We start from the raw sequence: 57336 nt of genomic DNA on the forward strand, positions 1-57336 counted from the left end.
GCGCCAGGTGCAGTTCTCCGAAGATGCAGGCCCGATGGCGCATCCGGTGCGCCCTGACTCCTTCGTCGAGATCAATAACTTCTACACTGTCACGATCTACGAAAAAGGCGCCGAAGTCGTACGCATGTATTACACGCTGTTGGGTCATGAAGGCTTCCGCAAGGGCATGGACCTGTATTTTGAGCGCCATGATGGACAGGCGGTGGAGTGCGACGATTTCCGCGCAGCGATGGCGGATTCCAGCGGTCGCAACCTGAAGCAGTTCGAACGCTGGTACAGCCAGGCCGGTACGCCGCGCGTCAAGGTGGAAACCAGCTACGACAAGGCCAGCAAGACTTACGAAATGACCTTGAGCCAATCTTGCCCATCCACGCCAGGCCAGGGCAGGAAACTGCCTTTCCACATTCCGGTGGCAGTCGGCCTGCTGAATGCCAACGGCAAGGATATTGCGCTGAATCTGGAAGGCCAGGCAGCTCCGTCCAAAGCCACTACGCTGGTGCTGGAACTGACAGCAGCGAAGCAGACTTTCCGCTTTACCGGCATCGCCAAAAAACCGGTGCCGTCGATACTGCGTAATTTCTCTGCGCCTGTTGTTCTGGAATACGATTACACGGACGAAGAACTGGGCCACCTGCTGGCCAACGACAGCGATCCTTTCAACCGCTGGGAAGCTGGCCAGCGTTTGGCAATGCGCCGCCTGGTCAAGCTGACCAAGGCCGTGTTGCAGGGCGAAGTGCTGGAACTGGACAGCATGTTCATCGAAGCGTTGCGCGCGACGCTGAACGATCGCACGCTGGATCCTTCTTTCCGCGAACTGGTGCTGACGCTGCCGTCCGAGGCGATGATCGCCGAAGAATTCAAGGAAGTAAATCCGCAAGCGATCCACCAGGCGCGCCGTTTCGTGCGCAGCAGCCTGACGCAGCATCTGCGCGCCGATTTGCTGACTGCCTATGAAGAAAACCTGACACCGGGCAAATACAGCCCGGACGCGGTATCGGCTGCCAAGCGCGGCTTGAAGAACCTGGCCCTGTCGTATCTGCTGGAATGGCCGGACGAAGCGACATTTGTACTGGCAAAGACGCAATTTGACGAAGCGCAAAACATGACAGACCGCCTGGCGGCATTGGTGGCGCTGACCAATTTCTCAGGCTCCGCGAAAAACGCCAAAGTGTCGGCGCAGGCATTGCAGAAGTTCTATCGGGATTTCAAGAACGAAGCATTGGTCATCGACAAATGGTTCATGCTGCAAGGTACTGCCAGTACGACCGACGCGGCCAAAGTGCGCGAACTGATGAAGCATCCAGCGTTCACGCTGAGCAACCCGAACCGTGCGCGCAGCCTGACTTTCAGCTTCTGCAACGCCAATCCTTCGCGCTTCCATGCAGCTGACGGTAGCGGCTACGCACTGTGGGCGGACCTGGTGATCGCGCTGAACAAGACCAACCCGCAGGTTGCTGCCCGCCTGGCGCGCAGCCTGGACCGCTGGCGTAAATACCCCAAGGCGCTGCAAGCGCAGATGAAGGCCGCATTGCAACGCGTGGCCGATACCAGCAAATTGTCCAAGGACGTGCTGGAAGTGGTCACAAAAGCGCTGGCTTCCTGATCCGTCCGGATCACTAAAGTCAACAAGGTCGACAAGATCAATAGGAGCAACATGAAACGTGTAAGCCTGACGCAGTACCTGGTCGAAGAACAGCGCCTGAACAACTCGATACCGGCCGAACTGCGGTTGCTGATCGAAGTGGTTGCGCGCGCCTGTAAAACCATCAGCCATGCCGTCGGCAAGGGCGCGCTGGGCGAAGTGCTGGGCACCGCCGGCAGCGAGAACGTACAGGGTGAAGTGCAGAAAAAGCTGGATATCCTGTCCAATGAAATCCTGCTGGAAGCCAATGAATGGGGCGGCCACCTGGCAGCGATGGCATCGGAAGAAATGGAGTCCATCCATCCTATTCCCCATCGTTATCCCAAGGGCGAGTACATGCTGCTGTTCGATCCGCTGGATGGCTCCAGCAATATCGACGTGAATGTATCCATCGGCACCATCTTCTCGGTATTGAAGGCGCCGGACGGCATGTCCGACCCGACCGAAAAGGATTTCATGCAAGCCGGCAGCAAGCAGGTTGCCGCAGGTTATGCGGTATATGGCCCGCAAACTGTGCTGGTGCTGACGACCGGCAATGGCGTCAATTGCTTTACACTGGACCGCGAAATGGGTTCTTGGGTGCTCACCCAGCGCAATATGCAGATCCCGGCCGACACCAAGGAGTTCGCGATCAATTCGTCGAACGCCCGCCACTGGCATCCGCCGGTGACACGCTACGTGAACGAGATGCTGGCCGGCAGCACTGGGCCGCGTGGCAAGGACTTCAATATGCGCTGGATTGCTTCCATGGTGGCGGACGTGCACCGCATCCTGAACCGCGGCGGCATCTTCATGTATCCGGCCGACGCGCGCGATCCGGACAAGCCGGGCAAGCTGCGCCTGATGTACGAAGCCAACCCTATGGCGATGATCGTGGAACAGGCTGGCGGCGCCGCGACGGATGGCAAGCAGCGCATGCTGGATATCCAGCCTGAGAAGCTGCATCAGCGTGTACCGGTATTCCTCGGTTCAAAAAATGAAGTGGAACTGGTGACTCGCTATCATCAGGAGTAAATGTCCGAGGTACTGAATTGAGGATAAAAAAAGCGCCTGTTTGAATCAGGCGCTTTTCTATTGTAGATATCAAAACTGCTGCCTCCCATACCGGTATATTGGCATGTCAGAATTTATGGGTAATACCAAGGCCGAATCCTGAAGGGTCCTGTCCTGCGGCGAGCCCCGGCACTGGATTGCCAGACAGGTTGTATACAGCGTATTTATCGTTGTTGATCCTGGTGTAGGCGGCCCATAGCTCCGTCCTTTTGGACAGGTTATACCCGTAGCCCACAGCATACTGGCGGGCGCCGGATTCTCCGCCGGGTTTGCCGGTGCCGCCTACGCCCGCTGCGGCATTGCCACTGGCGTTCATGGCTCTCACATAGGATGCGCGGAAGATATGGACGCCGATTTCGTGGGTTGCCGCCAGCTGCCACGCGTCGCGGCCAAGATGAGTGGTAGCAGTAGGTTCGTAGCGCAATTTTTCCCACGCAAAGCGCAGGCGGGTATTGCCGATATTGTAGGCTGCACCCAGTTTATGGCCGGCATCTCGCGTATTCGCCGCAAAATATTCGGTGTGCTGTTCATAGCCGTAGGCGAGGTAAAGTGAACCTTGTTCATAGGTCAGCAGTGCTGATACCAGTCCCGGATTAGTGGCGGCGGTTTTTTCTTCCCTGGCGCTGGTCGCGATCCTCGCATTCCAGCCGTTCCAGGCTGGGGAGAAATACTGCAGCAGATTCTTCTGGCGCCGGTCAAATGAAGCCGGTGCGACGCCATTGCCGGCGGTCGAAAATCCGTTTCCGAGGATGGAGTTGGACGCAAAAATCCCGGCAGTAAACGGATCGATCGCATATACCGAGACGAAACGGTAAGGGGATTCCCAAATGCCTCCCAGAATTTGCCCATATCTGCCACGCAGCCCCACGCCGGTATTGCGGGTGAATTCGCCGCCGGTGCCGGTATCGACAAACACGTTCGACTCCAGCTGGAAAAAAGCCTCCATGCCATCGCCAAGATCTTCCTTGCCACGGAAGCCCAGCACCGACAGGTTGTTGGAAACCCTTCCGATATGTCCTGAGCTTCCACTAACGCTCTCGGCATCGACTTTCAAAAATCCGTAGATGCCGATATTGCTGTCCACAGTGTCGACCGCGGCATGCGCGAGGGGCGGCGCTACTATTGCCAATAAGAAAAATGCGCTTGCAATGCTTCGTGGCGGGGCGTTGCAGATGACTAATGTTTGCACTTCACGTTTCCTTGATTGTTAGGATTATTGTGTACAAATATTAGTTCTTTTGATCTTATATGTATACTTATAAATAAATTAGAATTTATATAAATTACCAATAAATTTCTTATTGATAGTTGAAAAAGGAATTTAGATATAAAAATTTGGCATGTCTGGGAATGAATTATTCATTTTCACTTATTTCAGCAGCGATGCATACTCAAATCCAACAAGCAGGGAATGGAGTAGGGCGCGCGAGATTGCCGTAGGTGTTTTCATAGTAAAAACATGGCGCCCAAAGACATTTTTTTATAGCTGGATTCCATTCAGAACTGCGATTACAAGGATGAGGAATATGAAGTTGAACAGGGAACACAGCATCGCACTGGATGCGGAAGACCAACTGGCAGCGTACCGTGGCAAATTTGCCTTGCCCGAACAGGAAATTTATCTTGATGGAAATTCTTTGGGCGCCATGCCTGCCCATCTGCCCGCGCGCATGCAGCAAGCCGTGGCCAGCGAATGGGGCAATGGACTGATCCGTTCGTGGAACGATGCCGGCTGGATTGATCTGCCGCAGCGCGTGGCCGCAAAAATAGCACGCCTGATAGGCGCCGAGGGCGATGAAGTCATGGTCGGCGATTCGACCTCCGTCAATCTGTTCAAGGCGCTGGCCGCTGCACTGCGCCTGAACCCAGGCCGTAAAGTCATCCTGACTGAACGCGGGAACTTCCCCACCGACCTATATATAGCGCAAGGTATTGCCGGCTTGTTCGACGCCGAAATCCGTTATGTTGATTCCGACGAGGCATCGGTGCTGGCTGCATTGGACGAAGACGTTTCCGTATTGATGCTGACGCATGTGAACTACCGCAGCGGCCGCATCTACGACATGCAGAAAATCACGGCCATGGCGCACGCCGCCGGCGCACTGTGCATCTGGGATCTTGCGCATAGCGCCGGAGCCGTGCATGTGGAATTGAATGCGGCGAAGGCCGACATGGCCGTGGGTTGCGGCTACAAATATCTGAACGGCGGTCCTGGCGCACCGGCATTCGTCTTCGTCGCCTCCAGGCATCTGGACGATGTACGCCAGCCGCTGTCCGGCTGGCACGGACATGCGCAGCCCTTCGAGTTCCTGCAGGAATACCAGCCTGCCGCCGGCATTAATCGCATGCAATGCGGCACGCCGCCGCTGCTGTCGATGATTGCACTGGATGCTGCGCTGGAAGTGTTCGAAGGGTTGGATATGCAGCAGTTGCGCGCAAAAAGCAGGGCGCTGGGCGACTTGTTCATCCGGCTGGTGGATGAAAAGCTGGCGGGCTACGATTTCGGCATCGCGTCTCCGCGCGACAGTGCCTTGCGAGGCAGCCAGGTGGCACTGACGCACGCGCAGGGCTATGCGATAGTGCAGGCCCTCATCGCGCGCGGCATCACGGGCGATTTCCGCATGCCGGACATCCTGCGTTTTGGATTCGCCCCGCTATATGTCCGTTTTGTCGATGTGTATGACACGGTGGAAGCCATTGCGGAAATCATGGAAAAGGATGAATGGAATCAGGAGAAGTTTCTCACTAAAAAAGCGGTGACCTAAACTCAGGCATGGACCAGGCGCTGTCGTCAGCAGCGCCAGTGCAATGAATGAGAAGCCTGGCGAACTGTTTGCCCGCCTAAGAAAGACGCAGCCAGAGCTGCGCGGAAACGGCGGTGCGAACAAGTTCCAACAATGAAATTGATGTGTATTAAAGAAATCAATAAACGGGAAGAGCAAGATTAACCAGGAATCTTTAATGGAGGAGGCAAAATGAAGTTCAAGGAGATAGTTGCATCGGCATTGCTGGCTGCAGGGGCCGGCATATCGGCGAACGCACTGGCAGAAGATGGGGTAAAGATATCAGGATTCATCGATTTGAATCTTGAGCGGCTTTCAACTCCGCAAAGCAGCACCAGCCGCATTTCCAGCGGTGGTTTGAATGCGTCGCGTCTGGAGTTCAGCGGCAGTGAAGATCTGGGGGACGGCAACCAGGCATTCTTCGTGCATCAAATGCAGTTCCAGGCAGATACCGGCGTCGGGCCGACGCCGCGCGAAACCTATGTCGGGCTGAAAGGGGCATGGGGCGCGTTGTCGCTGGGTCGCCAGAATACGCCTTCCTATTGGATTGCTGCGTATGCGGATCCAAGTTGGTCGGCCGATTACAGCCTGGTCAGCAATATGCAGTTTTTCTACGCTCCTTACCGGGAAAATAATTCCATCTTGTACCAGACCCCGGTCATTGGCGGCTTCAAAGGCCGCTTCATGGCAACCGCAGGCCAGGAAGATACGACAAAAAATGGCCGTGTCGTCAGCACCGGTGTGGAATATCGCAACGCCGGCTTATATGTCGGCCTGGTCAGCGACCAGAAATATATCAAGAATATTTATTCGTCCAATATAGAATCGTCGCGCGATAATTATCTGTCCTTGACATACCGTTTTGCCAGCGTTGAGCCTACCTTCATCTACCACACCTACAACGGATACTATGCCTATCCTCCGTACGTGGGATTTCAGACCAAGGGCTGGGATGTGCAAGTGGGGGCGCGCTGGAATATCGACGCCATTAATAATGCCTACATCAGCTATGTCCATAAAAAAGACGCCTACAATGTGAAGCTGAGCGACGCCGACGGCTTGCTGATCGGCTACGGCTACCGGTTGTCAAAGCGGACCAACCTTTATGCCAACTACGGTCGCATCAATATCAAGAATGCGACGGCGGTAGCTTACCCGCTGACGTTTAACAGCAGCGGTGCGGCGCCCGACAAAGGCGTGCAGCTGGGGATACGTCACGCCTTCTGATTTTCTGACAGGGTCGCGTGGAAATGCATGAGCATCCACGCATGTGCATAGACTGACACTGCTGCGTGCAGCAACGCAGCAGATTTTCAGATGAAAGAAAAAGCAATGAAAAACAAAATCCTTATTAATACGATGCTTACGCTGTGCGTCGGCCTGAGCGGCGCGGCCTTTGCCCAGCAGCCGCGCAGCGGCGCCAACCTGAATGCACCGGATGCACCACAGGCGATCGACAGCAAAAGCCATGTATTGTTGCCGGGAGAACCAGCCTATCCCGCGCCAGGCAGTTATGGCTACGACAAGGCTACCGGTAAATTCAAGAGTCCGGACATGACCCCGGACGCCTACGGCGCCCATCCGGTAGAAGGCAGCCTGCCTTACCTGGATCAGAACCAATACCTGAAAAACGTCAAGGTCGAAAATTTCACGCCATCCGTTGCCGGCGCGGGCCACAGCTGGCAGGCGTCGTTCGATTTCAACGGGCGCCGCTATCTGTACGATTATGAAACCTGGATGTATAACCTGTTCGATATCACCGATCCGCATGACATCAAGGTGGTACAGCAAAAAACCTTCAACACCCGCGCAGGCGAGCATCAGTTCGGCCCGTTCAATGTCAAGTTCAATAAAAAGCTGAACAAGATGATTGCGGTGCAATGTTATGAGATCACCCGTTACGGCCTGCTGTCGAACAAGTATACCAAACCGGACGAAGTGAAGAATGTGCGTGAACGCAAGATGCTGCGTGGTTTCCGCATGTTTGAAGTCACTAGCCCGATGTGGACCGACTGGAAGCTCTTGTCGGAAACGTCGCTTGATCCTTACCATTCCGCCAAGGACCAGCCCCAAGAGGGTTCGGGTTGCCAGGACGTGCCCGTGTATAACGGTGACCAGTACCTGTTCGTTGCCGGTGCGCCCGACAACAGTTTTGCCAACCAGGAATACAAGACTTACCTGTACACCGGCGGTCAGATGGCGTTTGACGTATCCGATCCTTCCAACCCCAAACGCCTGTCGATGTGGTGGGCGCCCGGTTCGCGTTTAGGTGAAGAAGAGGAATACAAGAAGAATCCGCGTGCCGGCAACAAGACATCGTGGATGGGTTCGCGCATGCCTTTGTTCATACCAAAAACGGTGGAGCAGGGCGGCAAATACGGTTATGCGGCAATGGGCGGTTTTGGTTTCTACGTGATCGACATTTCCGACCCCAAGAACCTGAGAGCCGTGTCGCATATCGACATGCCCGTCAGCGTCACCGGTACTGAAGGCGATAATATCGACGTGTCAAAAATCGATGCTACCGGCATGGTCTACTACAGCGGCTATCCGATGAGCGAAGACTGCTACGAGCCGCTGAAGGCGATCTATTCAATCGACGTGCGCGATCCGTTGCATCCGAAAATTGTCAACACGCTGCCTACGCCGACACCACCGAAGGAAGCGCCGTTCACCGATTTTTGCCAGCGTCGCGGCAGCTTCGGACCGAAACGCAGCGGCTATGCACAAATCCAGCCGGGTACGCCGAGCCCGCGCTATATGCCTTATTCCTACTACAACGCCGGCATGCAGATGTTCGATGTCAAGGATCCACTGAATCCGACCATTGCAGCCTACTTCGTGCCGAAAATGATCGATGCGAATCGCAAGACGACAGATGGCCAGACATTGTCGATCCGTGCGCTGCCTAATCCTGTGCACAGCATCTTCGTTGAGTGGGACCGCAATCTGATCTGGGTGTTCTCCAACCACGGTATCTACACGCTGTCCACGCCACTGCTGGGTGAAGCGGTGTTCGGGATGCCGCAGGCGAAGAAGTAAAAATAGAGGCAAATAGAAGCAATAGAAAATAATAGAACTGTGTTGTGCGGAGGCCCGGGCGCCGCGCAACACAGTTTTTTATTTTGAGCGAATTGCAAAGCCTGTTCCGTTACAAGGGACAAATAAAAAGTAGGCAGGCTTTGCAATACGTTTAATCATTACACCAGGAGTAAAGCCATGAAAGCGCTATTTATCGCCACCGTACTGATGGCGGCCTCCATGCCCGCCCTAGCTGCCTCCAGCAGTGAACAGACCTGCCGGGCCTGCCACGCCATGGAGACCAAGCTGGTCGGGCCGCCATTCAAGGAAATTGCCGCCTTCTACAAGAATGACAGCAATGCGCTCGCCCACCTGAAGAAAAGCATGCTGGAAGGGAGCTCAGGCCGCTGGGGCAGCGTATCCATGCCGCCGAATACCGGGCTCACCGAGGCAGAGGCAGAACAGTTTTCGCACTGGATCATGAGCCTGAGCAACGGCACTGCAAACGGAGCTGCTGCAGCGCAGGAAAGCAAGAGGTAGCCGCGATGCTGTCATATCAGCCGCGACGAAATTGGATGGCCAATACCTTGAACTGATGCAACCGGAAGGTATGGTGCAGGGGAAAATCAAACGGTTAAAAGAGAAAGGGTGGACCGCCAGCGGTACCACCCTTTCTCTTTCCTTTCTCCGCTCCCGTTCCGAAGAGAGCGGCCTTGCGCAATCAGCGCCTGCGGTACCACACGAAATACACGATACTCAGCACCAGCACGAAAGGCAGGCCGCTGAGCAGTGTCATCTGGAACTCCCTGGTATAGGCTGTAGTGATCATGATGGCCAGCATCAGCCCTGCGCCGAGCAAGGTCAGCCAAGGAAAGCCCCACATGCGGAAAGCCAGCGGCCTGTTACCCTGGGCCGTCCAGCTGCGGCGGAAAAAATAATGGGTAATGAAGATCATCATCCAGGTGAACATCGCGCCGAACATGGAGACTGCCATCATCAAGGTAAATGATTCCTTGGGATACAGGATGCTGAGGGCGGCAGCGACGGCAATGCCTGCGCAGGACAGAACCAGCGCACCGACCGGTACGCCACGCCTGCTCAGGCGACCAAAGCGGGGTGCTGCGTAACCTGCGCGCGACAGGCTGAACATCATCCGTGTGGTGATATACAACTGGCTGTTCATCGCCGACAGCGCCGCCACCAGGATCACGAAATTGATTACTCCCGCAGCGCCTGGAATATCCAGCGCTTCCATGACCTTGACGAAAGGGCTCTTGTCGCTGCCCGCCGCGGTCCAGGGGACAATGGCCAGCATCAGCGCCAGCGTCAGCAGGTAGAAGATAACCAGGCGCAGCATGGCAGCGCGGAATGCGCTGGTAATCGCCTGTTCGGGATTTTTCGCCTCTCCCGCTGCGACGGCAATCATCTCTATGCTCAGGTAGCTGAAAATGGAAACGATGACGGCGATCCACATGCCTTTTCCGCCGTTAGGGAAAAACCCTCCGTGGATCAGATAGTTCTTGAAGCCGATAGGGCCATCTGCCGGTGCCGCATATACCATGTAGGCGCCCAGCAGGATAAAACCCACGATGGCGATAATCTTGATGGTCGAGAACCAGTATTCCACCAGGCCGAAGATGTTCACGCTCAGTGCATTGACCAGTATCAGGCAGCCGGCAAACAGCACGATCCATAGCCAGGCCGGAGATCCGGGAAACCAGTATTGCATGTAGAGGGCCACAGCCGTGACCTCGGTGCCGATCGCCAGCACGATGGATGCCCAGTAGGCGTAGCGCACCATGAAGCCGGCCCAGGGGTTCACGTAGTATTCGGCATAGGCGCCGAAAGAGCCGGAGGTCGGGTGCGCTACCGTCATTTCGGCCAGGCAGCCCATCAGCAGCAATGCGATCAGCGCACCTATGGCGTAGCTGATCAGTACGCTAGGGCCGGCGAAGCTGATGGCGAAACCGCTGCCCAGGAAAAGCCCGGTGCCGATGGCGCCGCCGATGGCGATCATCGACATCTGCCGGCTGCTGAGCGAGCGGTGCAGTCCTTGCTCGCGCGCGACAATGTCGTCGAATTGCCTGGTATGGATAGTCATGTCATCTCCTGAAATTTTGTTTGAGTATTGATTTACACGTGTAGAAGCGACGGAGCGATGCATTGCATCGCTCCGCTAGGTATTTCTATTATTTCTATTGCGGGTGTGGCTGGATTAGAGCTGGAAGAACGCGTGTGCGTTGCCGCCCAGCAGACGCTGGCGGCGGGCATCCGGGAAGCCGGAAGAACGTATCAGGTCGCCGACCTTCTGCTCGCCCAGTGGATAGGGATAGTCCGATCCCAGCATCACGCGCTCCTCACCCATGACATCCACCAGTAAAGATAGCGCACGCCGGTCGAACACTGCCGAATCCACGGAAAACCGGTTCACATACGAAGACGGCGGATGAGGGCAGTTTTCGCGGACGATGTCGCGTTCGCGCCACGCGTTGTCTACCCGGCCCAGCAGGAAAGCGAAGCTGCCGCCACCGTGCGCAAAGCAAATTTTCAGCGATGCGGGCAGGCGTTCAAACGCGCCTGACATGATCAGCGACAGTATGCCGAGCTGGGTTTCCGCGGGCATGGCAACCAGCCATGGCAGCATCCATTTTTTCATCCGGTTGTCGCCGCCCATCATGTCCCAGGGGTGGACCAGGATGGGGATATCTTCATTGGCGCAGTGCGTCAGGAAGATCAGCAGGCTTTCGTCATCCAGGTCGCGGTCGCCGAGATGATTGCCGATCTGCACACCCACGTGCCCTATGGCCTTGGCGCGGCTGGCTTCGCGGCAGGCTGCGTCGATATCCTGCAGCGGCACTTGGGCCAGTGCCTTGAGGCGGCGGTTGTTGTGCGAACAAAGTTCAACGGCATAGTCGTTCATGCGCTGCGCCCAGGGCAGGGCTTGCTCAATCGCATAGCGGTAGCCGAACATGACCGGCGTGGCGCACATCAGCTGGATATCCACACCCGACCTATCCATCTCTTCTATACGGCGCGCAGAATCCCAGAGTGCGGAATACACCGGGCGGAAGGGTTTGTCGCCGGTCATGATCATGCCGTGTTCATTGTCCTGTATCTGTAGCCAGGGTGCGGCGCTGGCGTCCAGCGCTGCGGCTTCCTGTTGCGTGATAGGCGGGAAAAAATGGGAGTGGATATCGACGACGGGTGTAGATGTTTGGCTCACTATGAATTTTCCTTGTTGTTGAGCTCGGCTGTTGCAGCAGCATGCGCGTGCCTGCCGGGGTGGACGGTCTTGCATTGGGGACAGACCCGCAGTTCCGGATGGCCGTAGAAGCGCTCGAACAGCGGTGGCAGATCGCGCACGATGCTTTTCAACTGGATATCCACGCGATGCACGAGATGGTTGCAGTTAAGGCAGTACCATTCAAACCCGTCCATGGTTCCCGCGGGACGCTGGCGCTCGATCACCAGGCAGCGGCTGTCCGGTTCCGGCCGCTGTGGCGAATGGCGCACGTGCGGCGGCAGCAAAAAAATATCGCCTTCCTTCAGTTCCAAGCGTTCAACCTTGCCCTGGTCCATGATGTTCAGATAGGCGTTACCTTGGAACTGATAGAAAAATTCTTCAAACGGATCGTCGTGGTAGTCGGTGCGCAGATTGGGACCGCCGACGACCGTGACGATAAAATCCGCATCCTGCCAGATCTGCTGGTTGCCAACGGGTGGCTGAAGCAGATGAGAATGTTCATCCAGCCAGCGCTGGAAATTGAAAGGCATGCCAAATTTAAACATGGTGTCTACCTCATTTTGTGAGCGGTTTATAGGCAATCGCCTTGATCTCTATCAGCAGGTGCGGATGCGGTAACTGGTGCACTGCCACCGTAGTCCGGGTGGGGCCGTCGTAGCCGAAATATTCGCCGTACACTTCGTTATAGCCGCCGAAATCATTCATGTTAACTAGAAAACTGCTGATTTCCACAATGTCCTGCAAATCAGCGTCTGCGCTGCGCAGGATATCGCCCATATTATCGATCACTGCCCGGGTTTGCTCCCGTATGTCCAGGCTGGTGGTGCCCATTGCATCAACTTCGACGCCGGCCAGGCTATTGTCGGGGCGGCGCGAGCTGGTACCGGACACAAACAGGAAATCGCCGGCGCGCTTAAGATGCGGAAACTTGCCGCGCGGCCGGGCCTTGCCTTCCACCAGATGGGCCTGAGTGCCCGTTGCGGCATTCGGCCTGTTGTCTGTGCTCATGCTTGCGCTCCTGTCGCGAATTCCACCCGGCCCAGCCCGCCGATCTCGGTGCTGACATGGATGCCGGGCAACAATGCCTCGGCCGCCGTCGCGGCTCCCGCCATGATCAGTGAGCCGGCCGGTATCACCATGCCTGCGCGGTGAGCCAGATGTGCAGCCTGCACCACGCTGCGCAGGGGATTGCCCAGGATGGCACCTGTGCTTCCCATCAGCACAGGCCGTCCGTTGAAACGCACGACAACCCCGCGGTTGGCCAGGTCGCTGATCCGGCTACTGAACATCCCGACGACGACGCCGGCGGAAGAGCAATTGTCGGCAACCACGTCTTCCAGCGTAAACTTGAAGTTGCGATAACGCGAATCGATAATTTCCATCGCAGGCGCAACTCCGTCAACGAAGGCGGCTGCCTCCAGCAGGTTTAACGGCCCATTGATGTCGCGGCTGGTCAGGAAGCAGACCTCAGGCTCTACCCTTGGATGAATGAAATCGCCGAGGCTGATTTCAGCGCCTTCTTCATACAGCATCGCATCCGTCAGCAGGCCCCAGATCAGGTTGTCCACGCCCATCTGTACCATCTTGGCCCTGCTGGTAAAGCCCAGTTTCAGGCCAACGGCTTTTTCGCCGCGCGCGTGGCGCAGCGCGATCGATGCGTGCTGAATATCGTAGGCTTGCTGCAGCCTGAACCCATGTTGCGGGCTCAGGGGATCTATTTCGCGGTGGCTGGATGCCGCTTCATCCAGCGTGCGGGCCAAAACAGCAATGTCCAGCGCCGTGAGGTTTTCTACCGATTGCACCGAGCTCATGCTGCCTCCTGTGGTGTCAATGCCTTTTGCTTGATCAGGTCCAGGGCCACGTCGACGATCATATCTTCCTGTCCGCCCACCATGCGCCTGCGTCCGAGTTCCACCAGGATGTCGACCGCGGCGATGTTATATCTTGCTGCCGCGGCTTCCGCATGCCGCAGGAAGCTGGAATATACGCCGGCATAGCCCAAGGCCAGTGTTTCTCTATCTACCCGCACTGGTCTATCCTGCAATGGCCGCACCAGGTCGTCGGCGGCGTTCATCAGCGTGAACAGGTCGGTACCATGCTTCCAGCCCATCCGGTCTACCGCGGCGATAAACACTTCCAGCGGTGCGTTACCCGCGCCTGCGCCCATGCCCGCCAGCGACGCATCGATACGGTCACAGCCGTTTTCCAATGCCACGATGGAATTGGCGACTCCCAGCGACAAATTGTGATGCGCATGCATGCCGGTCTGGGTTTCCGGTTTCAGTACATCCTTGAATGCCTGGAAGCGTTGTTGCACATCGCTCATCGACAGGGCGCCGCCGGAATCCACCACGTACACGCATTCGGCGCCGTAAGTTTCCATCAGCTTGGCCTGCTGCGCCAGGTGCTGCGGACTGGTCATGTGCGACATCATCAGGAAGCCGACGGTATCCATGCCCAGCTTGCGCGCATGTTCTATATGCTGGCGCGAGATATCGGCTTCGGTGCAGTGGGTGGCGATGCGTACGGTGCGCGCACCGGCTCCGTAGGCTGCATCAAGGTCATGTACCGTGCCTATGCCCGGCAGCAGCAGCGTTGCAATGCGCGCATGCTGCAGCACCTCGGCGACGGCTTCTATCCATTCCAGGTCGGTAAACGCGCCAAAGCCGTAGTTGAAGCTGGAGCCGCGCAGGCCGTCGCCGTGGGCGACTTCGATGCTGTCCACCTTTGCCGCATCCAGCGCCCTGGCAATGGCCACTACCTGCTCCAGCGAATACTGGTGGCGGATCGCATGCATGCCGTCACGCAACGTGACGTCGGAGATGTAGATTTTTTTGTCTTTGCTGACATTCCTACTTGTCATTTCGGTTCCTTTATACGGCCAGTTTGTTACTGGCAATCCGTTCAGCCGCGGCGAGAGCGGCAGACGTCATGATGTCCAGATTGCCTGCATACGAAGGCAGGTAATGCGCGGCGCCTTCCACCTCCAGGAATACCGAGACCTTCAGGCCGGAGATTTTTCCCAGTCCCGGGATGTTGATAGGCCTGTCAGCAGGTATGCGGTCGAACTGCACGTCCTGTTTCAGCCGGTAGCCGGGCACATAGGCGCTGACTCGGCTGACCATGTCCAGTACTGATGCGCGCACGTCCTCTTCATTGGCAGACCCATCCGCCAGACAAAATACGGTGTCGCGCATCATCAGCGGCGGCTCTGCCGGATTCAGAACGATGATGGCCTTGCCTTGTGAAGCACCGCCGACGCTGACGATGGCCTGCGACGTCGTTTCGGTAAATTCATCGATATTGGCCCGGGTGCCGGGACCGGCCGACTTGCTGGCGATGGAGGCAACGATTTCTGCGTAATGCACGGTGGCTACCTGCGATACGGCGCGCACGATGGGGATGGTCGCCTGGCCGCCGCAGGTGACCATATTGATGTTCTGGCTGGACAGGTGCTGTTCCAGGTTCACTACGGGGATGACATAGGGGCCGATTGCGGCAGGGGTCAGATCCACGACCTGGATGCCGTGCTGTTGCAGCACGCGGTTGTGTTCCGCGTGCGCGCCGGCTGAGGTGGCATCGAAGACCAGTTTAATGTCGCTGAAATTGGGCAGCGCCGTCAACCCCTGTATGCCTTCGTGCGTGATGGCGACGCCCAGTCTGGCGGCACGTGCCAGGCCGTCCGATTGCGCGTCTATACCGACCATGGCCGCCATCTTCAGATACTTCGCATTGCGCATGATCTTGATCATCAGGTCTGTGCCGATATTGCCCGAACCGATGATCGCCACCGGCCATTGCCTGCCTGCGCCCGTGTGCTGCTGGTCCTTGTGATTCATTGAAACTCCAGAAAATTGAATAGGTGTTCACTGCAGCGTCACCATTGCGGTAGCGCGGATCAGCCCGCTGCAAATGCCGCGCGCACGCTGCCCAGGCCTTCGATGCTGGCTTCGAATACGTCGCCAGCGACTGCCACCACCATAGGGCCGAGTGCACCGGTCATGACAACGTCTCCCGGTTGCAGCGGGCTGCCGACCTGCGCCATCATGTCTGCCAGCCAGACGGCGGCGGCGAGCGGATTGCCCAGGCAGGCTGCACCCGCGCCGACCGATACCTGGTCGCCGCGCCGCTCCATCAGCATGCCGCAGCCTATGATGTCGAAAGCATCCAGCTTGACGGGGCGTGAACCGAGCACATACAAACCGCTGGAGGCGTTGTCGGCAATGGTGTCTGCCAGGCGTATGTCCCAGTTGGCGATGCGGCTGCCGACGATTTCTATTGCTGGCAATGCATAAGCGGTGGCATTGATGATGTCGGCAATGGTATGTTTGCCGTGTGTCAGCGGCTTGTCGATGATCAACGCGATCTCGGCTTCCACCTTGGCTTGCATTACCCGGCCGCGTCCGACCTCTTCGCCGTCTGCAATGCACATGTCGGCAAACAGCATGCCGAAATCGGGCTGGTCCACACCGAGCTGTTTTTGCACAGCCTTGGAGGTCAGCCCTATCTTGCGGCCCACGAGGCGTCGGCCCTGGGCAAGCCAGCGGTCGGTGTTGATTTTTTGAACGGCGTAGGCGGCAGCTACGTGGTCGGCACCTCCGCCTATCAGTTCGCGCACCGGCGTGCAGGCTTGTGCATTCTGATGGGCGTTCCACAGCAGGTCTGCTGCTTGTTGAAGGTGATTGCTCATGGTGTCCTTATATAATTGAAGCTTCGGATTTGACGAAGGAAAATTCGATTTCCACACACGCTCCCAAGGGCAGGGCGCTGACGCCCACAGACGTACGGGCCGGCGGCACCCGGTCGGCGGTGAATACCGCTTCCCAGGCGGAGTTGATATCGACAAAGGCGTCCATGCGGGTGGTGTAGATGCGTGCAATCAGCAAGTCGTCCAGCCCCAGTCCGTAGTCGGGCAGGGCGCGCTGCAGATTGGACAGGATGCACGCGGTCTCGGCTGCAGGGCCTCCGGCGACCAGCGTGCCGCTGGCCGGATCCAGTGCGACCATACCGGATACTTGGTAACTGGAGCCGATTTTCACGCACGGACTGTAGCGAAACTTGGGGGCAGGAATATTGCCCGATTGCAGGGTGATGCGCATGGTCGTGGCCTATAGCTTGATGCAGATGTTGGCGATATCGGAATAGAAGTCCAGCGAGTAGCGGCCGCCTTCGCGCCCTAGTCCGGACAGTTTGACGCCGCCGAAGGGGGTACGCAGGTCGCGCAGGTACCAGGTATTGACCCAGACCAGGCCGACATGGATCTGGCGCGATACCCTGTGAGCGCGGGACAGGTTGGTGGTCCACAATGCGCAGGCCAGGCCGTACTTGCTGGCGTTGACGCGCTGGATAATTTCTTCCTCCGTATCGAATGGTGCGATATGGCATACAGGGCCGAAAATTTCTTCGCTTGTGCAACGCGCCTCGTCTGAAAGACCAGTCCATACGGTGGGCTGGACATAGGCACCCTGGTCGCGAGCGTCGCCGAAATACGGCACGCCGCCCCCAGTGATGAGGTTGGCGCCTTCTTCCAATGCCAGGCGGTAGTAGGACAGCACTTTATCGCGATGTCCGTGCGAAATCAGCGGTCCCATGTCGACGCCGTCCGTATGAGGGAAGCCGATTTTCAGCGCCTCAGTTTTTTGGCGGATGGCAGTGACGAATCTGTCGAATAGCGAGCTATGTACGAATACGCGTTCCGAACACAGGCAGACCTGGCCCGAATTGGTAAAGGAGGAGCGCATCACGCCGGCGACTGCAGCATCGAAATCGGCATCTTCGAAGACCACGGCTGCGTTTTTGCCGCCCAGCTCAAACGACACTTCCTTGACGCCGTCGGCGACGGCTTTCATGATGGTGCTGCCGGTACGGGATTCGCCGGTAAAGGTCAGTGCATCGATACCTGGGTGGCGGGTCAGGAATTCGCCGGCCGAGTTGGCACCCAGTCCGTGGATCAAGTTGAATACGCCAGGCGGTATTCCTGCATCGCGCATCACCTCGGCCAGCAGCGTGGCGGAAGAAGGGGACTCTTCAGATGGCTTGGCGACGACGGTATTGCCGCAGGCCAGTGCCGGAGCAACCTTCCATGTGAAGAGTAATAGCGGCAGGTTCCACGGTGAAATGATGCCCACAACACCCACCGGCTTGCGCACGGTATAGTTCAGCGCCCCCAATCCGTCGGCAGTCGGCATTTCATAGGCATCGGTGTTGGCGGTAGAGGCCAGGTCGGCAAAGGTGCGGAAGTTGGCGATGCCGCGGGCGATATCCAGGCTGCGTGCCTGGTGCACTGGCCGGCCGGTATCGGCCACTTCGGCAGCGACAAATTCCTCGAACCTTGCCTGTATGCCGTCTGCTACCTTGTGCAATAGCTGCGAACGCTGCTGCACGCTCATGCCGGCCCAGGGACCTTTGAGCGCTTCGCGGGCGGCCGCTACAGCAATGTCGACCGTTTGCCGGTCGGCTTCACAGACAGTGGAAATCAGGCTGCCGTCGACGGGGCAGATATTGTCGAATTCTGCGGGGCTGGTGACGAACTCGCCATTGATGAAATGGCGCAGCAATACGGGGGTATCGGATTTCAAAACAGGTCTCCTGGTATCTTGCTTTGCTATTGCGGCGAATAGCTTTTAAGCGAGTATAGGAAAGACTTGAAATAAAATATAATGAAAAACGAGGTCTTGGGTATTCTAATTATTTATATCAGACCAGCGATGCCGGCTAAGTGGCCTGGACTATCAGAATCACAGTTCCGCGGCGGCGAGCTTCAGGCATTGGATGAAATGCAGGGCCGCCGGCGTTGTTGCTTTTTCCGCGCGCACCGAATAGCCGATCTTGCCGAACTGGCCGATATCACCTAGTTCCAGGATGGACAGCAGCTTCATCTGCGCGAAATGCTGGGCTACCGCGCGCGGCATCAGCGTGATCGCCTGCATGGATTGCATCAGCCCGATGTTGGTGAGCAAGGACAGGGATTCGACGACGTTGGACGGCATGCTCAGGCCGGCATCCAGGAACAGTTTTTCGGCGGTGAGCCTGGCGGGAGATTCGGTGACAGGAAGCAGCCATGGCCAGTCCAGCAGATCGCGTAGCGGGATTTTTTTCTTCAGCGTCAGCGGATGTTCATTCCAGACGGCGGCGCACAGCGCTTCTTCATACAGCACAGTGTGTTCAAAGCTGAACATGCGCGCCAGCGGCAGGTCTGCCTCCGGCAGTCGGCCCACCACCAGGTCCAGTTCGCCGGTTGCCAGTGCCGGAAACAATCTGTCGGTCGGCCCCTCTCGCACGGTGACGAGCACGCCTGGCCGGTCCTGCTTGAGTTTGGCGATGGCAATCGGCAGCAGGCGTGCTGAAGCGGAAATCAGCGTGCCGATAATCACGTGGCCGGATTCCCCGGTGCGGAAGGAATTCAGTTCGTCAGTCAGATGGCGCAATTCGGCGATGACGGATTTGACATGGCCGCCCAGCAAGGTGCCGTAGAAGGTAGGGACGACGCCACGGTTGGTGCGTTCAAATAATTCCACGCCCAGGTCGGTTTCCAGTTCCTGTATGGCTTTCGTCACGGCGGGCTGTGTCAGGTTCAGTTCCTTGGCCGCGCGCGCGATGGAACTGGACGCCAGCACCCGGTCGAAGATCAGCAGCGGCTTAAGCTTAAGCCGGCGCAGCATGACGTCAACCAGGGGGATATTGCTGCGCGGTGTGTCCAAATGCTGCTCCTGTGTAATTGGCTTGCAGTGGCTTGCTGTGGCTTGTTGAGAGCTGGCGCGGAGTGTCAGCCAGCCGTTTCAGCCTGGCGATCCTTGATCACTTCCAGCACATGGATGCTGAGGCGTGTCGCATGGTTGCGCATGGCGATATAGGACTTCTCCGCATCGGAAGCCAGTATGGCCGCCATGATTGCGTCATGTTCGTCGTGCGACATCACCAGCCGCCGCTCTACGCCGGCCTGTGCGGCGCGGAACTGCGTCAGGCGCTTGCGAAGGTTGTCCATGGTGTCGGTCAGGCATTTGTTGTGCGCGCCGACGCTGATCAGGTGATGGAATTTCTTGTTGAGTTCCAGGTAGCCTTCTTCATCGCCTTTTTCTATGCGCTCCTGGCTTTGCACGTGGATCAGTTCCAGCTGTTTCTTCTGTACCGCGCTCATGCGCTCGGCGCAGATACGGCAGCACAGCGCTTCAAGTTCGCACATCGCTTCCAGCATGTCGGCCAGTTCATCCAGGCTGATACTGATAACGATGCCACCCTTGCGCGGCCGCAGTTCGATCAGCCCGCGGGCGGCGAGCTCGCGCAGCGCCTGGCGGATAGGGGTACGCGATACCTGAAAACGTTCAGACAATGCGATCTCTTCCAGGCTCTGGCCCGGAGCGAGCGTGCCGCTGATGATTTCATCCGCCAGCACGCGGTAAATTTTCATCGAGATGGTTTCCATCGATTCACTCTTTTCTTTTTTGTCGGCTTCGTTTTGTTTGCTTTGTTATGACGAGATTGCAGCGGGGATCCCGGCCCCTCAGCAAGTGTTGCATTTTACCTGCAGAGTTTGCGCATATAAAGTGTGGCAACAATATTATGACTATATATAAATACCAATTTTTATTTAAAAATTTAAATAAAATTAAATGTATACATATAATTAGGGCTTCAGTAAAATGTTTTTTGATAAAAACGAATTGATCAATCAACGGGAGCGCATAGCATGAGTAAAGACACCAGTAGCAAGTCCGGCAATAAATTGCGTCATATCGCGATATCGGTACCTGATCCCTGGAAGACGGCAGAGTTTTATCAAAAAGCCTTCGGTTTTAAAAAGGTCGGTGAAACGGATTCCTCACTGGCCCGTGGTGTTTACCTGAGTGATGGGGTCATGTCCATCGCCTTGCTGAACTATAAAAGCGACCAGGCTGCCGGTGAGGAAAGAGGCAAGGACTTTGTCGGCCTGCACCATATCGGCGTCTGGGTGGACGATATCGTCGCGGCCAGGGCAGAGGCCGAGGCGGCCGGCGGCACCTATTACATGGGCGAGGTTCCGGTAAAGGGCAATATTTTCTACGAAGTCAAATATCGCGATCCGGATGGCATCATCATTGACCTGACCGATCATGGCTGGGGCGGCGCAGCCAAGGATGTCGTATCTGCGGCGGAAGGTCCTGCTTTCAGGAACCCGGATCTGAAAGCGGATCGTAGCGGCATCAAATAAACAAAATAAAAGCGAAGCCCGCCAGAAAAACTTTTGGCTGCCGGGGGGATACCGGCAGCTGCGCTATTTTCAGGATGTGCCGTTTTCAGGCAGGCTGTTTTTCAAAGGCGTACCGGCAAGGCAGGCTGCGATATTTTCCATCAGTGCCTGGTGCTGAGCCAGTTGCGCTTCTGGCGAACGTCCGGAAATATGCGGCGTCAGGATCAGGTTGTCCATATTGAGGGCTTGCGGCGGAATCTCGGGTTCGTTTTCGATTACGTCCAGCGCCGCGCCGGCGATCAGTCCTTCCTCCAGCGCCTCTATGAGTGCGGCTGTATCCACCACGCTACCGCGCGCGATATTCACGAGGAAGCCCTGCGGCCCCAATTGCTGCAACACATCACGGTTGACCAGGTGCCGGGTTGCCGCTCCGCCGGGGCAGGCCAGCACCAGGTAGTCGCTGGCGGCTGCAAGCGCAACGACGCTATCCACATGCCGGTACGGCAGGCTCGGTCTGGGCCGTCGCGTGTGGTAACTGATCTGCATGTCGAAGGCCGCTGCGCGCCTGGCGATCAGTTCGCCTATATTTCCCATCCCCAGCAGTCCAAGCCGCTTGCCGTTGACGGCGGGCCGCTGTCCACGGCTTTGCAGCCAGGCTCCGGCCTTGACGGCGCGGTCCAGTTCCGGCACGCCGCGCGCGATGGCCAGCATCAGCGCCAGCGCATGGTCAGCAACAGTGGCGTTATTGACGCCCGGGGCATGGGTAACGGCAATGCCGCGCCGTGCCGCTGCCGTCAGGTCAATATTTTCGTAGCCTGCGCCATAGCTGCTGACCAGCCGTATTTGTGGCAGCAAATCCATCTGTGCAGCCGACAGACCGGTGCTCCCATTTGTAACAACCATACCTATCTGTTGTCGCTGGGCCGCCGCCAATTGACTCAGCTGCTCGATATTTGGCAAGTTGACCAGGCCGTAGTGCTGTTGCAAATCCGCGATAAACGGCGCTTGCATAGGGATCAGTGTAAGGACCCAGGGCGCGCCGGTTTCCTTGGCATGGCTGAGGGGAGAGATGTTTGTCATGAGTGTGCTTCCTTAGAATAAGTGAAGAAAATTTTTACACAATTAGCTTGCAATGTATACATATAAGATTTATTGTATTCATTAATGAGTTAAATGTATGTCGGATTACCAAGAGGAGACAGTTTTAATGTGGCACGCAATAGCGACTTACGAAGATAGACAGGGAACCGCAGGCGAAAAAACGGGTTTGGTAGTGGGCGATGCAATGTATGATCTGCACGCTTTATTACAGGCTAACCCACATCTGGCGGCAGGGCTGGGTGCCGACGCAAAGCTTGCCAATGCGGTCCAGGACTGGGAAAAGCACGCGGCAGGTTTCAGGCAACTGGCGACGGCAGTACCGGCCTTGCTGGTCAAAGGGCTTATTCATCCGCTGGACCCTGCGTCCTATCGTCTGTGCGTGCCCTATGTGCCAGGCAGGATTTTCGGGGCGGCGTCGAATTATTATGAGCATGCGCGCGAGATGGGCACCGAACTGGCGCCGCGTGAAGAAAGCGCGCCTTATTGCTTCATGAAAGCCGAAACCAGCGTTACCGCGACCGATACCAAGGTGGTGATGCCGCGCGACACCGAGAAGCTGGACTGGGAAGTGGAGCTGGGCGTGGTCATCGGCAAAAGTTGCCGCAACGTCAGCGTGGAAGATGCATACGATTATGTCGCAGGCTATACGGTGTTCAATGACATCAGCGCAAGGGACCTGAACCGCCGCAGCGATTATCCCTTCAAGCACGATTGGTTCCGCGGTAAGAGCCACGATACTTTCGGTCCCATGGGGCCGTGGCTGGTGCCGCGCGACTGCATCGCACATCCGCAGCAATTACGCATGCAACTGGAAGTGAACGGCGAAATGATGCAGGATGATACGGCCGAAGGCATGATTTTCAATATCGCCGAGCAGATTGCCTACTTGTCCGGCATCCTGACCTTGCGTCCCGGCGACCTGATTGCAACCGGCACGCCGACCGGCGTGGGGATGGGGCGCGGCGTCTACCTGAAACACGGCGACCAGATGACGGCAACGATAGAAAAGATAGGCAGTATCAGGAACTGGGTAGTGGCTGCCTGAGCAAGAAATGCATTGAAAGGGAAAAAGCCTGTTGCGGATAAAAAAGACCAAGTCCGGCAATACCGCGATACGGTACCCCTGAATAAGTTGCGTAGCAAATTGTTTAGCGTTTTGGAGACAGACAAATTGAAGAGTATGCATATCGATAGAGGCGTGGGTTTACGCCTGGATAAAAAGCTGGCGACGGGCCTGTTAGCCTTGGCCCTGTTGGCGGTCTGCGTGTCCGCCCTGGCGGCGGACAAGGTACGTTTCAACCTCGCATGGCTGCCGCAAGGCAGCACCAGCGGCGTGCTGGTGGCCATTGCAAAGGGCTACTACAGCGAAGCCGGGCTCGATGTCAGCACCACCCGCGGTTATGGCGGGCAGCGTACCGTCAATGAAATTGACCAGGGCCTGTTTGAGTTCGGTTATGGCGACCCGATCAGCATCATGCTGAATCGCGCCCAAGGCGGCAAGACTGTCATGGTGGGTGCGATCAATACCCGCTGGCCCGCTGCGCTGTGCTACCTGGAAAAACCGAACCGCAAAATCAAGTCCATTGCCGATCTTAAGGGAATGTCGATAGGCGGCGGCGCAGCATCGCCATTGCAGAACCTGGTGCCTGCGTGGCTGCAGGTGAACAAACTGCCGGCTGACTATGTCAAGCTGCTGCGGCTGGATCCGGCAGTCATCAATACGACGTTTCTTGACGGCAGCATAGACCTCGCAGAATGCTGGGAAGGCGCCAACAAGCCTGTGCTGGAGCAATTGGCTGAGAAAAACGGCATGAAGCTCGGCGCGTTGCGCTACCGTGATTACAACCTGAATTTATACGGTAACGGCATCGTTACCACAGAGAAGCTGATTGCCGCCAATCCTGACCTCGTCAAGCGCTTCGTACAGGCGACCTACCGCGGATACGAATTCCAGAGCAAGAATCCACAGGAAGCGGTGGAGCTGGTCGCCAGGCAGCAAAAACTCATCGATAAAAAGGTATTGCGCCAGCAGATAGAAGAAACCAGCCAGTTGATGGTAGATCCCGAAGCGACCGGCAAGAAAACTGGCTGGATGCGCGTGGACCGCATGCAATACACGGTGGGTTTCGTCAAGAAAGCTTTCAATGTGACCGATAGCGTCAAGACTTCGGACATATATACCAACCGTTTTGTTGAATAGATCAGGCAGGAGACAGGTATGGAAAAATTAAGACCCAAAAAACTGGGGCATCTGGTACTCGTCGTGAGGGATATCCAGAAATCCGTCAAGTTCTATACGGAGGTAATGGGGCTCCAGGTGTCGGACTGGATAGATGATCAGATGGTGTTCCTGCGTTCAGGCGCCGATCATCATGATCTGGCGCTGTCGCAAATTCCCAAGGATTCACCCGACATCAATGACCTGCCGCGCTACAGCCGCCCGGGTGTCGAGCATTTCTCCTATCTGGTGGAAGACAGGGCGGAAATCGAGCGCACGGTGGAAGTGCTGAAAGCCCATGGCGTGGAAATCGTGCGTGGCATAGGCAAGCACGGGCCGGGAGAAAACCTGTTCCTCGTATTCAAGGACCCTGACGGCAATAATGTCGAAGTGTATTGCGAAATGACGCAGATACCCGCAGGAATTCCGCATGAAGCGAAAGTATGGGAAAGGAATATCGATTCTTTCGACCAGTACCGTTTCAAGCACTTTGTCGTGCCGCCGCCGCAAGCGGTGATCGATGCAAAAACCAAGAAAAGCTAAAAGCTGCCGGAGCGAGACAAATGAGACGCTGGATAGAAGCAATTGTATTTTGGGGACTGTTCGCCCTGATATGGGAATATGGGGTTGCGCTGTTTGGTGTGCGCAGCTATCTGATGCCGCCATTGAGTAAGGTCATCAGTGCCGGTTGGGAACAACGCGAGCTGATCGTCAGCGAAAGCTGGGTGACGCTGGTGGAGGTGCTGGTGGGGTTTACCGCTGCCGTGTTTGGCGGTGTGCTGCTGGGGGTAGCCATCCACTTCAGCGATTTTGCCAAGCGCACGCTGTATCCGTTCATCACTGCCCTGCAAAGCATGCCGAAGATTGCGCTGGCGCCGTTGATGATAGTGTGGTTCGGCTATGGCTTTGCATCCAAGATCGCTTCCACTTTTCTGTTTGCCTTTTTCCCGCTGGTGATTGCATCGCTGGGTGGCTTGTCCGGTATCTCGGCCAACCTGGACGAACACTTCCGCGCCCTCGGCGCATCGCGCTGGGACACCTTCATCCGCCTGCAACTGCCTTCGGCACTGCCAAGCTTTGTGGACGGCATCAAGATCGCGATGCCGCTGGCGGTGATAGGCGCCATCGTTGGCGAGTTTATCGGTTCGGAAAACGGGCTTGGCCACCTGATGACACTGGCTACCGCCAATGCCCAAACCGATCTGATGTTTGCCGCAATCCTGGTGATCACCTTCCTTGCCAGTATCCTGTACTGGATCGTCGAAGTCATGTCGCGCGCCGTGTGGTGGCGCGGCAAGTCCGTGTGAAGACGGAGAGGACCAAGTGGAACCTACTATGAACTTGAAAATGATGGTCAGCCAGCCGGTGGCCGCAGCGCCGGCTGCAGGGCCGAAAGAATCCCTTGCGAAAGAAGTGATAAGGGTTGCCGATGTGGTCAAGCGCTTTCCAGGCAAGCATGCCGTGAACGCGCTGGAAGATGTGTCACTGTCCATTCGTGAACGGGAATTTGTTTCCATCCTAGGACCGAGCGGCTGCGGCAAGAGCACTTTGTTGCGCATCGTAGCTGGCCTGGTGCCGCATAGCGAGGGCGTGGTGCAGGTGAATAACCGGGCGATTACCAAGCCCATCCCGGAAATCGGCGTGGTATTCCAGACCAGCAATATGCTGCCCTGGCTGACCGTGGAACAGAACATGATGCTGGGCGCGCAATTGCGCAAAATTCCCAAAGAAAGCATCGCCCCGAAGGTGAGGGAGTTGATACGCATGCTGGGCTTGTCCGGTTTTGAAAACAACCATCCGCACCAGTTGTCCGGCGGTATGCGGCAACGTGCTTCGATAGGGCAGATACTGGCGCTGGATCCGAGCATCCTGCTGATGGACGAACCCTTCGGCGCGCTGGATGCCTTGACGCGGGACTTGCTGAATGTGGAATTGCTGCGCATCTGGCAGGAACGCATGCAGACCGTATTGCTGGTGACGCACAGCATTCAGGAAGCAGTATTCCTGTCCGACCGTGTGCTGGTGATGTCAGCCCGTCCCGGCAGGATCATTCATGATATTGCGATAGATTTGCCACGTCCGCGCCGCCCTGAAAGCATCAAGGGGAATCCGCGTTATGGCGAATACATTGCGCAGATCAGCCAGATCATGGGGGTGTATTAATGTCTGCCGTCAACACCGGAAACTCAGGACAGAAACAGGCTTTTGCCGGACTGCCGGTAAAAGATCAGGCGATCCTGACCGAAATGGGGCCGCACTGGAGCCAGGACATTGCCGGCAACCGCCAGAAAGTGCTGGATATCTATACCCCTGTACTCGCAGCGACGGATCGGACAGGTTTGCGCGTGACCGCAGACGTCAGCTACGGCGCGCATGCGCGCCACCGGCTGGACATTTATCAGCCCGCAGCAGCCATCGATCCGCGTGCCAGCAGGCTCGCGCAATTGCCGGTTATCGTATTCGTGCATGGCGGTGCATTTTTGCGCGGCGACATGAACAGCAATGCAGAAATCTATGGCAATGTGCCGCGGTATTTTGCCCGGCACGGGTTTGTTGCCGTCAACCTGGAATACCGGCTGGCTCCCGAGGCCGCCTATCCCGGAGGCGCCGAAGATGTGGCTGCGGCCGTTGAGTGGATACGTCGGCATATCGCCGCATACGGTGGCAATCCGCAGCATATCGTATTGCTTGGGCATTCCGCTGGCGGAGCGCATGCGGCTGCTTATGCGCTTGATCCAAAAATGGTTGACGCCCGCGGCCAAGCAAGGATTTCCGGCCTGATTCTGGTCAGCGCCAGGCTCCGTGCCGACGTGCTACCGGACAATCCGAATGCCGGAGGTGTACGCGCCTACTGGGGGGACGACACTGCACGCTATGAGCAGCGGTCTCCGGTTACCCATGCGCAGAGAATAGATACACCCACGATGGTGGTGATTGCAGAATTTGAAAATCCCTATCTCGATGCCTATGGCGCGGAATTTTTTCACAAGATAACGGAAGCCTCGAATGCGCCCGGCGCCAGAAAATTCAGCCACCGTTTCCTGCAGGTCCTGAAACACAACCATACGTCCATCGTCGCGCACCTGGATACCGAAGATCACACCCTGGGACCGGCACTGATCGACTTTATAGCCAGTACCAGGCCGCTCACCCCGGGCTAAACCTCACACTTCAACGTTTCCTAGCGGAGGAAAATTATGTCAAATAAATTGACAGGCGTCTTTGCGCCCGTAGTAACCCCATTCAAGCCGGATCTCAGCCCCGATTTCGAGCTTTACCTTGCCCATTGCCGCTGGCTGCTGCAACAGGGCGCGGGTTTGGCAATGTTCGGCACCAACAGCGAAGCCAATTCATTGACGACGGCAGAACGCATGGTCTTGCTGGACAAGCTGGTGCAGCATGGCATTGACGCGCGGCGCGCCCTGCCAGGAACCGGCTGCTGCACGATACAGGACACTGTGGAGCTGAGCCGCCACGCAACGGTACACGGCTGTGCAGGCGTACTGATGCTGCCGCCTTTCTTCTACAAGAACCTCAGCGACGACGGCCTGTTTGCGTATTACTCCGAGGTGATAGAGCGGGTAGGCCTGCCGGACCTGCGAGTCTACCTATATCACATCCCCGCGTTCTCCGGTGTGCCCATCAGCCTCGGCCTGATAGAGCGGCTGATCAAGCGTTATCCGCAGCAGGTTGCAGGTATCAAGGATAGCTCGGGCGACTGGGGCAACCTGGAGGCGATGCTGAATCATTTTCCCGATTTTTCGATTTTCCCGGCATCGGAAAGTTTTCTCAGTCGCGCAATGCCGCTGGGTGCTTCAGGCTGCATATCGGCCACCATCAACGTGAATCCGGCCGCTATCGGCCGCTTGTGCTCTGGATGGAATACGGAAGCTGCGGTGCAGTGGCAGCATCAGGCGGACGTCATCAGGAAAATTTTCCAGGGTTACCCGATGATCGCGGCATTGAAGTTTGCGATCAGCCATTACAGCGGCATCCCTTCATGGCAGATCCAGCGGCCGCCGCTCAGCAGCCTCGCAGCGGATAAAAAGGCAGAGCTGCTGGCTGCGCTCGACGCCGCCAGTTTCAGCATGCCCGGCTTGCCGGCAGGAGGGAAGTCATGATGCCGCAGATCCGCCCGCTGGGGAAATATCCCAGTTTTTGCCGTGCCGGAGATTTCATTTTTGTTTCCGGCATGAGCGCGCGCCAGGCGGATGGAAGCATTGGCGGCACTACTTGCCTGGAAGACGGCAGTATCGTCCGCGATATAGACATTCAGACTCGCATCGTCATCCGAAAAATCCAGTCCGCGCTACAGGAAGCAGGAGCCGGCCTGGAGGATTGCGTCGCCATCACCAGCTATCTCGCTGACATGCGCCAGTTCGACGGATATAACGCGGTATATGCCGAATTTTTTGACGGCCGCGCCACGCGCACCACCGTCGCAGTGCAGCAATTACCGCATGCGCACATGGCGGTGGAGTTAACCGCGACCGCTTACAAACCGCTTTAATTCTTTGCCTTGATTTGTCTATGCTGAAAATACTGAATGACGACGCGCTGGACCTGCTGTTCCGCCGTGCGCGCTCTCATAACGGCTGGCTCAACCAGCCCGTGCCTGACGAGTTGCTGGAGGATGTGTATGAACTGATGAAGATGGGACCGACCAGCGTCAATTCCTCGCCGGTACGCCTGCTGTTACTGCGCAGTGAGGCAGCCAAGGAGCGCTTGCGGCCTGCGCTGAACAAGGGGAATACCGACAAGGTAATGTCGGCCCCGGTCGTTGCGGTCATCGCGCATGACTTGTATTTCCATGAAAAATTGCCGCAGCTGTTCCCGCACAATCCGGGTGCCGGCTCGCTGTTCGCCGCCAATGCAGAACTGGCGGAGACAACGGCGTTTCGCAACGGTAGCCTGCAGGGCGCCTATTTCATGCTGGCGGCGCGCTCTCTGGGACTGGATTGCGGGCCGGTTTCCGGTTTTGACGCAGCCGCGGTCAACCGGGAATTTTTGCCGACGGCAGGCTGAAGGTAAATTTTTTGTGCAATGTCGGTTTTGGCGACTACAGCAAGATATTCCCGCGCAGTCCGCGCCTCAGTTTCGACCAGGCCTGCAGCCTGTTATAAGCAGCACCTACACGGATTATTCATGGACATCATTTCTTATATCGCCCTGGGCGCCTTTGCCGGTATTCTGGCCGGCTTGCTGGGGGTAGGGGGCGGCACCATCATTGTGCCTGTGCTTACTTTTGTCTTTGCCGCCCAGCATTTTCCTCCGGAGTATGTATTGCATTTTGCTCTGGGCACATCGATGGCATCCATCTTGTTTACCTCGCTGGCCAGCCTGCGCTCCCATCACCGGCGCGGTGCGGTAAACTGGGCGGTGGTCAGGCAGATTACACCCGGTATCGTTGCCGGCACCTTGCTTGGGGTATGGCTGACGTCGATGATGTCGACCCGGCTGCTGAAAATGATTTTCATCGCATTCGCCTATTTTGTCGCAGTGCAGATGCTGATGAACATCAAGCCCAGGCCCAGCCGCCAGCTGCCTGCCGGGCCTGGCATGCTGGCTTCCGGTGGTGCGATCGGCATCTTTTCCAGCTTTGTCGGGATAGGCGGAGGCACATTGTCCGTGCCTTTCATGACATGGTGTAATGTGCCGCTGCATACCGTAATCGGCACATCGGCGGCGCTGGGGTTTCCGATTGCGGTTACCGGCGCGGCAGGTTTCATTGCCAGCGGTCTGCATGTACAGGGCTTGCCGCCGCTTAGCCTCGGCTTTGTTTATTTACCCGCTCTGGCCGGCATTGCCTTTGCCAGCGTGCTGACGGCGCCATTGGGTGCGAGCATGGCGCATGCGCTGCCGGTAGCCGCACTAAAAAAATTATTTGCATTGATGCTGATTGTAGTTGGCAGCAAAATGCTAACCTCCCTTTTTTAGGAATCATTGCGAAGGATGGACATGCAAGCGCTATACCCCTTTCACCTGGCTTTTTTTGTGCGCGACCTGGATGAGGCACGCGCGTTTTATGGCGGCGTCCTCAAGTTTAGCGAAGGCCGCAGTACGGACCACTGGGTGGATTTCGATTGCCACGGCCACCAGTTGTCCTTGCACCTGAAGGCTGGCCTGCAAGTGGCCGCCCAAGGAGGGATGGTAGATGGAGACAGCGTGCCGATTCCGCATTTCGGCGTGATCCTGGATATGCCGGCTTGGCAGGCGCTGGCGGATAGCGTCAGCGCTGCCGACATTCCATTCATCGTCGAGCCGCATATACGCTTTCAAGGCGAGCCTGGCGAGCAGGCAACAATGTTTTTTTGTGACCCGTCCGGCAACGCGCTGGAATTCAAGGGATTTGCCGAAATGAACAAGGTATTTGCCAAATAAAGCCGAAGTGGCCGATTGCTCTCCTGGAAGTGATGCCTGTGCATTCAGAATAAAGCATCTAAAACATCGATTTCAAATGAAAAAACCGCAAAATTGGCTGAATTTTGCGGTTTTTCTGCTTTCTGCTTGTTTTTTTAGCGGCAGACCCCAGATTCATGACTCAGGCTCTTCCTGCCCGACAGGTAGGAAAGCTGGCTCTCGTTTATACTCTCCGCTATAACATGAGCGTGCATGCACTAGAAGCATGTAACAAAACAAAAAAACAAATAAGCCGCACCGCATTTGCCCAGATAAGAATCCGTGAGAATCACCATGTCAAGCACCGAAACGCTCAGCACAGATACCGCCCCGTTACTGGAATATGTCGAATCCTGTAAATTGCCGACTACCTGGGCGACGTTCCAGCTGCACGGCTTTGTCGAGCCTGCAACCGGCAAGGAGCATGTCGCGCTGACCCTGGGCGACGTTGCCAACGGCGAGCCGGTGCTGGCCCGTATCCATTCTGAATGCCTGACCGGCGATGCGCTGTTCAGCCAGCGTTGCGACTGTGGTCCGCAGCTGGAACTGGCGCTGCAAAAGATTGCGAAGGAAGGCCGCGGCCTGCTGATGTACCTGCGCCAGGAAGGGCGGGGCATAGGCCTGTTGAACAAGATCCGCGCTTACCATCTGCAGGATGGCGGCGCCGATACGGTAGAGGCCAATCAGCGGCTGGGATTTGCGGCGGATTTGCGCAATTACAGCTTGTGCGAACCTATGCTGAAGCACCTCGGCATCAGTTCGCTGAAGCTGATGACTAACAACCCGCGCAAGATCGATGCGATGGGCAAGATCAATGTGACGATCACCGAGCATGTGCCGCTGATCATCAAGCGCAACCAGTATAACGAACGTTATCTGAGCACCAAGGCGACCAAGCTCGGCCACCTGATCCAGCCTGAACTATAAGATAACAAGGAAATTTACTACTGAACGCCGTGCGAATGCACGGCGCTTTTGCGTCAGCTGCCGTGTCCGGCAGCCGGAGTGAGCTCTGCGTTGCTGACCTGTATCACACCCATGATGTCGGTTGCATGGCCGGCTTCTATCCACGCATCAATGCCGCCCTGCAGGGGGCGCGCCCTATGGTATCCCTTGTCCACCAGCCTTTTTGCCAGCACTGCTGCCGACGCTTCGTTGGGGCAGGAGCAATACACGACGATTTCGCGGTCTACATGCAGGTGCGGGATCAGTTCCTGCCATTCTTCCAGGCCGATGGCGAGCGCACCGGGGATGGTTTCTACCGCAATTGATCGTACGCTGGGGCCGCGCACATCCACGATGACGGGTGGCTGGCCATCCTTGATCAGGGTTTGCAGTTCGCTGACATCAATCCGCGCCATGCGCATTGCACTATTGAAGCGGCGCCGTTTCATCCATTTGAGCAGCAGGTAAGCCACCAGCAGCGTTGCCGCCACGATCACTGCCGTATTACCCATTTCCATTAGTTGGGCGCTGACCAGTTCAATATTGGGATGGAACAGTACGCCGGCGCCGATGGCTGCCGAGGCCCATAGCGCGATGCCGATGGAATCAAACATGATGAATGACGCCAGACGGAGACGCAGTGCGCCCGACATGGGGGCGATGACCAGCGACAGGCCGGGCACAAACTTGGCAATCACCAGCGTGGCCAGACCCCAGCGCTCCACCCGTAGTTCCGTCTGCCGCACACAGGAATCCGGCGACAGCGACAATCGGCACAGCAGGCGCATCACGCGCAGGCCGTAGTGGCGGCCTATGCCGTACCACACCACGTCACCGATCAGGCTGGCCAGTATTGTCACGAACAGCAAGGCGAAAATGGAAAAATGGCCGTCGGCGGCCAGCGTGCCGGACACGATCAATGTCGGCACAGTGGGCAGGGGGAGTCCAAGCTGCATCAGCAGTACATTGAGGAACACGATCAGCAGACCGTATTCGATTGCCCAATGAATCAGCGTGTGCATCATGGATAAATTTCCTGGTTATATGGGGAAAGAAGCCTGTGGAAACCATCGCGTGTCCCGTCGGGCTCTTCCCAAAGTTATGCTGCAGTCAGGACGCCATTCTGGTAATCGTGGATCGCCTGTTCTATTTCTTCCCGTGTATTCATCACGAACGGGCCGTACTGTACCACGGGCTCGCGCAACGGCCGCCCAGCCAGCACCAGGAAGCGGGCTTCGCCATCGTCCGCCGTGACGGTGATGCGTTCGCCTTCCGACAATATTCCCGCCTGATGCGTTTTCAGGTGGCGCGGCGCATCCTCGCTGCCTATCTTGAGTTTACCCTCATAAGGATACACAAAAGCGTGATAGTCGCGCTGGACTATATGCGAAAAAACTGTTCCCGCAGGCAAAATAACGTCCAGGTATAGCGGATCCGTTGTCAAACCCTGCATCGCGCCGCCCAAAGACAGTTCGTCCATCTTCAACTGGCCGGCAATGACTTTGACGCGGCCCCCGCCTGGCAGTTCCGCCACAGGAATTTCGGCAGCAGGGATATCGCGGTAGCCGGCGGCTTTCATTTTTTCCGCTGCCGGCAGGTTGATCCACAGCTGGAAGCCGCGCATGCGGCCTTCCAGTTGCTGTGGCATTTCCGAATGGATGATGCCGCGGCCCGCCGTCATCCATTGCACGCCGCCGCTGCGCAGGTCGCCCTGGTTGCCCAGGTGGTCTTCATGGCGCATGTGGCCGTCCAAAATATAGGTGACGGTTTCAAATCCGCGGTGCGGGTGGTTGGGGAATCCGGCATTGTAGTCGTCCGGGTTGTCGGACGAGAACTCATCCAGCATCAGGAAAGGATCCAGCCGCGCACCTTGCATGCTGCCAATGCTGCGTTGCAGTTTGACGCCGGCGCCATCCGAGGTGCCGACTGCGGGGATAATTCTTTGCAAGCTGCGGGTAGCAACTGCTGCCCCGTTTGAATTGTTGCTGGTGTCCATCAGAATTCCTTTCAGTTGAGCTTTTGATCTGGCGATTTTGCAACTCCATTAAATCATTTACATGATCGATAAAAAAGATCAATATTAAGATCATATTTATCTAATTATTAGATGTGAATGTACATGGAACACAAAATCGCTACAACCGAAGAAGTCCTTTCTCATCCGCATATCACGCTGGAGCAATGGCGCGCGCTGATCTCCGTGGTGGACACCGGGGGCTATGCGCAGGCTGCCGAGCAGCTGCATAAAAGCCAGTCCTCAGTAAGCTATGCGGTACAAAAGCTGGAATCCCTGCTGAATGTGCAGGCCTTTGAAATTCAAGGCCGCAAGGCGATACTGACCGGCACTGGCCAGTTGCTGTACCGGCGAGCCAAAAAACTGCTGGATGACGCCGGCGCGCTGGAAAGAGCGGCGCGCCGCCTGTCGGCGGGGTGGGAGGCGGAAATTCGCATTGCAGTGGAAATGATCTTCCCGACCTGGCTGCTGCTGGATTGTCTGCAGCAGTTCGGTCTGGAGAGTCCGCATACGCGGATAGAACTGATTGAATCGGTGCTGGCGGGCACCAGCGACGCACTGCTGCAAGGCCAGGCCGACCTGGCGATTTCGGCGCAGATACCGCCAGGCTTCCTGGGTACGCCGCTGATGCAGTTCAGGTCGCTGCCTGTCGCCAACCCGAGGCATCCGCTGCATGCATTGGGGCGCGAACTGACGCTGCAGGATGTGCGCGAGCACCGGCAACTGGTGATACGGGAAACAGACAGCAAGCGCGCCAGCAGCATACTGAGCGTGGATGCAACGCAACGCTGGACTGTCAGCCATAGTGCTACGGCGATAGAGGCAATCTGCAAAGGCTACGGGTTTGCCTGGTTCCCGGAAGATAAAATCCGTAGCGAGCTGGCAGACGGACGCCTGAAGGTCTTGCCGATGCAGGGCGGGGGAGAGCGCTTCGGCAGCCTCTACCTGGTGCTGGCCGATCCCGACTATGCCGGCCCTGCTGCACTGAGGCTGGCAGACATCATCAGGGAAACCGCCGCCAGCGAATGCCTGAAGCAGCCCTAGGTAGAGCTTTCCCGCCGCTGCTGGAGTAGGATAAGGGGGGCGTAGTTCAAGCTTCATATTCATCGGGGAGGAAGTCGCATGGCCGCCGGAACGCACAACACTAGCCCCGCAGTTCGCAAACGTGCCAAATCCAGTGCAAGCGCTGCAGAAAAATCTGTTGCAGTGTCCACGGCACAAGCCAAGCCCTTGGCCGGAACAGGTTTGCCCGGCCAGGTGGTGCTGGTGCTGCAGGGCGGCGGCGCGCTGGGCGCCTACCAGGTGGGCGTATACGAGGCGCTGCACGAGGCCGGCATAGAGCCGGACTGGGTAATAGGCACATCCATCGGTGCCATCAACGGCGCCATCGTCGCCGGCAATCCACCGGCCAAGCGCCTCGAGCGCCTGATGGAATTCTGGGATATTACGCAGCACCATAGCCGCCACCTTCCTGCCGGCAGCAATGCTGTCATCAATATGCTGACGATGGCGCACGGCATTCCGGGCTTCTTCGTTCCCAATCTTGCGTCATGGCTGGGCCTGAACGCCAATGCCGGTATAGAACAAGCTTCTTATTACCAGACGGCGCCGCTGAAGAAAACCTTGGAATCGCTGGTCGATTTTGAATACCTGAACCGGCGCGGTACAAGGCTGACGGTGGGTGCGGTCAACGCCCGCACTGGAGAGATGCGCTATTTCGATAGCCGCGATGAAACGGTAGCGGTTGAGCACGTGATGGCGTCGGGTGCGTTGCCGCCCGCCTTCCCGGCGGTGCGCATAGACGGCGAGCCCTACTGGGATGGTGGCCTGTATTCGAATACGCCGATTGAAGCGGTGCTGGATGACAAACCGCGCCGCGATGGCGTAATTTTCTCCGTACAGGTGTGGAATCCGCTGGGGCCGGAATCGGCCAATATGACGCAGGTGATGGGCAAACTGAAAGATATCCAGTATGCCAGCCGCTCCAGCCACATAGAACGCCAGCGCCAGATCCACAGGTTGCGGCATGTGATCCGCGAGCTGGCGCTGAAGCTGCCTCCGGAATTAAGGGACGATCCTGAATGCAAGGAGCTGGCCGCCTGGGGCTGCGGCACGACCATGCACATCATCAAACTCAATGCACCGGTGCTAGCCGGCGAGGATTATACGAAAGATATCGATTTCACTGCCAGGGGCATACGCGCGCGCTGGCAGGCCGGCCTCGACGAAACGCGGCGCGTGATCGCCGGCAGGCCGTGGACTGCCGACGTGGATCCGATTGAAGGCGTCATGATCCATGAAACCAGGGATGCCTGAGCGCCAGAACAGCGAAGTGCTGTGCGATAAACCCGGATCTTTCTTCCCTGCTACAAAATACAGGCGGCCTTGCGCTTGAAATAGCGGCATGCAGCAGCATGTAGAGCCTGTATGTAGAAACAAGGCATGTGCCTGGCTTCGCATATTTCCGGCAGGGTGAGCAAATTGCATCGCCTGCCATGTTGATTGATATTGCGATAATGCCAGGATCCTATGCCTTCAGTCTCCCGACTTCTTATTTTATTCGCCATTATCGCGGCGGCTCATGCCTTTCTCGGCTTCAGCCTGTTTTCCGCGCTGGGCCTGGAAGGATTGGGGCTGGCTGCGGCGTGGCTTGCTTTGTTGGCGTCCACGCTGATGTTGCCCATGGGGCTGCTGGCGCCAATGATGAAGAATAAAAATCTTTCCGACAAGCTGGCCTGGGCTGGCCTGATTGTCATGGGCCTGTTTTCCTCGCTGTTTGTACTGACCTTGCTGCGCGACCTGCTATTGTTGCCGTTGTCGTTTGCCGTACCGGCGCAATACTACTCGCAGTTGAATGAGCGATCGGCGCTGGTCGTGCTGGCCGGCGCCGTGTTGTTTACTGTCTTGGGCTGGTTCAATGCGCGCCGTCGCGCCGCAGTGGTGGATGTTACCGTGCCTATTACGGATTTGCCGGCTGAACTGGTCGGTTTTACGATTGCACAGATCAGCGACATCCATGTCGGCGCGACCATCAAACGCCGCTACCTGTCGGCGATCGTGGACAAGGTCAACAGCCTGAATGCCGACATGGTGGCAGTCACTGGCGACCTGGTGGACGGACGCGTGCCGGAATTGAAGGCCCATACCTCACCTTTAAAGCGGCTGCATTCCCGCCACGGCACCTATTTTGTGACCGGCAACCATGAATACTATTCAGGCGTCTTGCCGTGGATAGATGAATTGCGCAAGCTGGGATTGACCGTGTTGCTGAATGAGCATGTGACCTTGCAGCACGAAGGCCGTACTATTGTGGTGGCAGGCGTCACTGATTATAACGCCGGGCATTTTTATGCCGACCATGCCAGCGATCCTGCCGGCGCCTTGCGCGGCGCGCCGCAGGATGCATCCGTCAAGCTGCTGCTGGCGCATCAGCCGCGCAGTTCGTTCAAGGCAGCGGATGAGGATTATGACTTGCAGTTGTCCGGCCATACGCACGGCGGACAATTCTTTCCGTGGAATTTCTTCGTGCGCTTCCAGCAACCTTTTACTGCCGGCCTGCACAAGATCAAGAATCTGTGGGTGTATACCAGCCGCGGTACCGGCTACTGGGGGCCGCCGAAACGGCTGGGCGCACCGTCCGAAATCACCCGCATACGCCTGTCGCGTGCTTGAGTAGGTGAGATGGACGCTACAGACGAGACTGGCGTTTATTCGGACTTGCTGTCCAGGCGTTTTTCGCTGATGCTGGCCTTGGCTCTTTCCAGCATGTCGATTGCCGCCGGGCCGCGCATCAGCGTCACTGCCACCGCCAGCGCGTCGATGTAAGTCAGGTGCGCCAGGCGCGAGGTCATTGGCGTATAGATGTCCGGGTCTTCTTCCACGTCCACGCTGATATGCACGTCGGCCAGTTCGGCCAGCGGGCCGCCGCTGGCGCATAGCACCAGCACTTTTGCTCCCGCGTTCTTGGCCAGTTGCACGCTGCGTATCATGTCGCGCGTGCGACCGGTGCGTGAGAAGGCCACCACGACACAGTCGCTGTTCAGCAGCGTTGCCGATTGCGCCTGCAAGTGGGCATCGCAAAAAACGGTAGTGGGAATGCCGAAACGAAAAAATTTCAACTGCGCATCTATCGCCAGCGCGCCGGAATATCCCAGGCCGTAGCACTCTATGCGGCGCGCGCGCGACAGCAGGCTGACCGCAGCTTCAAAGGTGGCGGTGTTGGCAGTATTGCGCGCCTCCATCAGTGTCGCAATCGTGCGGTCGAATACCTTGGGAAGAACGTCGCGCACCTGGTCCGCCTGGTTAACGTCCAGGTGCAGGTAAGGGATGCCGGTTGCCAGGCTTTTTGCAAAGGCCAGCTTGAAACTCTTGAAGCCTTCAAAGCCCATGGACTGGGAAAAGCGCGCCACCGTGGGTTCGCTGACGTCGCAAGCCTGCGCCAGTACGCGTATCGACATTTCCAGGCTGTCATGCGGTTTCTGCAGCAGGAATTCGGCTACTTGCCGTTCGGCGCGGCTCAGTGCTGTGCTGGCAGTGCGTATACGCGCCAGCAAGCCTTTTTCCGGCGGAACCGCCTTGGATAAGGGGGCAGCAGATAAAGGGGGCATGGGCGCTTCCTGACTTTTATGGCGCATCATGGGCTCCAGAATACATCCACGGCGCAAGTTGCTTCGCGCAGCAGCGTGCTGACCGGCAGGTTGTTGCTATCGGCGCTGTCGAGTACCTGGCGCTTGTCGCGGCCGGTAATCACCAGCCAGATGCGTTCTGCATTCAGCAGTCGCGACAGCGACAGCGAAATACGCTCTTGTCCGGATTGCGGATTGGTCGCAGCCACACACAGGCTGGCGGGGTTGTTGACGAGCAAATGCGGCGCTCCGGGAAACAGCGACGCTACATGGCCGTCAGCGCCCATGCCCAGCAGCACGGCGTCGAAGGCGGCGGGTAATTGCTGCGCGAGCCGGTTGCTGACCGAAGGAACGGCGTCAGCAGGCGTGGTGTCCGGCGTTTTGAGCGACACCAGTTGCCAGTGCTGCACATCGTGATTGGATGTTTCCAGGCATTGCCGGAACAGGCCTTCATTGCTCTGCGGATCGGCATCGCTGACCCAGCGCTCATCGGTGGCGACCAGTTTTATCTTTTCCGCCGGTGTGGGCGACGCTGCCAGTAAGGCGTCGAGCTGGCGGTAGATTGGCGCCGGCGTGGTGCCGCCGGCCAGTGCAAAACTGCTGCCCGGCTTTTCTTTGATGATGTCCAGCCACTGCGCGGACAGCGCATCGCTCAGTGATGCGAAATCCGTAAATTCATGTATGCGCACCATGGCTCAACCCTCCACGAATTCTTCGCCCCAGCTGGAGCCGCTCTGGGCCAGCAGGTAGCTGGCCGCTGCCGGGCCCCAGCTGCCGGCGATATAAGATTTCAAGCCTTCCGTGTCGGATTGCCATGCGCTCATGACCGGATCGATCCAGTCCCAGGCGGCGCCCAGCTCATCGTCGCGCACGAACAGCGTCAGGTCGCCGTGCATCGCATCCAGCAGCAGGCGCTCATAACTTTCCACGCGGCGTGAGTTGGAGGCTTCGGCAAAATCGAGGTTCAATGCCACGTCGGACAGACGTATGCCTTCGCCCGGCTCTTTGGCCTTCAGGAACAGTTCCACGCTTTCTTCCGGCTGCAGTGAAATCACCAGGCGGTTGGAGCGCAGGTTGCGCTGCGAGGCGCCGAAAATGGAGTAGGGGATAGGCTTGAAGTTGATGGTGATTTCTGCGCTGCGGGTCGCCATGCGTTTGCCGGTACGCAGGAAAAAAGGCACGCCGGCCCAGCGCCAGTTGTCGATTTCAGCACGGATTGCGACAAAGGTCTCGGTACGCGATGCAGGCGGCACGCCGGGTTCCGCCTGATAGGAGATTACGGGTTTGCCGTCTACCGCGCCGGCACGATACTGGCCGCGCACGGTTTTTTTGCTGACTTCTTCCGGAGTAAATTTATGCAGCGCGCGCAAGACCTTGACCTTTTCGTCGCGGATGGAGTCGGCGCCGGCATTCACCGGAGGTTCCATCGCAACGATGGACAGCAGTTGCAGCAGATGGTTTTGCACCATGTCGCGCAGCGCGCCGGTATGGTCGTAAAAATCGCCGCGCGATTCCACGCCCACCTGTTCCGAAATCGAAATCTGCACATCCTGTATCCACTTGCGGTTCCACAGCGGTTCCAGGAAGGAGTTTGCAAAGCGCAGCGCCAGCAGGTTCTGCACCATTTCCTTACCGAGGTAATGGTCAATACGATAGATCTGGCTTTCTTTCAGATATTTGCGCAGCGCTACGTTGATGTCGCGCGCCGACTGCGCATCACGCCCCAGCGGTTTTTCCACCACTACCCGCGCATTGCCGCTGACCAGGTCTTGCACTGATAGCCGCTGTACGATAGGTTCAAACAGGTCGGGACCGGTGGCCAGGTAGAACAGCGTGGCATTGGCCTCCGACGTATGCACTTTCTGTTTCAGGCTTTCAAAGTCCGCGGCTTCGCGTGCATCTATCTTGGCGTAATGTGTCAGCGCAAGAAAATCCCTCAATTGTTCCGGCGTATTGCCGCAGTCGCTGGCGCAATAGTTTTCTATGCTGGTGGACACGCGCTGGCGAAAGTCTTCGTCTGCCAGCGCCTCGCGTGCGGCGCCGATGAACATGAAGTTCTTGTCCAGCCGGCCATTGACGAATGCGCTGAACAGCGCCGGAATGATCTTGCGCTTGGCGAGATCGCCAGTGCCGCCGAACAATACAAAAGTGGTCATGCTGACTCCGAATGTGATTAGCCCTATTATGGATGCAACGCTTAAGGACAGGCTTGGTTGGTCGAGAAAATGCCGTATTGTGATTATGCCATATTATCGTCAGAAATGTAGTTTCATTACGATATTTTAAGTTTATTTATGTCAATATTGGTCATAATTAACGATAAATGAAAGTTTGTTACAGAATTTCTGAATTTGTGCTATCTTTCTGTCATCTGAACTGGTGAGGTGTCCGGGTGCTTCCGCGCCGGAGACTTCCGTCGTATGAAAGCGAACCCATGAGCACAGTTGAACAAGCTACGCAGAATTCCCTTAATCCCGTTATAGACCGCGTCACCAGGCGTATCGCCGAGCGCAGCAAGACGCTGCGCGATGAATATCTGGCCCGGCTGGAGCAGATGCGCAGCCGCGGTCCGCGGCGCGGCAACTTGTCCTGCGCCAATCAGGCGCATGCCCATGCGGCGGCGCAGCCTGGCACCAAAATCTGGCTGAATGAAGCCAAGCGGCCCAACATCGGCATCGTCACCTCCTACAACGATATGCTGTCGGCCCACCAGCCATACGAAAGTTATCCTGAGCAAATCAGGCAGACTGCGATGCGCTTGGGCGCCACTGCGCAGGTTGCCGGCGGGGTGCCCGCAATGTGTGATGGCGTTACGCAGGGTCGTCCCGGCATGGAGCTGTCTCTGTTTTCGCGCGACGTGATTGCGCAGGCGACCGCGGTTGCGCTGTCGCACGACAGTTTTGATGCGGCCTTATGTCTGGGTATCTGCGACAAGATCGTGCCCGGCCTGCTGATAGGTGCGCTGGCATTCGGCCATCTGCCGACCATCTTCGTGCCGGCCGGCCCCATGGGTTCGGGTTTGTCCAATAAGGAAAAAGCGGCGGTGCGTGAGCGTTATGCCCAAGGCAAGGCGACTAAAGAAGAGTTGCTGGCCGCGGAAAATGCGGCATACCATAGTGCCGGCACCTGCACTTTCTACGGTACTGCCAACAGCAACCAGATGCTGCTGGAAGCAATGGGCCTGCATCTTCCCGGTGCTGCTTTCGTCCATCCGGACGATCCTCTGCGTGCTGTGCTGACGGATGCAACAGTGGAGCGCGTGCTGCAATTGACCGAGCAGGGCGGTAACTACACGCCTATCGGCCACGTAGTCAACGAAAAAACCATCGTCAATGCCGTCATCGCCTTGTTGGCAACAGGCGGCTCTACTAATCATACGATCCACTGGATATCGGTCGCGCGCGCCGCCGGCATACTGATCGACTGGCAGGATTTCGATGAACTGTCCTCCGTCATTCCTTTACTGACCAGGGTTTATCCAAACGGCACCGCCGACGTCAATGCGTTTGAAGATGCAGGCGGCCCGGTCTTTGTGATACGCGAATTGTTGTCGGCGGGTCTGATGCATGCCGATGTCAAGACAGTGTACGGTTCTGAGGGCCTGCAATCGCATGTTACCCGGCCTGTACTGACAGAAGATCGCAAGGTGAAATGGCAGGCCTTGCCCGATGTTTCGACCAACCGCGACGTTGTGCGCAACGTGACCGAGCCGTTTGCGCCGACCGGCGGTCTGCGCCTGCTGGATGGCAACATCGGGCGGGCCATTGTCAAGGCATCCGCCGTGCCGGAAGACGCATGGATCATCCGTGCCCCGGCCAAGGTATTCGATTCGCAGGATGCATTGGTGGGTGCTTACAAAGCCGGCCAGTTGAACATGGATTTTGTCGCGGTTGTGATCTTCCAGGGGCCGCAAGCTAACGGCATGCCGGAACTGCACCATTTCACGCCGGTGCTGGGCAGCCTGATGTCGGCCGGCTACAAGGTTGCGCTGGTAACGGACGGCCGCATGTCCGGCGCTTCGGGCAAGGTGCCGGCGGCACTGCACGTCAGCCCGGAAGCCGCACAGGGCGGCCATATCGCCAAGGTGCAGGATGGCGATATCGTGGAACTGAATGTGCATACCGGAGAATTGCGCGCGCTGGTGTCGGAAGAGGAGTGGGCGGCCCGGCCGCTGCGCCGTGTCAGTGCCGATTCCAGCCACGGCTACGGCCGCGACCTGTTCGTTGCGCAGCGCCGTGTGGTGACGACGCCCGAGCAGGGCGCCTCCACGCTGTTTATCGATTAAGAGATTTTATCTTTCAGTACAGATCACCAGAATTTTTTCGCAAGCCCTAGAACAAACCGAGACCGATATGAGCGCAATCAAACTGAGCAAGCAAGAAATCATCAGGCAACTGGAACACCTTCGCGTGCTGCCCATCCTCGTGACCAACGATGTGGAACAGGCGATACGCTGTGTGAAAACACTGGCGGAGAATGGCCTGCCGGCAGTGGAAATCACACTGCGCACGCCGGATGCGTTGACGGTGTTGCGCGAAGTGGTCAGGGCCTGCCCGGAAGTGACGGTTGGCGCAGGCACGATATTGACGCCGGCACAGCTGGATGCCGTGCAGGAAGCCGGCGCCACCTTCGGCATCAGCCCCGGCATCACACCGGTGCTGGCGCGCGCGGCTGCCGCATCCAGCCTGCCTTATTTCCCCGGCGTAGGCGGCGCCAGCGACCTGATGCTGGCGCTGGAAAACGATTTCAACGTCGTCAAGCTGTTCCCGTCCGATCTTCTGGGTGCGACCAAGATGGCCAAGGCGCTGGGTGGCCCTTTCCCGGATGTGCGTTTCTGCCTGACCGGCGGCGTGACCGTGGAAGCGACTCCACAATTGCTGCAACAAAAAAATATCCTGTGCGTAGGCGGTTCATGGATGTGCCCGGCCTCGCTGATCGAAGCCAATGACTGGGCCACCATCGGCAAACTGGCGGCGCAAGCTGCAGCAGCGGCAAAATAAACTCCACCGGCGATTTGAGACCATGGCTAATTCTGTTTCACACAGCCCTTTGTGGGGACTGCTGCAGCAACGCGCAACCAATACCCCTAGCCTGAAGGATCTGTTCCGCGCGGATCCGCAGCGCTTCATGCATTTCTCCGCATCTGCCTGCGGCATCCTGCTGGATTATTCCAAGCAGAGGATAGATACCACCGCCAAGCTGAACCTGCTGGCGCTGGCGCGCCAGCAGCAGGTGGAAGCCCGCCGCGACGCGATGCTGGCCGGCGAGGCGATCAACCATACCGAAAATCGCGCGGTGTTGCATACAGTGCTGCGCTTGCCGAAGGGTGAATCCTTCAGCCTGAAAGGCGAAAATATCGCCGCCAGCGTACACCAGGTGCTGGCGCAGATGCGCAGTTTCAGCGACGCGGTGCGTGAAGGGCGCTGGCTGGGATATTCCGGCAAGGCTATCCGCACCATCGTCAATATCGGCATCGGCGGCTCCGACCTTGGCCCGCAGATGGCCTGCATTGCATTGGCGCCATGGTCGCATAAAAACCTGTCGCTGCATTTTGTGTCGAATGTGGACGGTCGCCATGTTGCCGACGCGCTCAAGAACGCCGATCCGGAAACTACGCTGTTCGTCGTCGCGTCCAAGACTTTTTCGACGATGGAAACGCTGACCAATGCCAGGACTGCGCGCGAGTGGATGCTGGCGCACGGCTGCCCGGAAGACGGCATACGCCAGCATTTCGTCGCCCTGAGTACCAATGTGGATGCAGCAAAGGAGTTCGGTATTGCACCGGAAAACGTCTTCCCATTCTGGAGCTGGGCAGGCGGCCGTTATTCGATGTGGAGCGCCATCGGCCTGTCGATTGCGCTGTACATCGGCGCCGACAAATTTGAAGAGATGCTGGCCGGTGCGCATGAAATGGACCTGCATTTCGCGCAGGCGCCGATGGAGCAGAACCTGCCCATGCTGATGGCGCTGATCGGAGTGTGGAATATCAATTTCCTGGGCCTGCAGGCTTTATCGATTGCTCCCTACCATCAGCGCATGACGCGCTTGCCTGCCTATTTGCAGCAGTTGGAGATGGAGAGCAATGGCAAATCCGTCACACGCGAAGGGCAGCGGGTTGACTACGCCACGTCTCCTGTGCTGTTCGGCGAGGCCGGCACCAATGGTCAGCACGCTTACTTTCAGTTGCTGCACCAGGGCGCTACCATCATCCCTACCGATTTCATCGTTGTGGCCGAAGATGATTCCGGCCTGCCCGGGCATAACCAGGCCTTGCTGGCGAACTGCTTTGCGCAATCCAAGGCGATGGCGCTGGGCAAGGATATCCAGCAGGTCAGGGCAGAGCTCGGCGATGTGTCGGAAAAGCTGCTGCCGCATCGCGTGTTCGAAGGCAACCGTCCAAGCTCGACTTTGCTGCTGGATGCGCTGACGCCGAAGTCTCTGGGCGCGCTGATTGCACTGTATGAGCATAAAGTGTTTGTACAATCGGTGATCTGGGATATCAACGCGTTCGACCAGTGGGGCGTGGAACTCGGCAAGTCGCTGGCCCAGCAATTGATCAGCCTGGATCCGGCAGCGGTCAAGGAAGAATACGATAGCTCTACACGCGGCCTGTTGCAGGCGCTCCGACGAAAAATTCCGGCTGCAGGCAAGAACTAATTTCCGCGGCGAAATTTTTTTGTGACACGTCAGCGACGTTAATGACCTTTATACGCTGACAGGCATTTACTCCATTGCAAAACAATGCGAAAGTATGCCGCACTGCAGTACCGGGGCGCCTGCCTCTGCGCAAACTTCCTTACGAGGGAAGAGTCCGCTGTCCCGCTGCCCCGTTGCACGATGAGTATTCTTCCCCATTTGATTCAATTAACCTGAATTTAACCTAAATAAGCCACAGCATGAATGCCGAGTCCAAGCAAAACGCAGCGTTGCCCGAAGATGACAAAGACCAGTCGCTGAAAGAAGATATCCGCCGGCTGGGCCGCATCCTTGGCGATACCGTCCGCAACCAGCACGGCGACCAGGTTTTTGAGCTGATAGAGCATATCCGCCAGAGTTCCATCCGCTTCCAGCGCGATGCCGACTTTGCCGCGCGCGAAGAACTGGAAACGACACTGGACAATTTGAGCAACGACCAGACCACGCAGGTCATACGCGCGTTCAGCTATTTTTCACACCTGGTCAACCTGGCAGAAGACCAGCACCATGTCCGCCGCTCGCGCGCCCACCTGATCGCCGGTTCCGCGCCCAAGCGCGGCAGCCTCGCGCATACCATTGATGCGCTCTATAGCAACGGCAACGACACCGGCAAATTGCTGGAATTTTTCAAGACTGCCCAGGTTACCCCGGTGCTGACAGCGCACCCTACCGAAGTCCAGCGCAAGAGCATCCTGAATTGCCAGATGGTGATCACCCGCCTGCTGGACGAGCGCGACCGCATGCAGCTGACGCCTGAAGAGTCGGCCGCTAACGAAGAGGCGCTAAACCGTGCGGTGCTGACCTTGTGGCAGACGCGTATGCTGCGCACGTCCAAGCTGTCGGTGCTGGATGAAGTGGAAAACGGCCTGAGTTTTTACGATTACACTTTCCTGCGCGAGTTGCCGCACCTGTACGCAGGTCTGGAAGACCTGTTGTGCAGCAAGGACGGCGAATTGAAGCAGCTGGAGCTGCCGAGCTTCATGAAAATGGGCAGCTGGATAGGTGGCGACCGCGACGGCAATCCTTTCGTCACTGCCGACGTGCTGGAAAAGACGCTGGCGATGCAGTCCAGCCGCGCGCTGAATTTTTACCTGACAGAGCTGCATACGCTGGGTTCGCAGTTGTCCGTCGCAAACCTGCTGGTGGGCGCGTCCGGGGATTTGCTGGCGCTGGCGCAGCGCTCTCCGGACCATTCGCCGCACCGTTCCGATGAGCCTTACCGTTTGGCAATCAGCGGCATGTACGCGCGGCTGGCCGCGACCTACAGGAAATTGCTGAATGCCGAGCCTGCGATCCATGCGGCCGGCGAAGCGGTGGCTTATGACAATGCCGAAGAGCTGATCGCCGACCTGGATGTCGTGCACCAGTCCCTGCTGGATCATGGCTCGGCGGCGTTGACGCGCGGGCGCTTGCGGCACCTGCGCCGCGCCGTGCGCGTATTCGGTTTTTACCTTGCCCCGCTGGACTTGCGCCAGAATTCGGACGTGCATGAGAGAGTGGTTGCAGAGCTGCTGGAAGCGGCCAAGCCCGGCACTGATTACCTTGGGCAGGATGAAGAGGGCCGCATCAGGCTGTTGCTGGCGGAAATATCATCGGCCCGTCCGCTGGCTTCGCCCTACATCGACTACTCGGAAGATACCCAATCCGAACTGGCAATCTACCGCGGCGCCCGCACTGCGCAGCTGCGCTATGGCAAGGGCGCCGTGCCCAACTGCATCATCTCCAAAACAGACGGCGTGTCAGACATGCTGGAACTGGCCTTGCTGCTGAAAGAGGCGGGCTTGCTGCATCCGCTGGAGGGCAGGCTGGATGTCAATATCATCCCGCTGTTTGAAACGATAGGCGATCTGCAGAACAGCGCGCCGGTCATGGACCGGTTGCTGGGTCTGCCGGAATATGCGGATCTGCTGCAAAGCCGCAGCAATGCGCAGGAAGTGATGCTGGGTTATTCCGACAGCAACAAGGACGGCGGTTTCCTGACCTCCGGCTGGGAACTGTACAAGGCAGAGCTGGAGCTTGTGAAGATATTTGCCAAGCGCCAGGTACGCCTGCGGCTGTTCCATGGCCGCGGCGGTTCTGTGGGACGCGGCGGCGGCCCCAGCTACCAGGCTATCCTGGCGCAGCCGGCCGGCGCGGTGCAAGGACAGATACGCCTGACCGAACAGGGCGAGGTCATCACCGCCAAATACGGCAACCCGGAAGTCGGGCGCCGCAACCTGGAAGTGCTGGCGGCCGCGACGCTCGAGGCCAGCCTGCTGTCCGGCGCCGAACCGGTGCCGCCGGAAGAGTTTCTGACAGCGATGGGGGAGTTATCCGATAACGCCTTCCAGGCTTATCGCAACATGGTCTATGAGACCGAAGGTTTTGAACAATATTTCTGGGAATCGACAGTGATCTCGGAAATTGCCGGCCTGAATATCGGCAGCCGCCCCGCATCGCGCAAGAAGTCAACGGCAATTGAAGATTTGCGCGCCATTCCCTGGGTCTTCAGCTGGTCGCAATGCCGGCTGATGCTGCCGGGCTGGTTCGGCTTCGGCTCCGCGGTGCAAGCCTACCTGAAGGCGCATCCGGAAAACGGATTGGCTACCTTGCAGGCAATGTTCAGGGACTGGTCCTTCTTTGCTACCATCCTGTCGAATATGGAAATGGTGTTGGCCAAGAGCGATATCGGCATTGCCAGCCGCTATGCGCAACTGGTCAAGGACGAGGCTTTGCGCAACCGTATCTTCCCGCGTCTGCAGGCCGAACATGAAGCGACCATCGACGTGCTCAAATCCATCTCCGGGCAAGATGAACTCTTGTCTGCCAACCCACTGTTGAAACGCTCGATCAGCAATCGCTTCCCTTACCTGTCGCCGTTGAACCATGTGCAGGTCGAATTGCTGGAACGCTACCGTAACGGCGACCCGGATGAGCGCGTGCGCCGCGGCATCCATTTGTCCATCAATGGCATTGCCGCGGGATTGCGCAATAGCGGATAGCCATCCCGGGCCGGGAAGTCTGGCCCGCTGCATGCTCGCTGGCAATTTTTTTGCGTGGGCACGGTAGAATGCGGTTTTACAGTCTAGTAAAGAACAAGCAATGAGTGTTCACATTCTGGGTGTGGTCGGCTGGTCCGGGAGCGGCAAGACGACGATGCTGGAAATCCTGCTGCCGCAGCTGTCTGCGCTCGGCAAGGCGGTCAATGTCGTCAAGCATAGCCATCATGACATCAGCCTGGAGCCGGACCGCAAGGATAGCGCGCGGCTGCGCAATGCCGGTGCGGCGGAAGTGCTGCTGGCGTCTCCATACAGGTATGCGGTAATGCATGAGTTGCGCAACCAGCCTGAACCCTCTCTGATGGATCTGCTCCGCCGGCTCACTCCAGCCGACCTTGTGCTGGTGGAGGGCTATAAATGGGAAGCCATTGCCAAGCTGGAAATACATAGGCAGGCGCTGGGCAAACCCCCGCTTTATCCGGACGATACCCTCATACTCGCCGTCGCCGCCGATAGTCCTGCGCCGGAAAACCTCCGTGAGGGATTGGCCTGGCTGGATCTGAACCGGCCGGCAATGGTGATGGACTGGCTGCTTGCATCTCTTGCGGCAAATATTTTCTCCAACGGCTAAAGTCGGCTGTATTTCTGCCGTTATTGATCATATAGAGATACGGAGAATTGTATGGACGTTACCGGAATTGCCAGCTTGGCAACCACTATGGCGGATGTAGGTACCAGCCAGGCGGTAGGCATTGCTGTGCTCAAGAAAGCGCTGGACGCTACCAGCGAAAGCGCAATGGCGCTGATCGAAGCCATTCCCGACAGCCCTACCGTATCCAATCTGCCTTCCCACCTCGGCCGTAATATTAATACGACCGCCTGATGCCGCTGTCGGCGCCTTAATTCTTGCGCCGCGGCAGACACATCTTTCCTTCATCGCAGTTTCCCCATAGCCTTATACCTTTTTGCAACGGTTACAATTTAACTGTTGTCAAACTACGGCGCCCGCTTCAAAAAAACATTCATTCATGTGATACTGCGTGGCAATGTTATAAATATATCCAATAACTAATATATCCAATAACAATAACGCGCGCCGCAGGGATTTCTGCCCGGTAACGCGATATGCCGTTCACTGTTACTTATCTGTTAATATTTTCTCGTGTAGAAGGATAGACCGGGGTTGCCCGTGCCTGCAGCGATGCGGCACTAAACGCATGAAGTGGGATGGGACAGAATTTGAGCGCCAGAGAGATTGAATTAAGCCAGATGACGGTAGACCAGCGTCTTGCCGCATTGGACATCAATGATATCGACATCACGCTGCTCAGGCTGGTCCACCAAAAACTGGTCTCCAATCCGCAAGCCAGTTTCAATATTGCCGGTTATACCTTCCCCGAATTCATTCTTTCCATCAAAAACCAGGAATACGAAGCCACCTGGCTGCCATTGCTGTGGCAAATTTTCCATTACGACCCCGAATCCTTCTTGTCTGCACTGCAAATTTTGCGCAAGGTCGCCGCGCTGGAATTTGATGCGGTCAATCCGCACACTGGCTTGCCGGTCATTGACACTGCGGTTGCCAACGACCTGTCGCAGGCGCCGGTTGCCATGTTGACATTGGACCGCCAAGGGTGCGCGCACTTTGCCAATCCACTGTTCCTGCGCTACTTCGGCTCCGGCGATCTGGCGGGTATCGCAGGAAAAACCGTAGAAGAACTGATCCTTAACGAACCGCTTGCGGCCACGGCAAAGCAATTGTTGCAAGGAGCGCAGTTACCGCATCACCTGCTGGTTTCGCTGTACGACGGCTCCGCGACCCGATTTTTTGAATGCCACGTTGCCTGTGCAAGCTGGCAGGATGAGTCTGTACTGCTTATTACCATGGAAGACACGACGCAGCGCATGAGCTCGCCGGAAGAGCTGCTGCGTTTTCGCATGGCGCTGGACAGCTCCATTGATGCGATCTACCTGATAGACCGCGAACAGATGCGTTTTATCGACGCCAATGAAACAGCCACCAAGATATTGGCGTATAGCCGGGCGGAACTGCTGCAACTGGGGCCGCAAGACCTGAAGCCGGATGCAGGCGAGCTGGAGCGCATTAACAAGCGCTTCGACGAAATCATCCATAGTGATGCCAAGACCGGCATGATAGAAACCGTGCACCAGCGCAAAGACGGATCGCGGTTGCCGGTGGAAGTCTATCTGCGCGCGATGATGTCGGAGCAGAGGCAGATACTGGTTGCGGTTGTGCGCGACATCAGCAGCCGGCTGAAAGCGGAGGCGGACCTGCGCACAAGCGAAGACAAGTTCAGGGGTATCTTCAACCAGGCTGCAATCGGCCTGGCCCACCTGACGCTGGAAGGCCGATGGTTCCAGACCAATAAAAAATTCTCGGAAATCGTAGGCTACTCGCCGCTGGAAATGCAAAACATGTCCTTTCAGGAACTGACCCATCCGGGCGACCTGCAGGCGGACGAAGAAATGGTGCGCGGCCTGATCGCAGGCCATTATCCCAACTATACAAAAGAAAAGCGCTATATCCATAAGGACGGGCATGCCGTCTGGGTCAATATCACCGTTTCGCTGGTGTATGACCGCAACGGCAAGCCGGTATATGCCGTGAGTGCGATAGAGGACATCACCAACCGCAAAAAGATAGAGTGGGACCTGCTGCATTTGGCGAACCATGATTCGCTGACCGGCTTGCCAAACCGTTTGCTGATACAGGACAGGCTAAGCCAGGCGATTGCCCATGCCCACAGGAAGGGTACGCAGACAGGCGTCATCCTGATCGATATTGACCGCTTCAAAAATATCAACGATAGCCTCGGCCACGGCATAGGCGACCTGATCATCGTGGAGATAGGCCGGCGCTTGTCCTTTATCATGAAAGGCGACAATGCCGTGGGACGTCTGGGCGGCGACGAGTTTGTCGTCATGCTGTCGGATCTGGCCAGCGGAGATATGCTGGCAGCCACAGCGCAAAATATCCTGGATGCATTGTCTCAGCCGATGGCGATCTATGAGCATGAATTCTTCCTCACCGGCAGCCTGGGCCTGAGCGTCTACCCCAAAGATGGCGCCGACAGCCAGACCTTGCTGAAAAATGCCGATACGGCAATGTACCGGGCCAAGGACGCAGGCGGCAATAACATGCAGTTTTATGCGCACGAAATGAATGCGCGCGCACTGGCCCGCTTTACCACCGAAGGCGGATTGCGGCGCTCGCTGGAGCGCGACGAATTCGTGCTGCATTACCAGCCGCAGATCGATGTGCTGTCCGGCAGGGTGGTCGGCATGGAAGCCTTGCTGCGCTGGCAGCCGCTCGACAAGCCGGCCGTGGCGCCGGCAGAGTTTATCCCGATTGCCGAAGAAACCGGGCTGATTGTGCCCATAGGCGAATGGGTGCTGCGCGCCGCATGCCGCCAGACCGTGCTATGGCAGGAACAGGGTTTTGCGCCGCTCAGGGTGGCGGTGAACCTGTCGGCCAGGCAGTTCAAGCAAAAGAACATCGTCGAACTGGTCAACAGGGTGCTGGAAGAAACCGGTTGCCGGCCAGAGTGGCTGGAACTGGAAATTACCGAAAGCGTGGTCATGGAAGATCCGCAGTCGGCGACCGATACCTTGCAAGAGCTGAGCGATATGGGGGTACACCTGTCCATCGATGATTTCGGCACCGGCTATTCCAGCCTCAGTTACCTGAAACGCTTCCCCATCGATACGCTGAAAATTGACCAGTCCTTCGTGCGCGACATCAGCACCGATGCGGACGACGCTGCCATCGCGCGCGCGGTCATCGCGCTGGCGCACAGCATGCGGCTGGAAGTCGTGGCTGAAGGGGTGGAAACCATAGAGCAGCTTGAGTACCTGCGCGCGCAGGGATGCGACCTGATGCAGGGATACTATTTCAGCCGACCTTTGCCGCCCGAAGACATAGAAAAATTCCTGATAATGAATAAATCCCGGTCTAGGACGACGCCGATGCCGAAGATGGTCTCGACGAGATAAGCAGCGATGAAGAGCCGAAAAAACGGCGAAGAACCAGCAAAAACAGTATAAAAAAAACCGGCAGACATGCCGGTTTTTTTATGGGCGTCCGGCCAGACCTATTCGGCTTCCACCCGGATCTGCACGTCGCCCAGCCTGACCAGCTGGCCCACGCGGATTTTTGCGGTTTTACGCAATTCCTGCTGCCCATCGACGGTAACCTCGCCGCTGGCGACGATGGCTTTGCCGGCTCCGCCGCTGTCGCACAGGCCGACCAGCTTCAGCAACTGGTTCAATTCTACAAATTCGCCGTTCAGGCTGAAAGTCAATTTTTGCATGCTATTTCCCGTCCAAAAGCGTCATCCAGACCCTGGATACCCGCTTTGATCATATTCAGAGCAGCGCAGCATACACCAGATTGCGGTAGAGCTGCCGGTAATGCGCCCTTTGTTCCGGCGCCTGCATTAACCAGATGGCAATCATGTCCTGCTGCGGATCGATCCAGAAGTAGGTGCCGCCCAGGCCGCTCCAGTTATAGTCGCCGACCGACCCTGGAGTGAATGCGCTGCCGGCGGTCAGCCTGACAGCAAAGCCCAGGCCAAAACCGTAACCGGGGCCGGGCAGGTAGCTGAGCCCGCTTCTGGCCAATGGTAGCTGGCCCAGATGATCGCTGCTCATGAATTCTATGGTTTTGCGGGAAACGATGTGCACCCCATCCAGCTTGCCGTTATTGAGCAGCATGCGGGCAAAACGCAGATAGTCGGCCGCAGTGGAAACCAGGCCGCCTCCGCCGGACAGGAATTGTGGAGGTCGCTTCACATTCAGCAGCTTGACACTGATGCCGCTTTCCGGATCTTGTGCAAAAGCTTCGGCAATACGGTGCTGTTCTGCCTCGGGCACCCAGAAGCCGGTGTCCACCATGCCTAAGGGGGCAAAAATGTGTTTATGCAGGAAGATATCCAGCGTCACGCCGCTGATGCGTTCTATCAGCGCACCCAGCACGTCGGTGGAGCGGCTGTACTCCCACACCGTGCCCGGCTGGTAGGCGAGCGGCACGCTTGCGAGGCGCCGTACCAGTTCAGTATTGGTGATGTCGGATGCTTCCACACTATTGGCCTTATAGGCATCCTTGACCAGCGACTCGCCGAAAATGCCGTAAGTCAGTCCGGAGGTATGCCTGAGCAGATCCTGTATTGTCATTTCCTGGCGCGCGGCTTCCAGCCTGAGCACAGGCTTGCCGTCTTCCCCGGTGGCGGTAACGCCAACCTGCAGGTTCTTCAGTTCAGGCAGATAGCGCGAGACCGGGTCGCTGATCAGCAAGCTGCCCTGTTCGGCCAGCATCATGATCGCAATTGACACCACCGGTTTGGTCATCGAATAGATGCGGAAGATGCTGTTCAGCGACATCGGCAGCTCGCTGTCCGGGCTTTGCCTACCCAGAGCCTGGGCATAGGCCAGCTGTTCTTTCCTGGCGATCAGCATGACGGCGCCGGGGATTTTCCCGGCGTCGATGTCGGCCTGTACGCGGGAAGTCATTTGCTGCAACGCAGATGTGGAGAAGCCTGCACTTTCGGGGCTGGTATTGGATGTGGTGTCGAATGTCATGTCTATGTTTTATACCTGAGCGAGTTGTTGGGTGGCTTTGTCCAGCCACATGCTTAGTTGCACCACCAGGTCGCCCTGGCTGAAGGAACAGCTTTCTTCGCTGAACAGGCTGCCGGCTTCCAGCCTTGCCAATAGATCGTCCTGCACCTGCGCATAGCGAGGCGGCAGCGATGCCAGCAGATCTGCGTGGCTGCGCCATATACGGCAAAATTCCGTCGCAGGCATGGTCTGAAGGCCGAGGGCGTCGAGACTGGTTTTAAGCTGGGCCAGCGAAGTTTGCGGGTTCATGGTGAGGAGTGGCAATCGTTCTTCGGAGCCATTATCTTAACCTGAATGCAAAAAATCGGGAGCGGGCGCCTGAAACTGATCGTGTCCATAGTGCGTACAAGTCATGCGGTGACATAAAGAGGGAAGGTTTTTGCATATGGACATGATTTTTTTAAAAATCTTGTGTAAGGTGTCTATGCTTTGCCCGACTACATGTCAGTAGTTCAAAATACCCGATGCAATACAGAGTATCAGGGTATTACCGTGAAAATTTTGTTCAACCACTGAGGAGTTTCAAATGAATAACAAGGCAATGATCGCAGTAGCACTGGCAGGTTTGTTGGGTTCCACCATGGCGTCTGCAGCTGAACCAGCCAAAACCGAAAAATGCTTCGGCGTTGCAAAAGCAGGCCAGAACGACTGCGCCACCAAAACCGGCAGCCATTCCTGCGCCGGCCAGGGTAAAAAAGACAATGACCCTAGCGAATGGAAAAAAGTACCTGCCGGCACCTGCGAAAAAATGGGCGGCAAGATAGACAAGGCTTAATTGCTTGCCTGGTTTGCACGTGTATCCAGTGCCAGCTGCCTCCCGCGCTATGCGCCAGCCTGATGCCGATGTTGCCGTGGTACGAGGTACAGGCATAGGGTTGCGCAGCCGGCACTACCCGGATTTTATGCACGCTCCGGTCGATATCGGCTGGCTGGAGGTGCATTCGGAAAATTATTTCGGCGATGGCGGCTACGACCTGCATGTGCTGCAGCAGTTGCGCCGGGACTATGCAGTCAGCTTGCATGGGGTGGGCTTGGGACTGGGATCGGCGCAAGGGTTTTCTACGGCGCATTTGCAGCGCCTGCAAAAACTGGTGGAACGTATACAGCCGGGCCTGGTGTCGGAACATTTGTGCTGGGGAGCGATTGCCAGCCGCCAGCTGAATGATCTGCTGCCCATGCCGCTGAGCCGCGATGCCCTGGACCTGGTGTGTGACAGGGTGGATCTCAGCCAGAACGTGTTGAAGCGCAGGATATTGCTGGAAAATGTCTCCACTTATCTACGTTTTGCCGCTGACGACATGTCGGAAGCGGAATTCTTGTCGCAGGTGGCCACGCGTACCGGTTGTGGCATTTTGCTGGATGTGAACAATCTGTATGTCAACCAGCGCAATCACGGCGAGGACGCTTCGCGAGCGTTGCTCCAGCTGGCGGGGTTGCCGGCGGGGACCGTGGGCGAGATACATTTGGCGGGGCATCTGGTCGAGGACAGCTGCCTTGTCGACAACCACGGCAGTAAAGTGGATCCTGAAGTATGGGAGCTGTACCGCCAGGCTTGCCGTTTGCTGGGAAGTGATATTCCGGCGCTGATCGAATGGGATACCGATATTCCTGAGCTGGGTGTCTTGCTGGACGAAGCGCGACAGGCAGAAGAATGCCGGCGCAGCGTCGCGGAGGCAGCTTATGCAGCATAAGCAGATAGATTTGCCGGCGGAGATACAGCAATTGCAGCAGCAGTTTGCCGAGGGTTTGCTGGATTTCGATAAGGCTGGCGACAGCCTGGCCATGTTCAGTTGCGACACGGCGCTGGCAAAAGACAGACTGGCACTGTATCGCGGCAACCTGAACGCGATCTGGAACCAGGCGCTGGTAAATGCCTTTCCGGTCATCTGTCAGCTGGTTGGCGGTGAGTTTTTTGAACAGGCAGCGAGGGAATACGGGCATCTGTATCCGTCGCAGCATGGCGACCTGAATCATTTCGGCGCCAGCTTTGCTGAATACCTGGCGCAGTCGGCATCTGTTGCGGAATATCCGTATTTTGCAGACGTCGCAAGGTTGGAATGGCTGGCGCACCGCGCGTATTACGCCGAAGACGCGCAGGTTCTGGGCCTGGCGGATGTGGCTGCGGCGGCAGTGCATGGTGTGGAACAATTGCGCCTGTTGCTGCACCCGGCCTGTTATCTGTATCAATCTGCGTGGGCTGCAGCTGATGTGTGGCAGGCGCATCAGGTAGAGAGCGAATTATCCTACCCCGAACAATTGCGGCGGGATACTTACGCAGTGGTCAGCCGGCCCGCATGGCAGGTGCGGGTAACGGTGGCAGGCAAAGCGTCCTACATCGCATTGCAGGCATTGATGAAGGGCAAGTTGCTGGGCGAGGCGCTGGAATTGGCCTTGCAGGAGGATGCGCAGTTTGACATTGGGCAGGAGTTGGCCCGCTGGTTCGAGGCCGGAATGTTTTGCCAGGCGGTGGCCGTTGCACCCGGGCAGAATACGCAGTAACGCTGTTTAGTCTGCAGACAGGCTCGCGGGTATCGGGCTGGCCAACGCAGCATAATCGATAAAATCAACAGGAAAAAAACATGAATGGACTCTTGCGTTTGCATGGGCTTAGCACCCGCTTTGACGGCGTTTTGCAATTATGGGGCGGATCGCTGATCGCGCTGGCCTTGCGCCTGTTTGTCGGCTGGCAATTTTTCAAGGCCGGCATGGTCAAAATAGGAGACTGGAACGGCACGCTGTCGCTGTTTCGCGAAGAATATACGGTTCCCCTGTTGCCGCCTGACTTCGCGGCCGTCATGGGCGCCGGTGGTGAACTGGTGTTTCCTGTGCTGCTGTTCGTGGGGCTGTTTTCGCGGCCTGCGGCGCTAGGCTTGTTCTTTGTCAATGCGATGGCGGTGATCTCTTATCCGCAATTATGGAAATTTGAATGCCCGGCAGCGATCAACGACCACATGTACTGGGGCATTTTATTGCTGGTGCTGATGGCATTTGGTCCTGGCAAGTTGTCGCTGGATAGCTGGATCGGCAGGCAGCGGAATCGCTAGCGCTCGAGCGCAATAAAACAAAAGCAAGCTCATCCGTTTCAACGCCCGCTGCTCCACGTAGCGGGCGTTTTGCATTTCAGCACGTGTAAACTGCTGATTGCGTGATTTTCCCCACTCATCCCCGCATTTTTTGTTCTGGCCGCCGATTTATGCAGTTCGTCGCATACAGGTCGCCCGGCTGCATTGTTTATCTTACAGTGCCACCATCCGCAAATAGTTGATGCATGGCCGGACTCGGCGAACTTCTTTGCAAATGTACGGTCTGAACCTTGCAGCTCGCGGGAATATAAAGACCATTGAAAACTAGGGTGGCGAAAATGATAAAAATCTCACTTGGCAATTGATTTATCCAGCATTTCAAAGCAGCATACGCCGCAAGCGTACTAAGCTGTAGCAATGGGCCGCGCAGGTCCCGCAATGCTCTGGTGCAGTACAGCAAACACACACTATAAAAGTAAAATCATGAAGACAGACAGCATACAGTTAGCCCCTCCTTCCCGTCGCCGCTGGCGCATTCCCGTCATTGGCCTGGTAGTCATTGGTATTGCCGGAGGAGGCTGGATGATGTATTCGAAAAATACGTCGGCACAGGCGCACACGCCGAACAAGGGCGATGCCAAGAAAGAAGTGGTGTTTGAGCTGGCGCCCGCGGATGTGACGCAGATCAAGTTGCGCGAGGTCGCTGTGAACCTGCCGATCTCCGGCTCCCTGATGCCGGTCAGCCAGGCAACCGTCCGCTCCAAGGTCGCTGCCGAAGTGCTGGAAACCCT

55 protein-coding genes and 1 pseudogene (2 of these 56 running past the window's edge) are annotated in these 57336 nt (G+C 57.2%); 34 read left to right on the forward strand and 22 right to left on the reverse strand.

Translation table 11 applies throughout. The annotated features are described in order from the left end of the window. Positions 1-1603: the 3' portion of an aminopeptidase N gene (pepN, locus tag ACO0LO_RS20160; RefSeq protein ID WP_422966740.1), read on the forward strand. Its footprint begins 1085 nt before the window's first position; 1603 of the gene's 2688 nt are visible here — the last part of the coding sequence; its start codon lies off the left edge, out of view; the stop codon is at positions 1601-1603. A 51-nt stretch (positions 1604-1654) separates the two neighbouring features. Further along, positions 1655-2656, forward strand: a complete 1002-nt coding sequence (locus ACO0LO_RS20165; RefSeq protein ID WP_422966742.1) for a class 1 fructose-bisphosphatase — start codon at positions 1655-1657, stop codon at positions 2654-2656. A 106-nt stretch (positions 2657-2762) separates the two neighbouring features. Here the strand turns inward: ACO0LO_RS20165 and ACO0LO_RS20170 are convergent, their stop codons facing one another. Beyond that, positions 2763-3884, reverse strand: a complete 1122-nt coding sequence (locus tag ACO0LO_RS20170) for a porin (RefSeq protein WP_422966744.1) — start codon at positions 3882-3884, stop codon at positions 2763-2765. A gap of 337 nt (positions 3885-4221) precedes the next feature. On the opposite strand from ACO0LO_RS20170, the gene kynU reads away from it, so the two are divergent. From kynU to ACO0LO_RS20190, 4 genes are all read left to right on the forward strand, one after another. Beyond that, complete coding sequence (gene kynU / locus ACO0LO_RS20175; protein ID WP_422966746.1) at positions 4222-5460, forward strand: kynureninase; 1239 nt, start codon at positions 4222-4224, stop codon at positions 5458-5460. Between the two features lie 210 nt (positions 5461-5670). Further along, a complete protein-coding gene (locus ACO0LO_RS20180; RefSeq protein WP_422966748.1) occupies positions 5671-6705 on the forward strand; it encodes a porin in 1035 nt (344 codons plus the stop codon). A gap of 105 nt (positions 6706-6810) precedes the next feature. Continuing rightward, on the forward strand, positions 6811-8520 hold the full coding sequence (locus ACO0LO_RS20185) for a hypothetical protein (RefSeq protein ID WP_422966750.1): 1710 nt from the start codon (positions 6811-6813) through the stop codon (positions 8518-8520). 177 nt (positions 8521-8697) lie between these two features. Beyond that, the gene (locus tag ACO0LO_RS20190; RefSeq protein WP_422966752.1) at positions 8698-9039 is read left to right on the forward strand and encodes a c-type cytochrome; all 342 of its coding nucleotides are present in this window, start codon (positions 8698-8700) and stop codon (positions 9037-9039) included. A 181-nt stretch (positions 9040-9220) separates the two neighbouring features. On the opposite strand, the gene ACO0LO_RS20195 is transcribed toward ACO0LO_RS20190, so the two are convergent. The 12 genes from ACO0LO_RS20195 to ACO0LO_RS20250 form a co-directional block, all read right to left on the reverse strand. Continuing rightward, complete coding sequence (locus ACO0LO_RS20195; protein WP_422966754.1) at positions 9221-10600, reverse strand: amino acid permease; 1380 nt, start codon at positions 10598-10600, stop codon at positions 9221-9223. A 114-nt stretch (positions 10601-10714) separates the two neighbouring features. Beyond that, positions 10715-11722 carry an amidohydrolase family protein gene (locus ACO0LO_RS20200; RefSeq protein WP_422966756.1) on the reverse strand — a complete coding sequence of 336 codons (1008 nt, stop codon included), beginning with the start codon at positions 11720-11722 and terminating at the stop codon, positions 10715-10717. After that, positions 11722-12288, reverse strand: coding sequence for a 3-hydroxyanthranilate 3,4-dioxygenase (locus ACO0LO_RS20205; protein WP_422966758.1), 567 nt, complete (start codon positions 12286-12288; stop codon positions 11722-11724). The genes ACO0LO_RS20200 and ACO0LO_RS20205 overlap by 1 nt, the downstream gene beginning before the upstream one ends. Positions 12289-12298: 10 nt before the next feature. Beyond that, complete coding sequence (locus ACO0LO_RS20210; RefSeq protein ID WP_422966760.1) at positions 12299-12751, reverse strand: RidA family protein; 453 nt, start codon at positions 12749-12751, stop codon at positions 12299-12301. After that, positions 12748-13554 carry a 2-keto-4-pentenoate hydratase gene (locus ACO0LO_RS20215; RefSeq protein WP_422966762.1) on the reverse strand — a complete coding sequence of 269 codons (807 nt, stop codon included), beginning with the start codon at positions 13552-13554 and terminating at the stop codon, positions 12748-12750. The genes ACO0LO_RS20210 and ACO0LO_RS20215 overlap by 4 nt, the downstream gene beginning before the upstream one ends. After that, a complete protein-coding gene (gene dmpG, locus ACO0LO_RS20220) occupies positions 13551-14606 on the reverse strand; it encodes a 4-hydroxy-2-oxovalerate aldolase (protein ID WP_422966764.1) in 1056 nt (351 codons plus the stop codon). The genes ACO0LO_RS20215 and dmpG overlap by 4 nt, the downstream gene beginning before the upstream one ends. Before the next feature lie 10 nt (positions 14607-14616). Next, positions 14617-15582 carry an acetaldehyde dehydrogenase (acetylating) gene (locus tag ACO0LO_RS20225; protein ID WP_422966766.1) on the reverse strand — a complete coding sequence of 322 codons (966 nt, stop codon included), beginning with the start codon at positions 15580-15582 and terminating at the stop codon, positions 14617-14619. Positions 15583-15641: 59 nt separating this feature from the next. Continuing rightward, positions 15642-16433: a 2-keto-4-pentenoate hydratase gene (locus ACO0LO_RS20230; protein WP_422966768.1), complete on the reverse strand. Its 792-nt coding sequence runs from the start codon at positions 16431-16433 to the stop codon at positions 15642-15644. Between the two features lie 7 nt (positions 16434-16440). Then, the gene (locus tag ACO0LO_RS20235) at positions 16441-16842 is read right to left on the reverse strand and encodes a RidA family protein (RefSeq protein ID WP_422966770.1); all 402 of its coding nucleotides are present in this window, start codon (positions 16840-16842) and stop codon (positions 16441-16443) included. 9 nt (positions 16843-16851) lie between these two features. Beyond that, positions 16852-18321, reverse strand: coding sequence for a 2-hydroxymuconic semialdehyde dehydrogenase (locus ACO0LO_RS20240; protein WP_422966772.1), 1470 nt, complete (start codon positions 18319-18321; stop codon positions 16852-16854). Positions 18322-18480: 159 nt separating this feature from the next. After that, positions 18481-19404, reverse strand: coding sequence for a LysR substrate-binding domain-containing protein (locus ACO0LO_RS20245; protein ID WP_422967042.1), 924 nt, complete (start codon positions 19402-19404; stop codon positions 18481-18483). A 104-nt stretch (positions 19405-19508) separates the two neighbouring features. Beyond that, positions 19509-20165 carry a GntR family transcriptional regulator gene (locus tag ACO0LO_RS20250; protein WP_422966774.1) on the reverse strand — a complete coding sequence of 219 codons (657 nt, stop codon included), beginning with the start codon at positions 20163-20165 and terminating at the stop codon, positions 19509-19511. 264 nt (positions 20166-20429) lie between these two features. On the opposite strand from ACO0LO_RS20250, the gene ACO0LO_RS20255 reads away from it, so the two are divergent. After that, positions 20430-20930: a VOC family protein gene (locus ACO0LO_RS20255; protein WP_422966776.1), complete on the forward strand. Its 501-nt coding sequence runs from the start codon at positions 20430-20432 to the stop codon at positions 20928-20930. A gap of 69 nt (positions 20931-20999) precedes the next feature. Here ACO0LO_RS20255 and ACO0LO_RS20260 read toward each other — a convergent pair whose 3' ends face one another. Further along, positions 21000-21989, reverse strand: a complete 990-nt coding sequence (locus ACO0LO_RS20260; RefSeq protein ID WP_422966778.1) for a 2-hydroxyacid dehydrogenase — start codon at positions 21987-21989, stop codon at positions 21000-21002. A 127-nt stretch (positions 21990-22116) separates the two neighbouring features. On the opposite strand from ACO0LO_RS20260, the gene ACO0LO_RS20265 reads away from it, so the two are divergent. From ACO0LO_RS20265 to ribA, 12 genes and pseudogenes are all read left to right on the forward strand, one after another. Beyond that, positions 22117-23055, forward strand: a complete 939-nt coding sequence (locus tag ACO0LO_RS20265) for a fumarylacetoacetate hydrolase family protein (protein ID WP_422966780.1) — start codon at positions 22117-22119, stop codon at positions 23053-23055. Between the two features lie 135 nt (positions 23056-23190). Then, positions 23191-24210, forward strand: coding sequence for an ABC transporter substrate-binding protein (locus tag ACO0LO_RS20270; protein ID WP_422966782.1), 1020 nt, complete (start codon positions 23191-23193; stop codon positions 24208-24210). 18 nt (positions 24211-24228) lie between these two features. Continuing rightward, a complete protein-coding gene (locus ACO0LO_RS20275) occupies positions 24229-24771 on the forward strand; it encodes a VOC family protein (RefSeq protein ID WP_422966784.1) in 543 nt (180 codons plus the stop codon). Between the two features lie 20 nt (positions 24772-24791). Then, complete coding sequence (locus ACO0LO_RS20280) at positions 24792-25535, forward strand: ABC transporter permease (RefSeq protein ID WP_422966786.1); 744 nt, start codon at positions 24792-24794, stop codon at positions 25533-25535. 28 nt (positions 25536-25563) lie between these two features. After that, positions 25564-26391, forward strand: a complete 828-nt coding sequence (locus ACO0LO_RS20285) for an ABC transporter ATP-binding protein (protein ID WP_422966788.1) — start codon at positions 25564-25566, stop codon at positions 26389-26391. Beyond that, positions 26391-27389, forward strand: a complete 999-nt coding sequence (locus ACO0LO_RS20290) for an alpha/beta hydrolase (protein WP_422966790.1) — start codon at positions 26391-26393, stop codon at positions 27387-27389. The genes ACO0LO_RS20285 and ACO0LO_RS20290 overlap by 1 nt, the downstream gene beginning before the upstream one ends. Before the next feature lie 36 nt (positions 27390-27425). Continuing rightward, positions 27426-28349 (forward strand): dihydrodipicolinate synthase family protein, encoded by a 924-nt coding sequence (locus ACO0LO_RS20295; protein ID WP_422966792.1) that lies wholly within the window; start codon positions 27426-27428, stop codon positions 28347-28349. Beyond that, a complete protein-coding gene (locus ACO0LO_RS20300; RefSeq protein WP_422966794.1) occupies positions 28346-28738 on the forward strand; it encodes a RidA family protein in 393 nt (130 codons plus the stop codon). Before ACO0LO_RS20295 ends, ACO0LO_RS20300 begins: the two co-directional genes overlap by 4 nt. 20 nt (positions 28739-28758) lie before the next feature. Beyond that, a pseudogene (locus tag ACO0LO_RS20305) lies at positions 28759-29351 on the forward strand (malonic semialdehyde reductase). Between the two features lie 22 nt (positions 29352-29373). Next, positions 29374-30165 (forward strand): sulfite exporter TauE/SafE family protein, encoded by a 792-nt coding sequence (locus ACO0LO_RS20310; RefSeq protein ID WP_422966796.1) that lies wholly within the window; start codon positions 29374-29376, stop codon positions 30163-30165. 21 nt (positions 30166-30186) lie between these two features. Then, positions 30187-30609: a VOC family protein gene (locus tag ACO0LO_RS20315; RefSeq protein ID WP_422966798.1), complete on the forward strand. Its 423-nt coding sequence runs from the start codon at positions 30187-30189 to the stop codon at positions 30607-30609. A gap of 312 nt (positions 30610-30921) precedes the next feature. Then, the gene (ribA, locus tag ACO0LO_RS20320) at positions 30922-31554 is read left to right on the forward strand and encodes a GTP cyclohydrolase II (RefSeq protein WP_422966800.1); all 633 of its coding nucleotides are present in this window, start codon (positions 30922-30924) and stop codon (positions 31552-31554) included. Between the two features lie 53 nt (positions 31555-31607). Here the strand turns inward: ribA and ACO0LO_RS20325 are convergent, their stop codons facing one another. Together ACO0LO_RS20325 and ACO0LO_RS20330 are read right to left on the reverse strand one after the other, a co-directional pair. Then, positions 31608-32597 (reverse strand): DedA family protein/thiosulfate sulfurtransferase GlpE, encoded by a 990-nt coding sequence (locus tag ACO0LO_RS20325; RefSeq protein WP_422966802.1) that lies wholly within the window; start codon positions 32595-32597, stop codon positions 31608-31610. A 74-nt stretch (positions 32598-32671) separates the two neighbouring features. Then, positions 32672-33568 (reverse strand): pirin family protein, encoded by an 897-nt coding sequence (locus ACO0LO_RS20330; RefSeq protein ID WP_422966803.1) that lies wholly within the window; start codon positions 33566-33568, stop codon positions 32672-32674. A 123-nt stretch (positions 33569-33691) separates the two neighbouring features. Between ACO0LO_RS20330 and ACO0LO_RS20335 the strand changes: the two genes are divergently transcribed. The 3 genes from ACO0LO_RS20335 to ACO0LO_RS20345 all read left to right on the forward strand — a co-directional run bounded on the left by ACO0LO_RS20335 (position 33692) and on the right by ACO0LO_RS20345 (position 37258). Further along, positions 33692-34630, forward strand: a complete 939-nt coding sequence (locus ACO0LO_RS20335; protein WP_422966805.1) for a LysR family transcriptional regulator — start codon at positions 33692-33694, stop codon at positions 34628-34630. 78 nt (positions 34631-34708) lie between these two features. Further along, on the forward strand, positions 34709-35902 hold the full coding sequence (locus ACO0LO_RS20340; RefSeq protein WP_422966807.1) for a patatin-like phospholipase family protein: 1194 nt from the start codon (positions 34709-34711) through the stop codon (positions 35900-35902). 213 nt (positions 35903-36115) lie between these two features. After that, a complete protein-coding gene (locus ACO0LO_RS20345; RefSeq protein WP_422966809.1) occupies positions 36116-37258 on the forward strand; it encodes a metallophosphoesterase in 1143 nt (380 codons plus the stop codon). Positions 37259-37293: 35 nt separating this feature from the next. On the opposite strand, the gene ACO0LO_RS20350 is transcribed toward ACO0LO_RS20345, so the two are convergent. Genes ACO0LO_RS20350 through zwf form a run of 3 tightly spaced genes read right to left on the reverse strand, consistent with a single transcriptional unit; the run spans position 37294 to position 40367 of the window. After that, entirely contained in the window at positions 37294-38193 is a 900-nt protein-coding gene (locus ACO0LO_RS20350; protein WP_422966811.1) for an SIS domain-containing protein, read from the reverse strand. Between the two features lie 26 nt (positions 38194-38219). Further along, positions 38220-38903, reverse strand: a complete 684-nt coding sequence (pgl, locus tag ACO0LO_RS20355) for a 6-phosphogluconolactonase (RefSeq protein ID WP_422966813.1) — start codon at positions 38901-38903, stop codon at positions 38220-38222. Between the two features lie 3 nt (positions 38904-38906). Next, positions 38907-40367 carry a glucose-6-phosphate dehydrogenase gene (gene zwf, locus ACO0LO_RS20360; RefSeq protein ID WP_422966815.1) on the reverse strand — a complete coding sequence of 487 codons (1461 nt, stop codon included), beginning with the start codon at positions 40365-40367 and terminating at the stop codon, positions 38907-38909. A 278-nt stretch (positions 40368-40645) separates the two neighbouring features. Here zwf and edd point away from each other — a divergent pair, with 278 nt between their 5' ends. The 7 genes from edd (at position 40646) to ACO0LO_RS20395 (ending at position 51899) form a co-directional block, all read left to right on the forward strand. Beyond that, on the forward strand, positions 40646-42496 hold the full coding sequence (gene edd, locus ACO0LO_RS20365) for a phosphogluconate dehydratase (protein ID WP_422966817.1): 1851 nt from the start codon (positions 40646-40648) through the stop codon (positions 42494-42496). A 67-nt stretch (positions 42497-42563) separates the two neighbouring features. After that, positions 42564-43211: a bifunctional 4-hydroxy-2-oxoglutarate aldolase/2-dehydro-3-deoxy-phosphogluconate aldolase gene (gene eda / locus ACO0LO_RS20370; protein ID WP_422966819.1), complete on the forward strand. Its 648-nt coding sequence runs from the start codon at positions 42564-42566 to the stop codon at positions 43209-43211. A 22-nt stretch (positions 43212-43233) separates the two neighbouring features. Beyond that, positions 43234-44868, forward strand: a complete 1635-nt coding sequence (gene pgi / locus ACO0LO_RS20375) for a glucose-6-phosphate isomerase (RefSeq protein ID WP_422966821.1) — start codon at positions 43234-43236, stop codon at positions 44866-44868. Between the two features lie 239 nt (positions 44869-45107). Then, a complete protein-coding gene (ppc, locus tag ACO0LO_RS20380; RefSeq protein ID WP_422966823.1) occupies positions 45108-47888 on the forward strand; it encodes a phosphoenolpyruvate carboxylase in 2781 nt (926 codons plus the stop codon). Positions 47889-47988: 100 nt separating this feature from the next. Then, complete coding sequence (mobB, locus tag ACO0LO_RS20385) at positions 47989-48516, forward strand: molybdopterin-guanine dinucleotide biosynthesis protein B (RefSeq protein WP_422966825.1); 528 nt, start codon at positions 47989-47991, stop codon at positions 48514-48516. A gap of 51 nt (positions 48517-48567) precedes the next feature. Beyond that, a complete protein-coding gene (locus tag ACO0LO_RS20390; protein ID WP_422966827.1) occupies positions 48568-48768 on the forward strand; it encodes a YjfB family protein in 201 nt (66 codons plus the stop codon). A 344-nt stretch (positions 48769-49112) separates the two neighbouring features. After that, positions 49113-51899, forward strand: coding sequence for an EAL domain-containing protein (locus ACO0LO_RS20395; protein WP_422966829.1), 2787 nt, complete (start codon positions 49113-49115; stop codon positions 51897-51899). Between the two features lie 98 nt (positions 51900-51997). On the opposite strand, the gene ACO0LO_RS20400 is transcribed toward ACO0LO_RS20395, so the two are convergent. From ACO0LO_RS20400 to ACO0LO_RS20410, 3 genes are read right to left on the reverse strand one after another with little or no spacing between them, the layout of a single operon-like run. Next, positions 51998-52216: an RNA-binding S4 domain-containing protein gene (locus ACO0LO_RS20400; RefSeq protein ID WP_422966830.1), complete on the reverse strand. Its 219-nt coding sequence runs from the start codon at positions 52214-52216 to the stop codon at positions 51998-52000. A gap of 55 nt (positions 52217-52271) precedes the next feature. Next, positions 52272-53483, reverse strand: a complete 1212-nt coding sequence (locus tag ACO0LO_RS20405) for a serine hydrolase domain-containing protein (RefSeq protein WP_422966832.1) — start codon at positions 53481-53483, stop codon at positions 52272-52274. Between the two features lie 9 nt (positions 53484-53492). After that, the gene (locus tag ACO0LO_RS20410; protein WP_422966834.1) at positions 53493-53786 is read right to left on the reverse strand and encodes a hypothetical protein; all 294 of its coding nucleotides are present in this window, start codon (positions 53784-53786) and stop codon (positions 53493-53495) included. A gap of 262 nt (positions 53787-54048) precedes the next feature. Here ACO0LO_RS20410 and ACO0LO_RS20415 point away from each other — a divergent pair, with 262 nt between their 5' ends. The 5 genes from ACO0LO_RS20415 to ACO0LO_RS20435 form a co-directional block, all read left to right on the forward strand. Next, positions 54049-54297, forward strand: coding sequence for a DUF2282 domain-containing protein (locus tag ACO0LO_RS20415; RefSeq protein WP_422966836.1), 249 nt, complete (start codon positions 54049-54051; stop codon positions 54295-54297). Positions 54298-54424: 127 nt separating this feature from the next. Then, a complete protein-coding gene (locus ACO0LO_RS20420) occupies positions 54425-55213 on the forward strand; it encodes a DUF692 domain-containing protein (protein WP_422966838.1) in 789 nt (262 codons plus the stop codon). Further along, positions 55203-56021 (forward strand): putative DNA-binding domain-containing protein, encoded by an 819-nt coding sequence (locus ACO0LO_RS20425; RefSeq protein ID WP_422966840.1) that lies wholly within the window; start codon positions 55203-55205, stop codon positions 56019-56021. The genes ACO0LO_RS20420 and ACO0LO_RS20425 overlap by 11 nt, the downstream gene beginning before the upstream one ends. Before the next feature lie 80 nt (positions 56022-56101). Beyond that, complete coding sequence (locus ACO0LO_RS20430) at positions 56102-56566, forward strand: DoxX family protein (RefSeq protein WP_422966842.1); 465 nt, start codon at positions 56102-56104, stop codon at positions 56564-56566. A 462-nt stretch (positions 56567-57028) separates the two neighbouring features. Beyond that, a protein-coding gene (locus ACO0LO_RS20435; RefSeq protein ID WP_422966844.1) for an efflux RND transporter periplasmic adaptor subunit crosses the window boundary here: on the forward strand, positions 57029-57336 show its 5' portion. Its footprint extends 919 nt past the window's final position; only the first 308 of its 1227 coding nucleotides appear in the window; it begins with the start codon at positions 57029-57031; its stop codon lies beyond the right edge, outside the window.

The sequence above is a fragment of the Undibacterium sp. TJN25 genome (assembly GCF_049339885.1).
In the GTDB taxonomy this organism is placed as follows: Bacteria; Pseudomonadota; Gammaproteobacteria; order Burkholderiales; family Burkholderiaceae_D; genus Undibacterium.

Coding starts and splice junctions, on each gene's coding strand:
- ACO0LO_RS20165 (WP_422966742.1), top strand. CDS start 1,655: ATGAAACGTGTAAGCCTGACGCAGTACCTGGTCGAAGAACAGCGCCTG.
- kynU (WP_422966746.1), top strand. CDS start 4,222: ATGAAGTTGAACAGGGAACACAGCATCGCACTGGATGCGGAAGACCAA.
- ACO0LO_RS20180 (WP_422966748.1), top strand. CDS start 5,671: ATGAAGTTCAAGGAGATAGTTGCATCGGCATTGCTGGCTGCAGGGGCC.
- ACO0LO_RS20185 (WP_422966750.1), top strand. CDS start 6,811: ATGAAAAACAAAATCCTTATTAATACGATGCTTACGCTGTGCGTCGGC.
- ACO0LO_RS20190 (WP_422966752.1), top strand. CDS start 8,698: ATGAAAGCGCTATTTATCGCCACCGTACTGATGGCGGCCTCCATGCCC.
- ACO0LO_RS20195 (WP_422966754.1), bottom strand. CDS start 10,600: ATGACTATCCATACCAGGCAATTCGACGACATTGTCGCGCGCGAGCAA.
- ACO0LO_RS20205 (WP_422966758.1), bottom strand. CDS start 12,288: ATGTTTAAATTTGGCATGCCTTTCAATTTCCAGCGCTGGCTGGATGAA.
- ACO0LO_RS20210 (WP_422966760.1), bottom strand. CDS start 12,751: ATGAGCACAGACAACAGGCCGAATGCCGCAACGGGCACTCAGGCCCAT.
- ACO0LO_RS20215 (WP_422966762.1), bottom strand. CDS start 13,554: ATGAGCTCGGTGCAATCGGTAGAAAACCTCACGGCGCTGGACATTGCT.
- dmpG (WP_422966764.1), bottom strand. CDS start 14,606: ATGACAAGTAGGAATGTCAGCAAAGACAAAAAAATCTACATCTCCGAC.
- ACO0LO_RS20225 (WP_422966766.1), bottom strand. CDS start 15,582: ATGAATCACAAGGACCAGCAGCACACGGGCGCAGGCAGGCAATGGCCG.
- ACO0LO_RS20230 (WP_422966768.1), bottom strand. CDS start 16,433: ATGAGCAATCACCTTCAACAAGCAGCAGACCTGCTGTGGAACGCCCAT.
- ACO0LO_RS20235 (WP_422966770.1), bottom strand. CDS start 16,842: ATGCGCATCACCCTGCAATCGGGCAATATTCCTGCCCCCAAGTTTCGC.
- ACO0LO_RS20245 (WP_422967042.1), bottom strand. CDS start 19,404: ATGCTGCGCCGGCTTAAGCTTAAGCCGCTGCTGATCTTCGACCGGGTG.
- ACO0LO_RS20250 (WP_422966774.1), bottom strand. CDS start 20,165: ATGGAAACCATCTCGATGAAAATTTACCGCGTGCTGGCGGATGAAATC.
- ACO0LO_RS20255 (WP_422966776.1), top strand. CDS start 20,430: ATGAGTAAAGACACCAGTAGCAAGTCCGGCAATAAATTGCGTCATATC.
- ACO0LO_RS20260 (WP_422966778.1), bottom strand. CDS start 21,989: ATGACAAACATCTCTCCCCTCAGCCATGCCAAGGAAACCGGCGCGCCC.
- ACO0LO_RS20265 (WP_422966780.1), top strand. CDS start 22,117: ATGTGGCACGCAATAGCGACTTACGAAGATAGACAGGGAACCGCAGGC.
- ACO0LO_RS20270 (WP_422966782.1), top strand. CDS start 23,191: ATGCATATCGATAGAGGCGTGGGTTTACGCCTGGATAAAAAGCTGGCG.
- ACO0LO_RS20275 (WP_422966784.1), top strand. CDS start 24,229: ATGGAAAAATTAAGACCCAAAAAACTGGGGCATCTGGTACTCGTCGTG.
- ACO0LO_RS20280 (WP_422966786.1), top strand. CDS start 24,792: ATGAGACGCTGGATAGAAGCAATTGTATTTTGGGGACTGTTCGCCCTG.
- ACO0LO_RS20285 (WP_422966788.1), top strand. CDS start 25,564: ATGAACTTGAAAATGATGGTCAGCCAGCCGGTGGCCGCAGCGCCGGCT.
- ACO0LO_RS20290 (WP_422966790.1), top strand. CDS start 26,391: ATGTCTGCCGTCAACACCGGAAACTCAGGACAGAAACAGGCTTTTGCC.
- ACO0LO_RS20295 (WP_422966792.1), top strand. CDS start 27,426: ATGTCAAATAAATTGACAGGCGTCTTTGCGCCCGTAGTAACCCCATTC.
- ACO0LO_RS20300 (WP_422966794.1), top strand. CDS start 28,346: ATGATGCCGCAGATCCGCCCGCTGGGGAAATATCCCAGTTTTTGCCGT.
- ACO0LO_RS20310 (WP_422966796.1), top strand. CDS start 29,374: ATGGACATCATTTCTTATATCGCCCTGGGCGCCTTTGCCGGTATTCTG.
- ACO0LO_RS20315 (WP_422966798.1), top strand. CDS start 30,187: ATGCAAGCGCTATACCCCTTTCACCTGGCTTTTTTTGTGCGCGACCTG.
- ribA (WP_422966800.1), top strand. CDS start 30,922: ATGTCAAGCACCGAAACGCTCAGCACAGATACCGCCCCGTTACTGGAA.
- ACO0LO_RS20325 (WP_422966802.1), bottom strand. CDS start 32,597: ATGATGCACACGCTGATTCATTGGGCAATCGAATACGGTCTGCTGATC.
- ACO0LO_RS20330 (WP_422966803.1), bottom strand. CDS start 33,568: ATGGACACCAGCAACAATTCAAACGGGGCAGCAGTTGCTACCCGCAGC.
- ACO0LO_RS20335 (WP_422966805.1), top strand. CDS start 33,692: ATGGAACACAAAATCGCTACAACCGAAGAAGTCCTTTCTCATCCGCAT.
- ACO0LO_RS20340 (WP_422966807.1), top strand. CDS start 34,709: ATGGCCGCCGGAACGCACAACACTAGCCCCGCAGTTCGCAAACGTGCC.
- ACO0LO_RS20345 (WP_422966809.1), top strand. CDS start 36,116: ATGCCTTCAGTCTCCCGACTTCTTATTTTATTCGCCATTATCGCGGCG.
- ACO0LO_RS20350 (WP_422966811.1), bottom strand. CDS start 38,193: ATGCCCCCTTTATCTGCTGCCCCCTTATCCAAGGCGGTTCCGCCGGAA.
- pgl (WP_422966813.1), bottom strand. CDS start 38,903: ATGGTGCGCATACATGAATTTACGGATTTCGCATCACTGAGCGATGCG.
- zwf (WP_422966815.1), bottom strand. CDS start 40,367: ATGACCACTTTTGTATTGTTCGGCGGCACTGGCGATCTCGCCAAGCGC.
- edd (WP_422966817.1), top strand. CDS start 40,646: ATGAGCACAGTTGAACAAGCTACGCAGAATTCCCTTAATCCCGTTATA.
- eda (WP_422966819.1), top strand. CDS start 42,564: ATGAGCGCAATCAAACTGAGCAAGCAAGAAATCATCAGGCAACTGGAA.
- pgi (WP_422966821.1), top strand. CDS start 43,234: ATGGCTAATTCTGTTTCACACAGCCCTTTGTGGGGACTGCTGCAGCAA.
- ppc (WP_422966823.1), top strand. CDS start 45,108: ATGAATGCCGAGTCCAAGCAAAACGCAGCGTTGCCCGAAGATGACAAA.
- mobB (WP_422966825.1), top strand. CDS start 47,989: ATGAGTGTTCACATTCTGGGTGTGGTCGGCTGGTCCGGGAGCGGCAAG.
- ACO0LO_RS20390 (WP_422966827.1), top strand. CDS start 48,568: ATGGACGTTACCGGAATTGCCAGCTTGGCAACCACTATGGCGGATGTA.
- ACO0LO_RS20395 (WP_422966829.1), top strand. CDS start 49,113: ATGGGACAGAATTTGAGCGCCAGAGAGATTGAATTAAGCCAGATGACG.
- ACO0LO_RS20400 (WP_422966830.1), bottom strand. CDS start 52,216: ATGCAAAAATTGACTTTCAGCCTGAACGGCGAATTTGTAGAATTGAAC.
- ACO0LO_RS20405 (WP_422966832.1), bottom strand. CDS start 53,483: ATGACATTCGACACCACATCCAATACCAGCCCCGAAAGTGCAGGCTTC.
- ACO0LO_RS20415 (WP_422966836.1), top strand. CDS start 54,049: ATGAATAACAAGGCAATGATCGCAGTAGCACTGGCAGGTTTGTTGGGT.
- ACO0LO_RS20420 (WP_422966838.1), top strand. CDS start 54,425: ATGCACGCTCCGGTCGATATCGGCTGGCTGGAGGTGCATTCGGAAAAT.
- ACO0LO_RS20425 (WP_422966840.1), top strand. CDS start 55,203: ATGCAGCATAAGCAGATAGATTTGCCGGCGGAGATACAGCAATTGCAG.
- ACO0LO_RS20430 (WP_422966842.1), top strand. CDS start 56,102: ATGAATGGACTCTTGCGTTTGCATGGGCTTAGCACCCGCTTTGACGGC.